This is a genomic window from Brevibacterium salitolerans (genome assembly GCF_039531405.1).
In the GTDB taxonomy this organism is placed as follows: domain Bacteria; phylum Actinomycetota; class Actinomycetes; order Actinomycetales; family Brevibacteriaceae; genus Brevibacterium; species Brevibacterium salitolerans.
Window position 1 is genome coordinate 1 of sequence record NZ_BAAAPZ010000002.1, and the last position, 52,790, is coordinate 52,790.

Annotated in this window: 57 protein-coding genes and 2 pseudogenes; 33 read left to right on the top strand and 26 right to left on the bottom strand. The window is 69.9% G+C overall.

Translation table 11 applies throughout. The features are described 5' to 3' along the window. Nucleotides 1-84: 84 nt before the first annotated feature. The gene (locus ABD240_RS00885; RefSeq protein ID WP_291793780.1) at nt 85-684 is read right to left on the bottom strand and encodes a DNA alkylation repair protein; all 600 of its coding nucleotides are present in this window, start codon (nt 682-684) and stop codon (nt 85-87) included. 451 nt (nt 685-1,135) lie between these two features. Between ABD240_RS00885 and ABD240_RS00890 the strand changes: the two genes are divergently transcribed. Beyond that, nucleotides 1,136-1,363, top strand: coding sequence for a methyltransferase domain-containing protein (locus ABD240_RS00890; protein ID WP_344335582.1), 228 nt, complete (start codon nt 1,136-1,138; stop codon nt 1,361-1,363). Between the two features lie 25 nt (nt 1,364-1,388). Here ABD240_RS00890 and ABD240_RS00895 read toward each other — a convergent pair. The 5 genes and pseudogenes from ABD240_RS00895 to ABD240_RS00915 form a co-directional block, all read right to left on the bottom strand. Continuing rightward, a pseudogene (locus ABD240_RS00895) lies at nt 1,389-1,679 on the bottom strand (integrase core domain-containing protein); the annotation flags it as partial. Nucleotides 1,680-1,686: 7 nt separating this feature from the next. Beyond that, a complete protein-coding gene (locus ABD240_RS00900) occupies nt 1,687-3,084 on the bottom strand; it encodes an IS30 family transposase (RefSeq protein WP_425546976.1) in 1,398 nt (465 codons plus the stop codon). A gap of 46 nt (nt 3,085-3,130) precedes the next feature. After that, nucleotides 3,131-3,400 (bottom strand): annotated as a pseudogene (locus ABD240_RS17065) (transposase); the annotation flags it as partial. 317 nt (nt 3,401-3,717) lie between these two features. Beyond that, on the bottom strand, nt 3,718-4,023 hold the full coding sequence (locus ABD240_RS00910) for a transposase (RefSeq protein WP_087625650.1): 306 nt from the start codon (nt 4,021-4,023) through the stop codon (nt 3,718-3,720). Between the two features lie 192 nt (nt 4,024-4,215). Then, the gene (locus ABD240_RS00915) at nt 4,216-4,668 is read right to left on the bottom strand and encodes a VOC family protein (protein WP_344334445.1); all 453 of its coding nucleotides are present in this window, start codon (nt 4,666-4,668) and stop codon (nt 4,216-4,218) included. A gap of 103 nt (nt 4,669-4,771) precedes the next feature. Between ABD240_RS00915 and ABD240_RS00920 the strand changes: the two genes are divergently transcribed. Both ABD240_RS00920 and ABD240_RS00925 read left to right on the top strand, forming a co-directional pair. Continuing rightward, nucleotides 4,772-5,746, top strand: a complete 975-nt coding sequence (locus ABD240_RS00920; protein ID WP_291793795.1) for a helix-turn-helix transcriptional regulator — start codon at nt 4,772-4,774, stop codon at nt 5,744-5,746. Next, nucleotides 5,743-6,408, top strand: coding sequence for a YdeI/OmpD-associated family protein (locus ABD240_RS00925; protein ID WP_291793798.1), 666 nt, complete (start codon nt 5,743-5,745; stop codon nt 6,406-6,408). The genes ABD240_RS00920 and ABD240_RS00925 overlap by 4 nt, the downstream gene beginning before the upstream one ends. An 80-nt stretch (nt 6,409-6,488) precedes the next feature. Here ABD240_RS00925 and ABD240_RS00930 read toward each other — a convergent pair whose 3' ends face one another. Next, a complete protein-coding gene (locus ABD240_RS00930) occupies nt 6,489-7,139 on the bottom strand; it encodes a hypothetical protein (protein WP_344334448.1) in 651 nt (216 codons plus the stop codon). A 139-nt stretch (nt 7,140-7,278) separates the two neighbouring features. Beyond that, a complete protein-coding gene (locus ABD240_RS00935) occupies nt 7,279-8,301 on the bottom strand; it encodes a DMT family transporter (protein ID WP_344334450.1) in 1,023 nt (340 codons plus the stop codon). A 72-nt stretch (nt 8,302-8,373) separates the two neighbouring features. Between ABD240_RS00935 and ABD240_RS00940 the strand changes: the two genes are divergently transcribed. Together ABD240_RS00940 and ABD240_RS00945 are read left to right on the top strand one after the other, a co-directional pair. After that, on the top strand, nt 8,374-9,267 hold the full coding sequence (locus ABD240_RS00940; protein WP_344334451.1) for a LysR family transcriptional regulator: 894 nt from the start codon (nt 8,374-8,376) through the stop codon (nt 9,265-9,267). A gap of 61 nt (nt 9,268-9,328) precedes the next feature. Continuing rightward, the gene (locus ABD240_RS00945; RefSeq protein WP_344334453.1) at nt 9,329-10,264 is read left to right on the top strand and encodes an alpha/beta fold hydrolase; all 936 of its coding nucleotides are present in this window, start codon (nt 9,329-9,331) and stop codon (nt 10,262-10,264) included. A gap of 21 nt (nt 10,265-10,285) precedes the next feature. Here ABD240_RS00945 and ABD240_RS00950 read toward each other — a convergent pair whose 3' ends face one another. Both ABD240_RS00950 and ABD240_RS00955 read right to left on the bottom strand, forming a co-directional pair. Then, nucleotides 10,286-11,224, bottom strand: a complete 939-nt coding sequence (locus ABD240_RS00950; protein WP_344334455.1) for an NAD-dependent epimerase/dehydratase family protein — start codon at nt 11,222-11,224, stop codon at nt 10,286-10,288. Between the two features lie 375 nt (nt 11,225-11,599). Then, a complete protein-coding gene (locus ABD240_RS00955; RefSeq protein WP_291793815.1) occupies nt 11,600-11,992 on the bottom strand; it encodes a VOC family protein in 393 nt (130 codons plus the stop codon). A 204-nt stretch (nt 11,993-12,196) separates the two neighbouring features. Here ABD240_RS00955 and ABD240_RS00960 point away from each other — a divergent pair, with 204 nt between their 5' ends. Beyond that, nucleotides 12,197-13,120: a M23 family metallopeptidase gene (locus tag ABD240_RS00960; protein WP_344334457.1), complete on the top strand. Its 924-nt coding sequence runs from the start codon at nt 12,197-12,199 to the stop codon at nt 13,118-13,120. A 54-nt stretch (nt 13,121-13,174) separates the two neighbouring features. Here ABD240_RS00960 and ABD240_RS00965 read toward each other — a convergent pair whose 3' ends face one another. Beyond that, nucleotides 13,175-13,612 carry a VOC family protein gene (locus tag ABD240_RS00965; RefSeq protein ID WP_291793821.1) on the bottom strand — a complete coding sequence of 146 codons (438 nt, stop codon included), beginning with the start codon at nt 13,610-13,612 and terminating at the stop codon, nt 13,175-13,177. Nucleotides 13,613-13,740: 128 nt separating this feature from the next. Between ABD240_RS00965 and ABD240_RS00970 the strand changes: the two genes are divergently transcribed. The 4 genes from ABD240_RS00970 to ABD240_RS00985 all read left to right on the top strand — a co-directional run bounded on the left by ABD240_RS00970 (nt 13,741) and on the right by ABD240_RS00985 (nt 17,095). Continuing rightward, complete coding sequence (locus ABD240_RS00970; protein ID WP_344334458.1) at nt 13,741-14,304, top strand: dihydrofolate reductase family protein; 564 nt, start codon at nt 13,741-13,743, stop codon at nt 14,302-14,304. 112 nt (nt 14,305-14,416) lie between these two features. Next, nucleotides 14,417-15,592 carry a low temperature requirement protein A gene (locus ABD240_RS00975; RefSeq protein ID WP_291793905.1) on the top strand — a complete coding sequence of 392 codons (1,176 nt, stop codon included), beginning with the start codon at nt 14,417-14,419 and terminating at the stop codon, nt 15,590-15,592. Beyond that, nucleotides 15,589-16,368, top strand: a complete 780-nt coding sequence (locus ABD240_RS00980) for a class I SAM-dependent methyltransferase (RefSeq protein WP_344334459.1) — start codon at nt 15,589-15,591, stop codon at nt 16,366-16,368. Before ABD240_RS00975 ends, ABD240_RS00980 begins: the two co-directional genes overlap by 4 nt. Further along, on the top strand, nt 16,361-17,095 hold the full coding sequence (locus tag ABD240_RS00985; protein WP_344334460.1) for an O-methyltransferase: 735 nt from the start codon (nt 16,361-16,363) through the stop codon (nt 17,093-17,095). The genes ABD240_RS00980 and ABD240_RS00985 overlap by 8 nt, the downstream gene beginning before the upstream one ends. A gap of 13 nt (nt 17,096-17,108) precedes the next feature. Here ABD240_RS00985 and arfB read toward each other — a convergent pair whose 3' ends face one another. Together arfB and ABD240_RS00995 are read right to left on the bottom strand one after the other, a co-directional pair. After that, entirely contained in the window at nt 17,109-17,549 is a 441-nt protein-coding gene (gene arfB / locus ABD240_RS00990) for an alternative ribosome rescue aminoacyl-tRNA hydrolase ArfB (protein ID WP_291793831.1), read from the bottom strand. A 101-nt stretch (nt 17,550-17,650) separates the two neighbouring features. Beyond that, nucleotides 17,651-18,226 (bottom strand): 1-acyl-sn-glycerol-3-phosphate acyltransferase, encoded by a 576-nt coding sequence (locus ABD240_RS00995; protein WP_344334462.1) that lies wholly within the window; start codon nt 18,224-18,226, stop codon nt 17,651-17,653. 35 nt (nt 18,227-18,261) lie between these two features. Here ABD240_RS00995 and ABD240_RS01000 point away from each other — a divergent pair, with 35 nt between their 5' ends. Together ABD240_RS01000 and ABD240_RS01005 are read left to right on the top strand one after the other, a co-directional pair. Continuing rightward, the gene (locus tag ABD240_RS01000; RefSeq protein ID WP_344334464.1) at nt 18,262-19,830 is read left to right on the top strand and encodes an acetyltransferase; all 1,569 of its coding nucleotides are present in this window, start codon (nt 18,262-18,264) and stop codon (nt 19,828-19,830) included. Between the two features lie 93 nt (nt 19,831-19,923). After that, a complete protein-coding gene (locus ABD240_RS01005; RefSeq protein WP_344334465.1) occupies nt 19,924-20,496 on the top strand; it encodes a mycothiol transferase in 573 nt (190 codons plus the stop codon). A 16-nt stretch (nt 20,497-20,512) separates the two neighbouring features. Here the strand turns inward: ABD240_RS01005 and ABD240_RS01010 are convergent, their stop codons facing one another. Genes ABD240_RS01010 through phnD form a run of 5 tightly spaced genes read right to left on the bottom strand, consistent with a single transcriptional unit; the run spans nt 20,513 to nt 24,565 of the window. After that, nucleotides 20,513-21,169, bottom strand: coding sequence for a TetR/AcrR family transcriptional regulator C-terminal ligand-binding domain-containing protein (locus ABD240_RS01010; protein ID WP_344334467.1), 657 nt, complete (start codon nt 21,167-21,169; stop codon nt 20,513-20,515). After that, a complete protein-coding gene (locus ABD240_RS01015) occupies nt 21,166-21,927 on the bottom strand; it encodes a tyrosine-protein phosphatase (RefSeq protein WP_291793846.1) in 762 nt (253 codons plus the stop codon). The genes ABD240_RS01010 and ABD240_RS01015 overlap by 4 nt, the downstream gene beginning before the upstream one ends. Continuing rightward, nucleotides 21,924-22,766, bottom strand: a complete 843-nt coding sequence (phnE, locus tag ABD240_RS01020) for a phosphonate ABC transporter, permease protein PhnE (protein ID WP_344334470.1) — start codon at nt 22,764-22,766, stop codon at nt 21,924-21,926. Before phnE ends, ABD240_RS01015 begins: the two co-directional genes overlap by 4 nt. After that, nucleotides 22,763-23,635 carry a phosphonate ABC transporter ATP-binding protein gene (locus ABD240_RS01025; protein WP_344334471.1) on the bottom strand — a complete coding sequence of 291 codons (873 nt, stop codon included), beginning with the start codon at nt 23,633-23,635 and terminating at the stop codon, nt 22,763-22,765. Before ABD240_RS01025 ends, phnE begins: the two co-directional genes overlap by 4 nt. 9 nt (nt 23,636-23,644) lie before the next feature. Further along, the gene (gene phnD / locus ABD240_RS01030; protein WP_344334472.1) at nt 23,645-24,565 is read right to left on the bottom strand and encodes a phosphate/phosphite/phosphonate ABC transporter substrate-binding protein; all 921 of its coding nucleotides are present in this window, start codon (nt 24,563-24,565) and stop codon (nt 23,645-23,647) included. 300 nt (nt 24,566-24,865) lie between these two features. Here phnD and ABD240_RS01035 point away from each other — a divergent pair, with 300 nt between their 5' ends. From ABD240_RS01035 to ABD240_RS01050, 4 genes are all read left to right on the top strand, one after another. Continuing rightward, nucleotides 24,866-25,075, top strand: a complete 210-nt coding sequence (locus tag ABD240_RS01035; RefSeq protein ID WP_425546977.1) for a DUF4287 domain-containing protein — start codon at nt 24,866-24,868, stop codon at nt 25,073-25,075. 273 nt (nt 25,076-25,348) lie between these two features. Next, nucleotides 25,349-26,818 (top strand): amino acid permease, encoded by a 1,470-nt coding sequence (locus tag ABD240_RS01040; protein WP_291793910.1) that lies wholly within the window; start codon nt 25,349-25,351, stop codon nt 26,816-26,818. A gap of 190 nt (nt 26,819-27,008) precedes the next feature. Next, nucleotides 27,009-28,292, top strand: coding sequence for an ATP-binding protein (locus tag ABD240_RS01045; protein ID WP_291793859.1), 1,284 nt, complete (start codon nt 27,009-27,011; stop codon nt 28,290-28,292). A gap of 202 nt (nt 28,293-28,494) precedes the next feature. Then, nucleotides 28,495-29,220: a hypothetical protein gene (locus tag ABD240_RS01050; RefSeq protein WP_291793862.1), complete on the top strand. Its 726-nt coding sequence runs from the start codon at nt 28,495-28,497 to the stop codon at nt 29,218-29,220. A 137-nt stretch (nt 29,221-29,357) separates the two neighbouring features. Here ABD240_RS01050 and ABD240_RS01055 read toward each other — a convergent pair whose 3' ends face one another. Next, nucleotides 29,358-30,296 carry an ATP-grasp domain-containing protein gene (locus ABD240_RS01055; RefSeq protein WP_291793865.1) on the bottom strand — a complete coding sequence of 313 codons (939 nt, stop codon included), beginning with the start codon at nt 30,294-30,296 and terminating at the stop codon, nt 29,358-29,360. A gap of 36 nt (nt 30,297-30,332) precedes the next feature. Then, the gene (locus tag ABD240_RS01060) at nt 30,333-31,337 is read right to left on the bottom strand and encodes a helix-turn-helix transcriptional regulator (protein ID WP_344334474.1); all 1,005 of its coding nucleotides are present in this window, start codon (nt 31,335-31,337) and stop codon (nt 30,333-30,335) included. 191 nt (nt 31,338-31,528) lie between these two features. On the opposite strand from ABD240_RS01060, the gene ABD240_RS01065 reads away from it, so the two are divergent. Both ABD240_RS01065 and ABD240_RS01070 read left to right on the top strand, forming a co-directional pair. Further along, nucleotides 31,529-32,191, top strand: coding sequence for a DinB family protein (locus ABD240_RS01065; protein WP_344334476.1), 663 nt, complete (start codon nt 31,529-31,531; stop codon nt 32,189-32,191). Further along, a complete protein-coding gene (locus tag ABD240_RS01070; RefSeq protein ID WP_344334478.1) occupies nt 32,188-32,688 on the top strand; it encodes a VOC family protein in 501 nt (166 codons plus the stop codon). The genes ABD240_RS01065 and ABD240_RS01070 overlap by 4 nt, the downstream gene beginning before the upstream one ends. A gap of 157 nt (nt 32,689-32,845) precedes the next feature. On the opposite strand, the gene ABD240_RS01075 is transcribed toward ABD240_RS01070, so the two are convergent. The 3 genes from ABD240_RS01075 to ABD240_RS01085 all read right to left on the bottom strand — a co-directional run bounded on the left by ABD240_RS01075 (nt 32,846) and on the right by ABD240_RS01085 (nt 34,985). After that, nucleotides 32,846-33,853 carry an SRPBCC family protein gene (locus ABD240_RS01075; protein WP_344334480.1) on the bottom strand — a complete coding sequence of 336 codons (1,008 nt, stop codon included), beginning with the start codon at nt 33,851-33,853 and terminating at the stop codon, nt 32,846-32,848. A 74-nt stretch (nt 33,854-33,927) separates the two neighbouring features. Next, on the bottom strand, nt 33,928-34,350 hold the full coding sequence (locus tag ABD240_RS01080) for an ArsR/SmtB family transcription factor (protein WP_291793878.1): 423 nt from the start codon (nt 34,348-34,350) through the stop codon (nt 33,928-33,930). 128 nt (nt 34,351-34,478) lie between these two features. Continuing rightward, nucleotides 34,479-34,985, bottom strand: a complete 507-nt coding sequence (locus tag ABD240_RS01085) for an SRPBCC family protein (RefSeq protein WP_344334482.1) — start codon at nt 34,983-34,985, stop codon at nt 34,479-34,481. Nucleotides 34,986-35,181: 196 nt separating this feature from the next. On the opposite strand from ABD240_RS01085, the gene ABD240_RS01090 reads away from it, so the two are divergent. The 4 genes from ABD240_RS01090 to ABD240_RS01105 all read left to right on the top strand — a co-directional run bounded on the left by ABD240_RS01090 (nt 35,182) and on the right by ABD240_RS01105 (nt 40,493). Beyond that, entirely contained in the window at nt 35,182-35,604 is a 423-nt protein-coding gene (locus ABD240_RS01090) for a glyoxalase/bleomycin resistance/extradiol dioxygenase family protein (RefSeq protein ID WP_291793885.1), read from the top strand. Nucleotides 35,605-35,646: 42 nt separating this feature from the next. Beyond that, nucleotides 35,647-37,605, top strand: coding sequence for a BCCT family transporter (locus ABD240_RS01095; protein WP_344334483.1), 1,959 nt, complete (start codon nt 35,647-35,649; stop codon nt 37,603-37,605). A gap of 27 nt (nt 37,606-37,632) precedes the next feature. After that, complete coding sequence (locus tag ABD240_RS01100; RefSeq protein ID WP_291793890.1) at nt 37,633-38,934, top strand: YibE/F family protein; 1,302 nt, start codon at nt 37,633-37,635, stop codon at nt 38,932-38,934. A gap of 140 nt (nt 38,935-39,074) precedes the next feature. Then, on the top strand, nt 39,075-40,493 hold the full coding sequence (locus tag ABD240_RS01105) for an LLM class flavin-dependent oxidoreductase (protein WP_344334485.1): 1,419 nt from the start codon (nt 39,075-39,077) through the stop codon (nt 40,491-40,493). Nucleotides 40,494-40,524: 31 nt separating this feature from the next. On the opposite strand, the gene ABD240_RS01110 is transcribed toward ABD240_RS01105, so the two are convergent. After that, the gene (locus tag ABD240_RS01110) at nt 40,525-41,409 is read right to left on the bottom strand and encodes a patatin-like phospholipase family protein (protein ID WP_344334486.1); all 885 of its coding nucleotides are present in this window, start codon (nt 41,407-41,409) and stop codon (nt 40,525-40,527) included. 105 nt (nt 41,410-41,514) lie between these two features. Here ABD240_RS01110 and ABD240_RS01115 point away from each other — a divergent pair, with 105 nt between their 5' ends. Further along, entirely contained in the window at nt 41,515-42,447 is a 933-nt protein-coding gene (locus ABD240_RS01115) for a quinone oxidoreductase family protein (RefSeq protein WP_344334488.1), read from the top strand. Nucleotides 42,448-42,546: 99 nt separating this feature from the next. On the opposite strand, the gene ABD240_RS01120 is transcribed toward ABD240_RS01115, so the two are convergent. Next, nucleotides 42,547-43,215, bottom strand: coding sequence for a mismatch-specific DNA-glycosylase (locus ABD240_RS01120; RefSeq protein WP_344334489.1), 669 nt, complete (start codon nt 43,213-43,215; stop codon nt 42,547-42,549). Nucleotides 43,216-43,279: 64 nt separating this feature from the next. Between ABD240_RS01120 and ABD240_RS01125 the strand changes: the two genes are divergently transcribed. The 8 genes from ABD240_RS01125 to ABD240_RS01160 all read left to right on the top strand — a co-directional run bounded on the left by ABD240_RS01125 (nt 43,280) and on the right by ABD240_RS01160 (nt 49,659). Then, the gene (locus ABD240_RS01125) at nt 43,280-44,404 is read left to right on the top strand and encodes a baeRF11 domain-containing protein (protein ID WP_291792536.1); all 1,125 of its coding nucleotides are present in this window, start codon (nt 43,280-43,282) and stop codon (nt 44,402-44,404) included. Nucleotides 44,405-44,602: 198 nt separating this feature from the next. Then, the gene (locus ABD240_RS01130) at nt 44,603-45,298 is read left to right on the top strand and encodes an SDR family oxidoreductase (RefSeq protein WP_291792539.1); all 696 of its coding nucleotides are present in this window, start codon (nt 44,603-44,605) and stop codon (nt 45,296-45,298) included. A 168-nt stretch (nt 45,299-45,466) separates the two neighbouring features. Beyond that, nucleotides 45,467-46,366, top strand: coding sequence for an alpha/beta fold hydrolase (locus tag ABD240_RS01135; protein ID WP_344334491.1), 900 nt, complete (start codon nt 45,467-45,469; stop codon nt 46,364-46,366). 9 nt (nt 46,367-46,375) lie between these two features. Further along, on the top strand, nt 46,376-47,077 hold the full coding sequence (locus tag ABD240_RS01140; RefSeq protein ID WP_344334493.1) for a PH domain-containing protein: 702 nt from the start codon (nt 46,376-46,378) through the stop codon (nt 47,075-47,077). A gap of 21 nt (nt 47,078-47,098) precedes the next feature. Further along, on the top strand, nt 47,099-47,236 hold the full coding sequence (locus ABD240_RS01145) for a hypothetical protein (protein WP_344334495.1): 138 nt from the start codon (nt 47,099-47,101) through the stop codon (nt 47,234-47,236). A 106-nt stretch (nt 47,237-47,342) separates the two neighbouring features. After that, a complete protein-coding gene (locus ABD240_RS01150; protein WP_291792548.1) occupies nt 47,343-48,278 on the top strand; it encodes a sulfurtransferase in 936 nt (311 codons plus the stop codon). After that, entirely contained in the window at nt 48,275-48,772 is a 498-nt protein-coding gene (locus ABD240_RS01155; RefSeq protein WP_291792551.1) for a SufE family protein, read from the top strand. Before ABD240_RS01150 ends, ABD240_RS01155 begins: the two co-directional genes overlap by 4 nt. Further along, a complete protein-coding gene (locus ABD240_RS01160) occupies nt 48,769-49,659 on the top strand; it encodes an aminoacyl-tRNA hydrolase (RefSeq protein WP_291792554.1) in 891 nt (296 codons plus the stop codon). Before ABD240_RS01155 ends, ABD240_RS01160 begins: the two co-directional genes overlap by 4 nt. On the opposite strand, the gene ABD240_RS01165 is transcribed toward ABD240_RS01160, so the two are convergent. Then, entirely contained in the window at nt 49,643-50,197 is a 555-nt protein-coding gene (locus tag ABD240_RS01165) for a YdeI/OmpD-associated family protein (RefSeq protein WP_291792557.1), read from the bottom strand. The two genes, ABD240_RS01160 and ABD240_RS01165, sit on opposite strands and share 17 nt — an antisense overlap. Nucleotides 50,198-50,389: 192 nt before the next feature. Between ABD240_RS01165 and ABD240_RS01170 the strand changes: the two genes are divergently transcribed. Beyond that, a complete protein-coding gene (locus ABD240_RS01170) occupies nt 50,390-52,246 on the top strand; it encodes a BCCT family transporter (protein ID WP_344334497.1) in 1,857 nt (618 codons plus the stop codon). Between the two features lie 237 nt (nt 52,247-52,483). Beyond that, nucleotides 52,484-52,762, top strand: a complete 279-nt coding sequence (locus ABD240_RS01175; RefSeq protein ID WP_291792564.1) for a GlsB/YeaQ/YmgE family stress response membrane protein — start codon at nt 52,484-52,486, stop codon at nt 52,760-52,762. Nucleotides 52,763-52,790 lie beyond the last annotated feature (28 nt).

Consider the following 52,790-nt stretch of genomic DNA (forward strand, 5'->3'; position numbering starts at 1 on the left):
CGGGGACCTCGACCCCTACCCGCCGAACCTCACCCGGCGCGCCCCCCCCACCGGATGTCCGAAGAGCCCGTTTAGTTGCCCGGTTCATTGATCGCGCCGTGCTGCATGCTTGCGGTAGATCTTGACGGCGGCGGCGACGCGAGGGTGCGGGTCGTCAGCAAGCAGGTCTGCAATGACAAGTCCACGCGCGACGTCGCCATCTGTTCCTTTCTTGATGAACCATAATGGCGCGGTGATCGCAGACCGTCGTCGAAGTGGGTCGTCGGATCGTGCAAGGTCTTCGAGGACCCTAAACTCGATCACGTCGCTTAGGATCGGCCACCCGATTACCCGGGGTGCTGCTCGATCAACCATGTCCCATGTCGTGATGGCGTCGTGGTGGTCGAGATAGATTGCGGCGAGGTCCTCACGTTCCTTGGCGGAGAGGCGCCGACGGGCGCGAAAATCGAGGATGCAGAATGCGGCGAGGCGCGGCTCATACGCAGGATGGATGAATAGTCTTTCGAGTTCTGCTGCGGGGATGTCGGTGGCAAGCTTCGCCGTCGCGAACAACGTGCTCATCCGGACACCGATGACCGATTCATTAGTTGCGACTCGGGTTCGAATCCGCTCGGTCTCACGTGGGTCCGACGCGTTCTGTAGTGCCGTGACGAGCTCGTCAGCAGTACTCAGACGCCTTCGCATGGCAGGATTTTAGCAAGGGCTTCAGGGCTGCGTCTTTAGCCCAGCGCGAGCAGCGGGGCAGCGTTAGATCCTTCATGGCGATCCTAGGCGGCGTTGCACATTCGACAGATGCTTCGACCGGTCGGAGCGATGGGCACGCCCGCCTGTCCAGCCCGCTAACGTTGTTCCGTGCCGGAACGTGGTTGAATTCGGATTCAATGTCTTGTCAGTGCAATTCATTGTTCTCGTGTGGTTGTGTTGGGGCGCGATGGCGCTACGGACCTGATCGTCCCCGACGTGTCATGATGGAGTGATGGATCACTTCGACAGGCTCGTCGACCTGGGCGAATCAGCAGACGTGTCGGGCTGAGACTTCTCCTGGCTTGATGGGCGCGCGACCGAAGAGCGGCCGCCGTGGGGTTACGCTCGGCAGCTGTCGAAGCGTCTGGGGCGCGCGTACGCGAGCCTCGACATCCAAACGGGCGGGGGAGAGGTTCTCGCCGAGGCAGAGGTCTTCCCTCGCACAGCGGTGGCGACCGAATCATGGCCGCCTAATGTCGCGAAGGCGGCTCGAAAACTGCATCCGCGAGGTGTCGTGGTGGTCGCCGACCCTGATGAGCCTCCCCTTCCATTCGCCAATGATGCGTTCGATCTCGTGACGAGCAGGCATCCAGCGACGGTCTGGTGGACCGGGGTCTGATGCAGGAATGGGTGACAGTTGTTGTTTAGGCCGCGAGGGCCAGGGGTGGGTTCATCATGGTCTCGAACTCGATGGGCGTCAAACGCCCCAGCGCGGCCTGACGGCGGCGCCGGTGGTAGGTGCGCTCGATCCAGGTCACGATCGCGATCCGGAGCTCGGCACGGGTCGCCCAGGAGCGGCGGTTCAGAACGTTCTTCGGCAGCAGGCTGAAGAACGATTCCATCGCGGCGTTGTCGCCGGCCGCGCCCACGCGCCCCATCGATCCGACCAGCCCGTGACGGGCGAGCGCCCGGATCGTCTTCCGAGCCCGAAACTGACCAGGTTCAACTGGTCGATGCAACACCGGCTTGTGGAAGCAACAGTAGCTGCTCGTTGAAGGCCTCGGCCGGGGTCTTCCAGCCGAGGGTCTTGCGGGGCCGGGTGTTGAGGGCGTGCGCGACGGCCGCGAGCTCGTCGGCGGACCAGCGCGACAGGTCGGTGCCCTTGGGGAAGTACTGGCGCAGCAGCCCGTTGGTGTTCTCGTTCGTGCCGCGTTGCCACGGCGACTGCGGGTCCGCGAAGAAGACAGGAATGCCAGTGGCAACCTTGAACTGGGCGTGCGCGGACATCTCCTTGCCGCGATCCCAGGTAAGCGACCGGGCCAGTTCGGTGGGCAGTGTCGACATGGTGTTCGTCAGGGCCTTCGCCATCGTGAGTGCACCGTAGCCGGCCAGCGCGGGCCCGTTCTTCGGTGTCTCCTTGTGCCGGTAGCCCTCCTCGCGGGGAAGGTGCACGAGCATCGTGTACCGGGTAGTGCGGTCCACGACGGTGCCGATCGCGGACCGCTCGAGCCCGATGAGAAGGTCGCCTTCCCAGTGGCCGGGTACAGCCCGATCGTCGGCTTCGGCAGGGCGTTCGCTGATCAGCGTCTCCGGGGTGACGTGGGCCCATGTCTTGCGGCGCGACCGCTCGCGAGGCACCCGCAGCGGCCGCCCCGTGCGCAGGCACCACACCAGCTCGCGCTTGAGCGCACCACGCCCTTCGATGAACAGTGACTGATAGATCGCTTCGTGGCTGATGCGCATGGAATCATCATCGGGGAAGTCGATCGGCAGACGGTTCGAGATCTGCTCGGGGCTCCATGCACGCGTCCACGCCCGATCCTTGCGGTGCGGCTTGCCCCGCCCGGTGAAGCGCGGTGGTGTCGGGCCAGGCACGACCGTGCCGTCGGGCAAGCAAATCTGACCCGTCAGGCGCTCCTCGACGTAGGCGCGTAGTCGAGGGTTGGCGACGAGCTTGGCGACCTTCGGGCGCTTGGCGGCCATGTCGGCCTTCCACTGCGCCACCGACGCCCGATAGCCGCTCGATCCGTAGCGGGTGGCAGCGTTGCGACGCAGCTCCCGTGACACGGTCCCTGGGTCACGTCCGATGGAGCGGGCGATCTCGCGAACGCCCTTGCCCTGGACGTGCAGCAGGGCGATTTCTTCACGCTCAGCGAAGGAGAGATACCTGCCCGAATGCTGCTGCTTGATGTCGAATGGCGGCATGCCGCCAGCCTTGTGGAACCACCGTGCACCTACCGCCTGCGCGACGCCGACGACTGCCGCGCCTTCCTCCGCAAGCAGACCCTTCGCGATCTGCTCCCAGAACGCGACCTCGACGTGGCGTTGGAACTTCGGGTGCCCCGGCGAGCAGAGCTTGGGTCTGATCGCCCGATCCGAATCCTGCTGACGACGTACCATCACACACCTCCGATTCGAGGTGTTGCGACGACCAGTTGAATCCGCCCTGGCTGCCCCTGTCGGCATGCAAGATGCATCCGGCGACATCGCCGCGGCGGGCGACGGCGTTGCGGAGTGCGTCGACCGCGAGCTTCGAGGTCATCCGGTCGCTGATCGAGTACCCCACGATCCGGTTTGAGAAGACGTCTTTGATCGCGCAGCAGTAAAGCTTGCCTTCGGTCGTCGTGCGGTGCTCGGTGATGTCGGTGAGCCAGACCCGGTTCGGGGCATCGGCCCGGAAGACGCGTTGCACGTGGTCGTCGAACACGGGTGGGCCGGCCTTCTTGCCCTTCCCGCGCCGGCGGCGTTGCGCGGAGGAGAGGATCCCAGCCTGCGAGCACAGCTTCCACGCCGTCTGGCGACTCATCCGCCACCCTGCGCGGCGTGCTTCGTCAGCGAGGTATCGGTAACCGAACGTCGGGTCGTCCTCATGCGCGTCGTGGAGGGCGTTGATCCGATACGCGCGGAGGACGTCCGCGTCGCGGATCGGGTTATTGCGCCACCGGTAGTAGGGCTGTCTTGTGAGCTTCAGGACCCGGCACGACACCGTGACGGGGATCCCCGCCTCGGCGAGCTCGGCAACGAGCGGGTACGTCATTTTGGGGAGCCACCCAGTTTCAGGTTCGCCTGCGACAGATATGCCGCTGCCTTCCTGAGGACTTCGTTCTCCTGCTCGAGGAGACGGTTACGGCGGCGCAGCTCTCGCATCTCGGCGGCCTCGTCTGCCGTCTGACCGGGACGCTTGCCTTCCTCGACATCTGCTTGGCGGAGCCAGTTCTGCAGCGTCGCCTCGCTGACTCCGAAGTCAGTGGCGATCTGCTTGATGGTGACGCCGCTCTCACGGCGGCGGGCGACCGCGACGACGTCTTCGCGGAACTCTCTCGGATAGGGACCGGGCATGATGACATCCTTCCCGCCAGCGCCTCCCGGCACTAACGATCAGTTGTCACCGATCCGTTCCTCACGCCCGACGCCGTGGCAAGATCAACGCGATCTCCTCCTTAGAGTGCGGTGGAGATCGCGGCATCGTTGATCCCAACGACTCGTCGTCGGGGCCGCTCTGTGCGGTGCCCCGACGACGAGTTCGCAGCATCAGGCAGCGACGTCGAGGATCCAGGTCACGCCGAAACGGTCGGTGAGCATGCCGAATCCGGCACTCCATGGGGAGGTAGCGAGCGGCTCGATCACCGTTGCACCCTCGGTGAGGCTGCCCCAGTAGTGCTGGATCTCGTCGAGAGTTTCGCCGCGCACGGACACGAAGGCGGGCTGGTCGGTGATGGTCATCCCGTTCTCTCGGGTCGTCGAGCCGGCATGGGCCACGGAGTCGCCCGTCTGGTGCGGGATGTCATACGCCATAAGCCGGAAGCCTGACGGTGAAGCGAGCATGCCGAACACCAGTCCTTCTGCGCCGGGCGCATCGGCGGGCATGCCGAAGTCGGCATATGAGGAGGCGGTGATGTCGCCGCCGAACACCGACCGGTAGAAGTCGAGCGCCGGACGGGCATCGCCGCGGAAGTTCAGGTGCGTGGTGGTGATGATGCTCATGGTTCAGCTCCTTGAGAGTTCTCCGCCGGGTTGTCCCGGCACCAGATCACGATCCGCCCCAACTAGGTCAGCTTCTGTCCGCAATTCGATTTACCGTGGTGTCATGGCCGAGCAAACATCCCGACTGCTGCAACTCCTCTCGCTCCTGCAGGCGCGCCGTGACTGGTCGGGGTCCGAACTGGCCGGGCGGCTCGAGGTCAGTGAGCGCACCGTACGTCGCGACATCGAGCGGCTGCGCGCGCTGGGGTATCGGATCGGCGGGCTCACCGGCCCGGACGGCGGTTACCGCCTCGAAGGAGGTGCCGACCTGCCACCGCTGCTGTTCGACGACGACCAGGCGGTCGCCCTGGCGATCGCGCTCGAGTCCAACGTCTTCCCTGGAAGCGGCATCGAAGAGGGTGCGGCGCGCGCACTCGCCACGCTGCGTCAAGTGCTGCCGAGCCGGCTGCGCCATCGGCTCGACGGCATGTCGGTCACGTCGCTGTCGGTGCGCCCCGGCGATGCTCCTCCGCCCGTCGTGCCGCCCGAGGCACTCGTCGAGCTGTCGGCCACGGTTCGCGACCGTCGGATCCTCCGTGTGGACTACAGCAGGGCGGACGCGACGCTCGAGCGGTATCGCCTGGAGCCTCACGGTCTCGTCACCGTTGGTGGGCGGTGGTACCTGCTCGCGTGGGACGTCGATCTGGACGACTGGCGCACGCTGCGTGCGGACCGTCTGGTGCTGCGCCCTCCGCACGGGACGCGTTTCACTCCGCGGGCCATTCCTGGCGGCTCCGTTGCCGCGTTCGTCTCGGCGCGTTTCAAAGGCTCGGACCACGTCGATCGCTGGCCGTGCGAGGGAGCGGTGGTCCTCGAGATGCCGGCACGCGACGTGCGTCCCTTCGCCGGCGACGGAATCGTCGAGGAACTCGGCGACGAGCGATGCCGACTGCGCGCAGGATCGTGGTCATGGGGCGCGCTTGCCGCTGCGTTCCTCCGTTTCGAGGCCGAGATCGGCGACGTCGAACCTCCTCCTCTCGCCGAGGCCTTCGCGGCTCTCGCACGCCGCGCGCACGTGGCGAGTGGAGTGTGCGCATGAAGCACGGACCGGGGACCCCCGGCGGGTCGGCCGAGCGTCCGGCCGTCTTCTTCCGTGACGCCGACGAATTCCGCGCGTGGCTCGATCACTATCACGACACCGAGAGCGAACTGTGGATGGAACTCCGTCTCGCCCATGTCGCTGATCGCGGTCTCACCTGGGCTGACGCGGTGGTCGAGGCACTGTGCTTCGGGTGGATCGATTCGGTCTCGCAAAAGATCGACGACGACTCACGCCGTCAACGCTGGTCACCGCGCAGTTCCCGGAGCACGTGGTCGAACGTGAACATCGCGCATGTCGAGCGGCTGATGTCGCAGGGTCGTATGCATCCGGCGGGAATCGCGGCGTACGAGCAGCGTTCCACAGACCGATCGGGTGTCTACACGCACGAGAACGCCGATGCGGAGCTCGCTCCTGTGTTGCAGGCGATCATCGACGCGTCACCGCGGTCCGTTGCGTTTCTCGACGCGGCAACACCGGGGTACCGCAAGACGGTTCGCCACTGGATCATGTCTGCGAAGCAGTTTGCCACGCGGGAGCGGCGGGCGCATCAACTCGTCGCGTGTTGCGAGGCCGGTGAACTGATCCCGCCCCAGCGTCACGGCCGCGCCCCGGCGTGGCTGGCGCGTGCGGTCGCGGCCGCGACGGGAGCAGGAGAGTGACGTACCCGCGGTCAGGTAACCGTCACGTGTCCTCCACCCGCAGATGGTCTTCCATGACGGAACTCGGTGCAGCTTGGAACTCATGTGAGTGTGAGTTCTAGTCCAATGGCTCTGCTGCGCGAATAGGTGACGTCTGAGGTGGCGTGCCTGCGGGGTGCGTCTGGATGGATGACACCATGCCCGCCTCCTGCCCCGAGGAGTTCCGCGACGTCGTTGTGCGCGTCGCGGAGAACCGTGTGCCCGGCGTCACGATCGAGGACCTCGGCGTTCGTCCCGTGACCCTGTGGAAGTGGCTCCGACGCCTGCGTCGCTCGCGACGACACCGCTCCGACCGGCGCGATGCCGACCACTGCGCATCGCGATCGTGCCATGGATCGAACGCACCTGCCCACTGGCGCGGGCGGCAGGAGCGTCTGGGACCTCTCGAAACGTCGAAGCCTCCATCTCTGGGCATCAGGTTCCTCGGTGTCACCCGCAACTCTGCGACGATGCTCCTCCGGGGTGACATGCAGTGCGACCGGGAGGAGGGTGGTGTCGGGATCGAGAGATGCGGTGATCTGCGACCAGTACACCTCGGCGGCGATCGTCTTGGGCACGATGACCAGTCGCGGGCCCCTGTCAGGCAATTCCCTCATCACGGAGTTGATCGTCACTGCGGTGATCTCCCGCCACGCACTCCAGTCCTGGAAGTCCCGCACAGGTGCGACCGGCTTGAGAACCGGCCTCAACATGGAGCCGACCTCCTCGGGTCGACGATGACCGCCCCTGGCACGGCTCGGGCGAGCAGCCGAGCCGTGGTCGTCTTCCCCGCACCGAATGCGCCATTGAGCCAGAGGAGCCGGTCCGGGCGATACGTTTTCATACTTTTTCCTAGAAGGGTCCGTCACCGCGACGCGGCGACGGACCCGTCGAATCCCTGAAACGAGTGATGCCCGCATCGTCCGTGTGTACAGGCTGTGGCTTCGTTCGACCGGGCTGGATTTCCGTTCGACGTCTGAAGAGTCCGTTCGCCACGGCTACGGCGGCGATGACGATGATCGCCCCGAGAATTTGGAGGCGTGTGGGATGCTCGGACAGCACTGCGGCCGAGAGCGCGAGCGCGAGCACCGGTTGGACCAGGAGAAGCGCTGCAGTGGTGGTGGGAACGAGCCTCGCGCTGCCGTGGTGGACCAGCAGCCACGCGACGACCTGACCCAGCACTGCCAGAACGATCAGCAGCATCCATGAGCGCACGCCGATGCCTGTCAGACGGGGACCGCCGGTGAATGTCGCGAGGAGTGCGGTCGTCACAGCCGCCGACGCAGTCGCCCACGTCAGTGGCTGGATGACTCGTCCGGGCTCGTCCAGGGCGGCGCGGCGGGTGAGGAAGAGATAGGCGCCGTAGCTGAGACCCGCGAGCAGTCCGAGCAGTGTCCCCGTGACGGTTCGCATGCCGAGCGCAGCCACGTCCCAGATGCCTCCGACGAAGCTCATCCCCAGCAGCATCAGCGGCAGGGCCCGGAGAAACCGCCTCGCTATCGGCTCGCGGTCGATGAATAGTGCGAGCAGAGGAAGCACTATCACCTGCACGTTGATCAGCACGGTGCTGATCCCTGCGCCGACCTGGTAGATCGCAGCGGTCCATGCGGCGTAGTCGATGCCCAGCGCCACCCCCGCGATGGCTGCCCAGCCGATGCCCGGCCGGGAGAGGCACCCGCGTCTGCGTTGTTCACCGATGGCCAACGGCACGAGCACGAGGACCGCGAGAGCGCAGCGGAGCATCGCTGTCGTGGCTGCATCCACACCGGCGAGCTTGACCAAGATCGCTGACACCGACAGACACAGTGCGCCGCCCATGACCGACGTTGTGGAAACAGTGTGCGCGCGGGCTGAGCCGGGAGGGAAGAGTGTCATGGATCGACCGTAGTCAGCGCCGAACGATTAGCACTAGTTCACATATCTGCCCTGTGCTGATAAGTATGACGTATGAGTCTGGAATGGAGCCGGCTGCGGATACTGGATGCGGTCGCACGCACAGGATCGGTGGGACGGGCAGCGGCACTGTTGCATATGACAGGCCCCGCGGTCTCTCAGCAGCTCCGTCGGATCGAGGCCGAGGCGGGGATCCGGGTCGTGATTCCGGACGGGCGCGGGGTGCGTCTTACCAGCGCGGGGCGGGTGCTCGCGGGATATGCGGCACAAGTCGCAGATCTCATGACGCGAGCAGAGAATGATCTGCACCACGGCGAGGAACTGGTCGGGCGGGTGTGCATGGGGGTCCTGGCCTCGTTCCTCCGGACGCCTCTTGCGGATGCGCTCGCATCGTTCCAGCGCATGCACCCGCGAGTTGAGCTGCGCGTCGAGGATGGCGAGACTGCAGCCCATCTCGCCCTGCTGACCGGCGGCCGTCTCGACCTCGTGTGCGCCGAGTCGTGGAGCATCTCGCCGCTCGAGCTTCCCACTGGCGTGACCGCGCGGACGCTGAGTCGTGAAACCGCGTGGATCGCTCTGCCGGAGCAGCACCGCCTCCGCGGCAGAGAGCGGCTGGACTTCGTCGACCTCGCCGCGGAGAGCTGGGTGACCTGCGCCAGGGATTCCGACGGCCACCGTGCGCTCGTCCAAGCGGCTCGCATCACCGCCGTTGAGCCCGAGGTCCGCCATTTCGTGGCGGACCGGTCGACGCAGATGGCTCTCGTGCGAGCAGGGCTCGCGGTCGCCTGCATCCCGTCGTCCGCGCAGCCGGAAGACGGTGAGGGGGTCGTCTTCCGCCCACTGGCGGTGGATCTGCATCGTCAGATTCTGCTTCTTGCGGGCGGGCGGCCTGTGCCACGCCCCGTCGACGCCCTCATCCGGCATCTGACCGGTCCGGACGGATGCTAGAGTGCGGCCAGCTCGCCCGCTCTCATCCGCCGACGCATGAAGATGCACGAAGGAGCTCACCATGGCGCTCATCGAGATCGGCTTCCCCTCGAACAACGGGCGGGACATGATCCACGCCTGGGTGTACCAGCCCACGGTGCAGGCGCGTGCCGTCGTGCACCTGATCCACGGCCTCGGCGAGCATTCGCGCCGGTACCTGCACCTGATCGTCCGTCTGCTCGACGAGGGCTTCGTCGTCGTCGCGGACGACCACGCCGGGCACGGCCGCACGGCGATGGCGACCGGCATCTGGGCCGATGCCGGCGAGGACGCGGACCGTGTGGTCGTCGCCGATGAGCAGGAGCTCCGGACGCGGGTCCGGCAGCTGCACCCGGACCTGCCGTACATCGTCTTCGGGCATTCGTGGGGTTCGATGATTGCACGCGGGATGGCGGCGGAATCCAGCGGTGAGATCGACGCGCTCGTGCTGGGCGGGATCGCGGCTCAGCTCCACGGGATCGAGCATGTCCTCGACAGGGACGCTCTGGCAGCTGCGCCCGAGGCCGAGGCGCCTGTGGACGACGCGCTCGTGCAGCAGACGTTCGACGGCTTCGTCTCGCGCTACGGCCCGGATGCCGGCCCCACCGACTGGGTGGCGCGCAACGCGGATGTGGTCCGCGACCATGCCACCGATCCGTTCAACAACTTCGGTGCACCCATGAGCGTGCGGTTCCTGCGCGGCTTCGTGGCGCTCTACGACGCGGTCAACAGCGCTGCGTGGTATGACTCCGTCCGAACGGATCTGCCCGTGCTCATCCTCGCGGGGAGCGAGGACCCGGTCGCCAACTTCGGCGAGGGCGCCTACCACGTCGCGAACACCCTCGTCGCCACCGGCCATCCGGATGTCCGCACCCGCGTCTGGGCGGGATTCCGCCACGAGGTGCACAACGAGCCCGAGATCCGTGACGAGGTCGAGGGCGAGATCGTCTCCTTCGTCGAACGCGTCATCGGTGACTGACCTCGATACTCAGGAGCCGGTTCATGAGCGTGAGGCACCCGCTTCCGCGCTGATGGCTCTGAGGCCCTCCCTGTAGGTGGTGACGGTGAAGTCCGGGAACCGGCTCCGGAACTTCGCGGAGTCGAAGAGGCTGTCGTGAGCGTAGCGGGGCAGCAGTTCCCGGAGCTCCCGCACCTGCGGAGACGCGATCCCGGCGGCATACAGTGCCCATTGCGGCACAACCGTGTACCGAGGATCGGTGCCGAACGCCGCGGACGCGGCGTCCACGAACTCGCGGTAGGTCAGTCTGCTCTCGTCGATGGGCAGGTGCCACGTCTGTCCATAGGCGTCAGGCGTGCTGCCCAGCATCGCGAGGGCGCGGCTGGCGTCCGGAGTCCAGATGAGGCTGCGGAGCCGGTCGTCGCGCACCGGTATGAGAGGGCGTCTGCCTGCCCGCAGGCGGTCGATGATGAGGGAGTTCGTGAAGCCCTGCGTGCGGCCGGGGCCGTAGAATTCGGGGGCGCGGGCGATGAGGACGGGGATGTCCCCGTGCGACATCTCCTGGAGCACCATCCGTGCCATCGCTGCCCGGACCCTGCCTTTGCGGCCCACGGGAGCGAAGCCGGTGTCCTCCGTCTGGATCCGCTCGTCCTGCGGATACATGTACGTGTTGTCGAAGTACGCGAACTTCGCGCCTGCAGCTCTGGCGGCGTCGAGCGCATTGCCCAGCATGGTCGGGAACCGGCTCTCCCACAGCTCGGTCTTCGCGGGCAGCCCTGCCGCGAAGTAGACGACGTCGCTTCCCGCGACCGCCGCCCTGGTCTGCTCAGGGTCGAGGAGATCGGCCGCCACCACGCCGTCGTCGGCATTGACGGGGTGAGGGCTCCGGCTCACCAGTCTCAGCTCTCCGGTCTGCATTCGATGCAGTTCGCGCGCCAGCTCGACGGCGATCTGCCCATTGGCTCCGAGGATCGTCTGCATCGCAGATCTCTGCCCTTCCCTGTCCTGTCGGGACGTCACGGATGCTCCCGAGGTGGTTCCATCACACGCCGCCACGCAATGTTGTCAGTGCACACATTACGGTAGAAGGCGGGAGTGTGCGGTGTCAACATTGGGGTGCGGGCGAGATGGCTGGCCGCGATGCGCCTGCGTGTCGTGTGTCTGTGCTCCTGTTGCGCCGCGTGGATGCGAGGGAGGGGCCTGAGGGTCGCGGCTGACCCGTCCTCGGGTGATCGTCATCCCATGTGTGCGGCCGCGTGGGCTCGCGTGGCTGGTCTGCTGCTGAGGACTCATCCCCTCGGTGGCGCGGGCCGGGCGGGGCAGGTTCGAGCTGCGTGAGGCGCGCGCTGCCGGGCCTCAGTTCTCGCAGAGGCAGAACGGGTGGCCCGCTGGGTCGAGGAACACCATGAAGCTCCCGTCCTCGCTGGGCTGGGCCGGGTGCTTCGTCGCCCCGGCGGCCTCCGCGAGGGGTGCGGCCTCCGCGATGGACTCGACGTAGAAGTCGAGGTGCGCCTGCTGGGGGACGGGGCCGGTGGGCCAGTCGGGGGAGCGGTATCCCTCGATCTGCTGGCACGCGATCTCGGAGCCGTTCTCGGATCCCGCCGGAGGGACCACGCTGACCCAGCCGGGATCGTCCTCGGAGGAGCGCGTGCGCCACCCGAGCAGGCGTGCGTAGAAGGCGCCGAGTGCGGCGGCATCCGGGCAGTCGAGTGCGAAGACGTGCTTCGTCGTCTGAATCGATGCGCTCATGGCAATGAGCGTACTGCCGGGTGCAGGCGTGCGGAAGGGGAGCTGCACAGGCAGCCCGAGGCCACCCGCCTCGATGTGGGTACGGCCCGCCTCGATGTGGGTGCTGCTGACTCCTGCCGCTCCAGGCGGTATCTTTTCTCTGCCACTACGTTGATACGTAATAACGTACACTGACGGAGTATGGATGCTGTGCGAGGTGGGGCTGTGAGACGACTGGTGATCGGCGCGTACCGGATCCGCGCTCTGGCGTATGCCGTGGCTGTGGTGGTGCTCGTCGCAGTGGGGCTGTCCACCTCCGCTCCTCTGGATGAGCGCGTGCACCGCGTCCTGGCTCCGCTGGCGTTCGTTGCGCTGGCTCTGTTCATTCTGAGTGTCGTGCTCATGTTCCTGGGCCCGCGCGTCCTTCCGGCGCATGAGGTCCGTGTGGTCTCCTCGCCCGTGCGGGGGCGTTGGCTGGGTATGAACAGCCCCGCCACGAAGGTTCCCAGTCACGGCGTCCGGATGTATGGGCAGGCGTACGCGATCGATCTCGTGCATGAGCCCGAGGCCGGCCCCAGTGCCGGAGCCGAGGCGGTGGGCGGGCCGGAGACCGCAGCCGGAGTCCGCCCGGTCTTCGGCAGCGGACCCGCCATGCGAAGGCCGCAGGAGTATCCGGCGTTCGGGCAGCCGGTCCGTTCGATGATCGGCGGCACCGTGGTGCGCGCCTCGGGATGGCGACGCGACCATCGGGCCCGTTCGAACGGGTTCGGCCTCGTCTACTTGATGGTCGAGGGGATGGTCCGGGAGCTGGGCGGCCCCGGGTTCATCCTCGGAAACCACGTCATCATCCGGGGCGACGACGGGGAATTCGCCGTGCTCGCACATCTGCAGCAGCACTCGCTGAATGTGCGGCGGGGCGATGTGGTCCGGGCCGGCCAGCAGGTCGGCCGATGCGGCAATTCGGGCAACAGCAGCGAACCCCATGTGCATGCGCAGCTGATGGATCGGCCCTCTCCGCTGACGGCGCAGGGTCTCCCGCTCGCCTTCCGGGCCATCGTCCTGGACGATGAGGCTCAGGAGCAGGACGGCCTGCCGCAGAACGATCAGCACATGACGGCCTCACACCTGGACCGCGAACTGCCGGGCTGACGAACCTCTCACCTCGACGGCTGCCGGGGCGGGCGCGCCTCCGGATGAGCCCGCTCAGTCCTTCTGCAGCTCCTGCGCCAGCATGACGAGGATGCCGCTGGGGCCGCGCAAGTACGAGAGCCTGTACACGCCCTGGTAGTCCGCCACCCCGCGCAGCGGACGGCACCCGTGCCTGGCAGCGGTGGCGATCGCCTCGTCGATGTCATCGACGGAGAACGCGATGCGATGCATGCCGATCTCGTTGGGGAGAACCGGCTCCGTCTCGATGGCGTCCGGATGGAGGTATTCGAAGAGCTCGATCTGCCCCTGCCCGTCAGGGGTCTGCAGCACGGCGATCTTCGCGTGGTTGCCGTCGAGGCCCACCGCGGTGTCCGCCCACTCGCCGCTCACCGTGTCACGGCCGACGACCTCGAGGCCCAGGTCCGTGAAGAAGGCGATGGTCTCGTCGAGATCGCGGACCGCAATGCCCACGTTCTCCAGTTTGATGCCCATGCGGAGAATGCTACTCCCGCTCTGCCGCAGTTCTCGGGTTTGTCGGCGCATTCTCCTTGTCGCAGCGACGCCGTGGTTCTACGCTCGGACTGAGCTCTCTGTGAGCCGCATCCGATGGAGGAGCAATCATGGGAACGCTGAGCTTCACTGCGACCGTGTCACTCGACGGCTATGCCGCTGACGCGAGCGGGGACTTCCAGTGGTCGTCTCCGGACGGGGAGGTGTTCCAGTTCCACATCGAGCGGATGGCCGCGGTCTCGACCGAGGTGCTGGGCCGCAGAACCTACCAGCTCATGCGGTACTGGGAAGCAGAGCCCGAGGCCGAGGCCTGGACCGCTGCCGAGCACGAGTTCGCCCGCAGGTGGCGGCATGTGGAGCACATCGTCGCTTCGTCCACCCTCGCCCGGACCGACCTGGGCCCGGGGGACAGCCGCCTCGTACCGCACCTCGATCTGGCTGAGCTCGAGCGGATCGTGGCGGAGGCGGATGGTGAGGTCGAGATCTTCGGTCCCACCACGGCGAGTGCGGCGATCCGTGCGGGCCTGGTGCAGGACTTCCGGTTCTTCGTCGTCCCCAAGGTGGTCGGCGGAGGTCTGCCGGCCCTTCCCTCTGACGCACGCCTCGAGCTGGACCTGAGGGAGCAGCGCGTCTTCGGCAATGGCACCGTCTACCTGCACTACGCGCCACGATGAGGCGGCGGGCACGTGGCCGCTCCGGCGGAACGGATCGGCGCCGGGCCGTGCGTCCCGGCGGTTCCGCATGTCCCTTCCGGTGCATGCGCGAGGGGACTGCCCCGTGACCGCACTGTCCCGTGCGCGCCTCCGCCCCATGCGTCCGCGGGACCCGCACGAACCCGGCAGAGTCGCGTCGTCGCTCGAACTGTTCTTCGACCTCGTCTTCGTGGTCGCCGTCAGCATCGCAGCCGTGCAGCTTCACCATTCGCTCACCGAGGGGCATGTGCGCGAGGGGATCCTCAGCTACGGCTTCGTCTTCTTCGGCATCTGGTGGGCGTGGATGAACTTCACGTGGTTCGCCACCTCCTTCGACACGGACGACTGGCTCTACCGGGTGCTGACGGTCCTGCAGATGGGCGGCGTGCTCGTGCTGGCCTCGGGGATCCGCCCGGCCTTCGAAGAGCGTGACTACACCGTCCTCGTCCTCGCCTATGTCGTCATGCGTCTGGCTCTCGTGGCACAGTGGCTGCGCGCATCCCGCCACGCGGGTCCGTCCCGCCGCGCCACGCACATCTACGCGGCGGGTGTGACCGTCGTCCAGGTGCTCTGGCTGCTGTCCCTGCTGCTCCCCGCGCAGCTGACCACTCCCTCGATGCTCCTGCTGGTCGTCGCGGAGCTTGCCGTGCCCGTTGTCGCCGAGAGCACCGGGAAAACGCCCTGGCATCCTCATCACATCACCGAGCGCTACGGCCTGTTCACCCTGATCCTGCTGGGCGAGAGTCTCCTCGCCTCCGCCAACGCGATCATCGAGGCCGTGCATGAGGCGGAGACGCTGGGCCCGCTCATCGCCGTGTCCGCGCTCACGCTCACCGCCACCGCGGCGCTGTGGTGGATCTACTTCTGGCCGCCCCACCACCATGCGATCAGAGGCCTCCGGGGCTCTCTGCTCTACGGCTACGGGCACTACTTCATCTTCGCCGCGGCCGGAGCGTTCTCCGCCGGGATCGAGGTGGAGATCGACCTCCTCACCGGTCACAGCTCCCTGCATCAGCCTCTTGCCTCGTTCTCCTACACCATCCCCCTGGCCGTGTTCGTGTTCGGCGTCTGGGCGCTTGCGATCCGCCCGTGTGCGGACGGATGGGTGAACGCGGCCGTCCCCCTGGGCAGTCTGCTGGTGCTCGTCGACCCGCTGCTGCCCGTGCCCTTCGCCCTCACGACCGCGATCCTCATCGCCGTCGTCGCGGTGCTCGTATGGCGTCAGCAGGAGACCGAGCAGGAGACCGCGCAGGAGGGCGAGGACGCATGACCTCTGCAGCCTCGGGACCCGATGCGATCTTCGCCGATGCGCGGCTCGCCGCGGTCTACGATGCGTTCGAAGGCGACCGAGACGATCTTGCGGCCTATGCGGCGATGGCGGAGGAATTCCGGGCCTCACACATCCTGGACATCGGCTGCGGGACGGGAGCCTTCGCGACCTCGATGGCGCGCAGAGGTCTGCGCGTCACCGCAGCGGATCCCGCTGAAGCCTCGCTCACGGTCGCGCAGGGGAAGCCCGGTGCAGCGGCAGTCCGCTGGGTGCACGGCACCGCCCAGGACGTCCTGCCTCTGCAGGCGGACCTGGCCTTCATGACGGCGAACGTGGCCCAGGTGTTCCTCACGGACGCTGAGTGGATGTCCTGTCTGCACGCGATCCGGGCGGCGCTTCGTCCCGGTGGCCGCCTCGTCTTCGAGTCCAGAGATCCGCGACGGCGCGCGTGGGAGGACTGGACGCGGGCACGGACGCATCGCTTGGTCCGCACCGCTGCGGAGGGGGAGGCGGATCGCTGGGAACAGCTGCGCTCCGTCGACGGAGAGTTCGTGACCTTCGAGACCGTGACCGTGTTCCGGCGGGACGGGGAGCGGATCGATTCGTCCTCGACCCTGCGCTTCCGCAGCCGCGAGGCGTTGGCGGAGACGGTGGAGAGGGCAGGGTTCACAGTGGAGGAGGTGCGAGACGCGCCGGACCGCCCCGGCCGGGAATTCGTCTTCGTGGCCCGACGGCCCGGCGAGAGCTCGCCGGGAGAGAGGAACGCACATGACTGAGGAGACGCGGCGCACCAGACAGGTGGAAGCGCGGCCGGAGGATGTGCAGCTCACCCGGGAAGAGGCGGAGGCGTCCTGGGACGCCGTCGACGCGTATCTCGCGGACGCGCTCGTCGACGAGGATGCTGCCCTCGCAGCGGCCCGCCTCTCGAGCAGCGCCACCACGATGCCGCACGCCGCCGTCTCGGCTGCCCAGGGCGCGTTCCTCGCCCTCCTCGCGCGGCTTACCGGCGCGAGGCGGGTCCTCGAGTTCGGCACGCTCGCCGGGTACTCCGCGCTCTGGTTCGCCCGGGCGGTGGGGCCCGCGGGACGCGTGGTCAGCCTGGAGCTGGAGGAGCAGAACGCCCGGGTGGCCCGCGAGAACGTCGCGCGAGCACAGGTGTCCGAGCGGGTGGAGGTGCGGGTGGGCCCGGCGGTCGAGTCAGCCGAACGCCTCATCGCGGAGGACGTGCCGCCGTTCGACCTGGTGTTCATCGACGCAGACAAGCCGAGCAACCCGCAGTACCTCGACGCCGCTCTCCGCCTGACCCGGCGCGGGGCCCTGATCGTCATCGACAACGTGGTCCGGTCCGGTGCGGTGCTCGACTCCGCGAGCGATGATCCCAGGGTCCGAGGTGTCCGCGCGGTGGTGGACGCGGTCGCCGCACATCCGGCCCTCGAAGCCACCGCGCTGCAGACGGTCGGCGTCAAGGGGTGGGACGGCCTGCTCCTCGCCCTGCGGCGGTGAGCAGCCCGCACACCTATTCCGCTCCCGGCCGCCTGCGGTACTGCTTCGTCTCCGACCGGCGGCGCTTGCTCTCGATCCGCCGGCGTCGTGATCCTCTCGTGGGTCGGGTGGGTCGGCGGACCGCCGGTGGCACGAGGGCCTCACGCAGCAGCTCCGCGAGCCGGGCCCGCGCGGCGGCGCGATTGCGGCGCTGCGCACGGTGCTCCTCCGCACTCACCGTCAGCACCGTGCCGGCGAGGCGACCGGACAACCGGTCCATGACCCTCGCACGCTGCTCCTCGGAGAGCGCCGTCGTCGCAGCGAGGTCGAGGCTGAGCTGCACCCGCGAGTCCGCCGTGTTGACTCCCTGCCCTCCCGGGCCGGACGCGTGTGAGAACTGCTCGACGAGCTCCCTCGACGGCACTGTGAGGCCGCGGGGAGCGCCGGGTCCGGGGAGCACACGCAGATCGTCCACAGGACGAGTGTGCCTCAGCCGGGGACGATGTGCAGGCGCGGGGCGCCGGCGGAACGATCTGATCCGGGCGCACTCCGCCCCGCAGCCGGCGTTCCCGGCCGTCAGTACTCCCTGCTCTCCTCCCGCAGCCGGGGCTCCACCCGCCGGTGCGGACGCAGTCCGGCCTTGTCCGCGTAGAAGGCGCGGATCCGATCCATGTCCGCACCGACGTCGCCGCTGAGTTCGAAGGTGGGCCCCAGCCCGCTGGTCATGGTGGAGCGGTCGACGTAGCCCAGCGTGACGGGCAGCCCGGTCTCCCGCGCGATCCGGTAGAAGCCGGACTTCCAGTGCGTGTGCCCGGACCGCGTGCCGTCCGGGGTGATGACCAGACCGAAGCCGTCGCCCGTGCGCACCCGGGCGACGACCTCGGCGACGGTGCGCGAAGGATCCTCCCTGTCCACGGCGATGCCCCCGAGTGCACGCATGAGCGGACCCCTCCACCCGCGGAACAGGCTCTTCTTCCCCATCCAGCGGATGTCGATGCCCAGGCGCCACGCGATGGCGAGCATGAGGGCGAAATCCCAGTTGGAGGTGTGCGGAGCCCCGATCAGCACGGTGGGACGCGAAGGCGCGGGCTGTGTGTTCAGGTTCCAGGGGCTGACCAGCCAGAACGCGCGGGCGAGAAGTGAGCGGAGCATGCCCTCAAGGTAGAGGACTGCGGTACCGTCTGCGCATGGTGTCCACGAAGTGCAGCGAACCCGTGCCCGAGGTGGTGATCCGCGGAGCGGACGGCCCGGCCGAGCATCCGCGGCTGGTGCAGATCTGGCGCAGCGCCGTCGATGCCACCCACGATTTCCTCTCCGCGCGGGACAGAGATGCGATCGAGGCGCGCCTCGCCTCCGCGTACTTCCCGCACGTGCGGCTCCACGTGGCTGAGCTCGCGGGGGAGGCGGTGGGGTTCGCCGGGACCGCGGACGGGAGTCTCGAGATGCTGTTCGTCGACGCCGGTCATCGCGGGAGGGGCATCGGCGGCGCGCTCCTCGCGCATGTGCTCCGCACGGAGGCGGTGACACGCGTCGATGTGAATGAGCAGAACGCGGAGGCGGCGGGCTTCTACGCCTACAGCGGTTTCAGAGTGGTGGGGAGGAGCGAGTTCGACGGTGAGGGCCGCCCGTACCCGCTGCTGCACATGGAACTGGCTGGACTTGATCCTGACCTGCTGCTGGCGGGCCCGCGCGGCCGTCGGCTGCTGCTGGAGTTCGCGCTCGCCTCTGCGGAGCCTGAGTTCAGTTCAGCAGTGTTCCTCGCGGCTGCGGCACTCGATCCGGAGCCCGCCCACACCGTGACGATGTGCGCCTATGATGCGGCGGCCACCGGCTTCGCGGAGGGGGCTGAACCTGCCACAACCGACACCGTCGGGGCCATGCTCGCCGATGTCCGCCTCGCCGAACCCACAGCCGAGGCACTCCGGAGCGCCTTGACGTCCGCGACGGAATCCGCGCGCTACTGGCAGGAGCCGGACGGTGAGGATCTCCTCGCCGCAGCAGAGCCGGTGCGCACGCAGCTGCGTCGGGTGGCTGTGCACATCGCGGCCTCCCCGTACGCGCAGTGGCTGACCGCCTCGGTGGCCGCGAGGCGGCAGTGGTCTATTCAGTGGGAGGACGCGCCCGCCGTTCCTCCGCTGACGGATCCGAGTTCCACGCTGCGGGACGCATCCGTGCGGCTGCTTCAGGACGAGGCGGAGGCCGCGCAGGAGCGCCCCGAGGATCCCACTGCGGGTTGGAGCGGCGCGTGGTGGTCCACGCCGTCCCACTCAGTCCCATCCACCACGGGCGAACTCGTCGACGGCACACCGGCGGGACTCTGCTTCGTCGAAGACGGGCTCGGATGGCAGAGGGCCGCGGCCCACGCGTGGGACGTCCCCTCCCATCTGCACATCCTCGAGATCGATGGGCCCGAGGTCTGGGCGGATCTCTGCAGACGCTTCCCTCTCGAGGTCACCGGCTCGATGCGGCATGACTGGTTCCGCACGACGGGCAGGAACGGCCGATGGGTGGTGCCAGACTGGGCACAGGTGGCCGAGCACTTCGACGGGGTGCACCTGACCCCTCTCACGTATCTCGCTGCGGCAGGCACGGCGATCTCGGTGGGGCCGGACACAGCCAGCGTCATCGCCGGATGGAACCCGGACCAGACCTTCTGGTTCTCTCCTGCAGTCGGCTTCAGCGGCATATCCGTGCAGTGGGAGCTCCACGACGTCGGCGAGGAAGAGGCCTGGAGGAAAGCGCCCGCCCACGCCTGACCACCAAGAGGAGCGCTACGAGACAGCCAGGCGGGTCGCTACGAGCCGCGGGGACCGGCACGGGACACCAGCCCATCGCAGAGAGGACGACGAATGGAAACCGGCACAGCTCCCGGGACGGCGGCGGAGACCCACCTTGTCCGGCTCATCCTGGAGAAGTTCGACGCGCTCGTGGAGCTGACCGCGCAGCTCGACGACACCGCTGCGAATGCAGTGCTCCCGGTTGCCGGGAGCAATTCCGCGGTGCAGCTCCTCGTCCACTGCTGCGGCCTCCTGCGGCGCTGGTCCTCGACCGTGAACCTGGGCGTCGAGGTGCAGCGGGACCGCAGCGCGGAGTTCGAGGCGGTGATGCCGGTGGCAGAGGCCCTGGCGCTGGCAGCGCGCACGCGTCCGGCATTCCTCGCCGACGTCGCCGCGACGGATCTCGCGGCACCACCGCGGGTCTCCCCGCCGGACCACGACGACTACTGGACCTCGTCCTGCGAGGGCGTCCTCCTGCACGTGCTCGAGGAGCTCAGCCAGCACCTGGGGCACGCGGAGGTCACCAGAGACCTGGTGCTGGGTGCGCGGCCCCGGGACCCGCACGGGAGCAGCCGCGAGTCCATGGACCCCCTCGCCGCCGAGCAGGGGCCCGAGGCGTACTTCGACCAGCAGCGCGCGGACTGATCCTGCCGCCGGCGGCTCAGCCCTCCGCCGCCATCCCACGCCAGGCGGTGTCGAAGGCCGCACGGCAGCGTGCGAGCGTGTCAGCCTCCCTCAGGTCCGCGCCCCGCACGACCACCTGGTAGTAGAAGACGCCGTTGATGAGGTCGATGCACGCCTCCGGGTCGAGGTCCGCGCGCAGTTCGCCGCGCTCCATCCCCAGGCGCAGCGCCTCGACCATCGGCGCGCGCCGCCGCTGCACGTGGGAGTCCCAGTAGGCCCGCTGCAGCTCGGGATTCTCGAGCACGAGCATGAGCCTCATGCGGAACCGGCGGTCGCTGTAGCCCCGGCCCCGCGTCGCCTCGGGGTCACCGAAGAGCAGCGCGAGGAAGGTCTCCCTGATGGTTCCCGAGGTGTCGGGCCGGATCGGCGCCCGCCCCCGGTCGAGGGCCGCCGCGATGAGGGCTGCGAGGCTCGGCCAGCGCCGGTAGAGAGCGGCGCGGGAGACCCCGCTCGCCGCCACCACCGCATTCACGCTGATCCGCTCACCCGCATCGATGAGTCCGATGACGGCGTCGACGATCCGTTCGTCGTGCTGGGGATCGCGCGGCCGGCCGGGCCCGGACGCCGCGCGTGTCGCTGCGGTGCACGGGGCCCGGCCGGTGTGCGTCCCGCCGCGAGCGGCGGCGGTGCTCATGCGTGCGCACGCTCCCTGAGCGTGGAGACGAGGCCGTCGGTGAGGCCCGCCGCCCGCAGCGGTGCCAGCGGGTCCGTGTGCGTGCGGGTGAGGTGGCTCAGCAGCCCCGCCATCGGTGCGGGGGAGAACTCCGCGCGCATCGCAGCCTTCGCGGCATCCTCCATGCGGATCCCCGTGCTCGCGAGCAGGGGCTCCATGACCGGGGCGATCCGCTCCCTGATCCGGGCGGAGTTGCCGCCGGTGCGGGCGTAGTCGGTGATGATCGCCTCGGGCTCCGCGCCCAGGGCCAGGAGGAGAGAGGCCGCAAGCACCCCCGTGCGGTCCTGACCTGCCGCGCAGTGGAAGGCCGTCGCACCCGGGGAGGCCGCGACGATCGCCAGCGCCTGCACGATCCGCGGTGCCGCCTGCTCGTACATGCGGATGTACATCCGTTCGAAGGAGGGCTGGTGCGTGAGGGTCTCACCGTCCTCCTGTCCTTCGTCCACGGAGGCGAGGAACGGGACGTGGTGATAGGTCACGGGCTGAGCGGCCAGGGGACCGCGGCCGGTGAGCCGCACCTCGGCGGGGGTGCGGAGGTCGATGACCGTGGTGAGGCCCTCGCTCACGAGCCCTGCAGCCGTGTCGGGGTCGACGGTCGAGAGGTCGTCCGCGCGCAGTGCGAAGCCGGGGCGCACGGGGCCTGCGGCCGCCGGGATCCCGCCGAGATCGCGGAGGTTGACGGGCGCGGTGAGCGGGATGCTCAGGGTGGGGGCGGTCATGTGATCTTCCTTCTGATGAGTGCGCTGAGCTGGTCGATGATCGTCACGAGGACGATGATGCAGAGGACCATCGCGCTGAGGTGGCCGTATTCGTAGCGGCTCATGGCGGTGGTGAGCTCGAGGCCGATCCCGCCGGCGCCCACGAGTCCCAGGATCGTGGCGCCGCGGATGTTGCCCTCGAAGAGGAGCAGCGTGTAGCTCGTGAGCATGGGCAGCGCCTGCGGCACGATCGCGTACTGGATGATCTGGCGCCTGGAGGCGCCCACGGACTCCATCGCGGTGACGGGACCGCGGTCCACCGCCTCCATCGCCTCGGCGAAGACCTTGCCGATCGAGCCGATGGAGCCGATCGTCATCGCGAGGATGCCGGCGAAGGGGCCCAGGCCCACGGCGGAGACGAACATGAGCGCGATGACGAGGTCCGGCAGCGCGCGGATGACATTCATCGTCCACCGGCACGGGTAGTACAGCCAGGTCGGGGCGATGTTGCTCGCGGCCCCGAACGCGACGACGAGTGAGAGCACCGCGCCGATGACGGTGCCGACGACGGCCATCTGCAGGGTCTCGAGGAGGAGGGAGAGGATGAGGCCGATCTTCGAGAAGTCCGGGGGGAACATCCGGCCGAGGAACTCGCCCATGTTGGCCGCGCCCTCGCCGAGCTTGAGGAAGTCGAACTGGGCGCCGTTGGCGGACCAGACGAACAGCACCACGGCTGCGACGGCGCTGATGCCCACGCGGGCGCGCGGGAGGCGGAAGGCCTGTTCCATGCGCGCGCGGTCCCGTGCGTCCAGCTGCGGGGCCGAGGTGCGGGTGCGGGAGACGGTGGTCGCGGCGGTCACTCTGCTTCCTCCTCCGTGTCGTAGACAGGTGACAGGCTCTCCGCATTGAGGTCGGAGGCCTTTCCGGAGACGACGACCTCGCCGTGGCGCAGGCCGATGATCCGGTCCGTGTGTTCGAGCGCCAGCGGGAGCACGTGCAGGCTCACGAGGACGGGGATCTGCTCCTCGCGGGCGATGGAGCGGAGCAGTCCGAGGACGGTGTGGCTCATCCGGGGGTCGAGCGAGGCCACGGGCTCGTCGGCGAGGATGAGCCGCGGATCCTGCATGAGCGCGCGGGCGATCGCCACCCGCTGCTGCTGCCCACCGGACAGTGAGCGGGCCTCGGCCCCGGCCTTGTGGGCGATGCCCACGCGGTCGAGGAGCTCGAGGGCGCGGGCACGGTCCGCGCTGCGGAAGGTGCCCAGCAGATTCGCGGTGCCGGCGCGGTGCAGCGAGCCCGTGAGCACGTTCGTGAGCACGCTGAGGCGGCCCACCAGGTTGAACTGCTGGAACACCTGGCCCACCTGGGCGCGGAGGGCGCGCATCCGGCGCTGCGGCAGACCGGCGACGTCGAAGCCGGCCACCTCAGCGGTGCCGCCGGTGATCAGGGCGAAGCCGGTGAGCGCCTTCATGAGGGTCGACTTGCCGGAGCCGCTGGAGCCCAGCAGCGCCACCGTCTCCCCGCGGAACAGGTCGAGGTCGACGCCGTCGAGCACGAGCGGCTCGTCCGCGGAGTAGCGGACCTGCAGACCGCGCACACGGGCGAGGGCGGTGCCGGTCGCGGAGGACGACACCGCAGCAGAAGTCGGGGCCTGCGCGGCCACGACGGTCGGTGCAGTCGCGGGGGAGACCCCGTCGCGGGGCATGGGAGCGAGAGCGGGAGCGGCCATGGTTCCTCCTCAGTCCAGGTCCGAGATGTCGACGTCCGCGACGGAGGCGATGTCGACGAAGGGGGTGAAGACGTCGTCCGCGGGTTCGACCATGGGCTCGACGCCCTCCGGGATCGCCTCCATGTAGACGCCGAGCGTCTCGCGGTTGGCGTCCGAGTACACCCGCGGAAGCGCGTCGAGGAGCGCTGCGCGCTTCTCCTCGCTCATGTGCTGGCTGCCGAGGACGGAGACGGAGACCGGCATGGAGATGCTCTCGCCGATCGAGCGGGTCTCACCCTCCTCGAACGGGAACATGGGGTCGTCCTGTCCGGCCATGGCGGTGAAGATCGTCGAGGTGCACGCGACATCGGCCTGGCCCTCCCGGAGTGCGACGAAGCTGCGGTCGTGACCGCCGGAGAACAGCTCCTCGAAATCGCCTTCGTCCGCACGCAGGCCCACCTGGTCGAGCATGTGGGTGGGCATGAAGTAGCCCGAGCTCGAGGCGGGATCGGCGAACGCGACGGTGGTCTCGGGCGTGATGTCCTCGAGGCTCGTGAGCGGCGAGTCGTCGAGGACGATGCAGCTGGACACCGGCTCCTCGGTGCCGGGCCAGGCGACGAGCGAATCGACCTCGCCCGTGCTGACGGCCAGCGCGGAGGGGAAGCCGCTCATGAGGCCGATGTCCTCGTGGCCGGCGCGGACGGCCTCGATGACGGCGGAGTAGTTGGGCACATCGGTGATCTCGACGGTCATCCCGGACTCCTCCTCGATGAGCGCCTTGAGCTCCTCGACGGGGGTGGCTACGGAGGGATCGTCGGTCACGGGCATGGTGGCGAAGCGGATGACGTCGTCGTCCGAGGCGGTGCCGCCGGAGGCGGAGGCGCATCCGGAGGCGAGGACGGCGACGGCGGAGGACAGTGCGCAGGCGGTGAGCACGGCACGGGTTCGCATGGTGGCGGAGGCCTTTCGTTCAGCGGTGTCATCGAAGGTGACGGCACCATGGAAGGCCGCCGAGGTGTCCGCGAATTACGAGAACGCCGGTCTCGAAGAGGAAGGGAGGGTGAACGATCGGTGAGGACTGTGGCGCTCGCCACTCGGAGCGGGCGCTGCCCTGTGCCGCGGGCGCAGACCGCCGCTGCCGCGCGCGGCTGTCTCCTCAGGCAGCGGAGGCCGGGGCGAGGGGCCTGGCGCTGTGCACTCCTGCCGCGCATACTGAGGAGGAGCGGACGCCGGGCGTCGAAGGAGAGCAGCGTGGCCGAGCAGATGAAGGGCCCCAAGTCCTACTTCCCCTCCATCGAGGAGAAGTACGGCAGGCCGATCGACGAATGGATCGACGTCCTCCGTCCCCACGCGGGGCTCAAGCACATGGAGCAGGTCGAGGTCCTCAAGGACATGGGCATGGGACACGGGCACGCGAATGCGCTCGTCCACGTGTTCCGGACCGAGCACTCCGGGGCCTAGCCGCGGCCCGGCTCCGCCGCCGTCACAGACCACTGAGGCCTCGGAACCGAGGTCGCCGGCGGCACCGCGCCTGCTCCCGGGGTCGAACCGCGCGGGAATCTGTCCTAGGCTCGTTCCGCCCTGCCGTCGTCCCCTCGGCGCAGGGCGACGGTGAGCAGGACCTCCTGTTCCCTCCCCGAACCATGAGGTGTGAAGAACGTGCCCGAGAGCCCCGCCACCGCCCAGGACGAGCCACCGGAACAGGATGCGCCACCGGGGCAGCCCGAGGCGGAGGTGACCTTCAGCGAGAGCGGGGGCGCGGGTCTGCGCCGTCGCCTCACCTCGCGCCACCTCAGCATGATCGCGATCGGCGGGGCCATCGGCACCGGTCTGTTCCTGGGATCCGGAGGCACCATCTCCCAGGCCGGCCCCGGCGGGGCGCTCCTCGCCTACGCAGTGGTCGGCATGATGGTCCTCTTCGTCATGCAGTCGCTGGGCGAGCTGTCCACGCACCTGCCGGTCGCCGGCTCGTTCCACACCTACGCCGCGCGCTACGTGAGCCCGTCCTTCGGATTCGCGATGGGCTGGAACTACTGGTTCAACTGGGCGATCACGCTCGCCGCGGAACTCGTGGCCGCCGGCGTCATCATGTCCTTCTGGTTCCCGGACGTGCCGGCCTGGATCTGGGCCGCGGTGTTCCTCGCCCTGCTCACCGGCCTCAACTGGCTCTCCGCCCGGGCCTTCGGCGAAGGCGAGTTCTGGCTCGCGCTCATCAAGGTCGTCACAGTCCTCGTCTTCCTGGTCCTGGGCGTCCTCATGATCCTGGGCGTGCTGGGCGGTCCCTCACCCGGCTTCTCCAACTGGACGCACGGCGACGGGCCCTTCGTGGGCGGCTGGGTCTCCGTCGTCAGCGTCTTCATGATCGCGGGCTTCTCCTTCCAGGGCACGGAACTGGTGGGCGTGGCCGCAGGGGAGTCCGCGAACCCGCGGCGGGACATGCCGCGGGCCATCCGCTCCGTGTTCTGGCGGATCATGCTCTTCTACATCGGCGCCATCGCCGTGATCGGCTTCCTGCTGCCGTACACGGACCCCTCGCTGCTGGCGGCGGCGAACAGCGAGGACATCACCGCCTCGCCGTTCACCCTCGTGTTCGAGCGCGCCGGCATCGCGCTGGCCGCCGGGGTGATGAACGCCGTCATCCTCACCGCCATCCTCTCCGCAGGGAACTCGGGCCTCTACGCCTCCACGCGCATGCTCTACGCGATGGCGAAGGAAGGCGTGGCGCCCCGGCTCTTCGCCCGGCTCAACGAACGGGGCGTGCCGGTGATGGCACTGCTCGCCACTGCGGCCATCGGGCTGTTCGGCTTCCTCACGGAGGTGATGGGCGACGGCGCGGCCTACACCTGGCTCATCAACGTCTCCGGCCTCTCCGGCTTCATCGTGTGGGTGGGCATCGCCTGGTCGCACTTCAGATTCCGCCGCGCGTGGATCCGGCAGGGAAGGAACGTGAGCGAGCTGCCCTACGTCGCCCCGCTGTTCCCGCTGGGGCCTCTGCTCGCGATCGTGCTGCTCCTGGTCGTCATCATCGGCCAGAACACGCAGGCGGTCGTCAACGGCCAGGTGCTCGAGGTGGTCTCCGCCTACATCGGCCTGCCGGTGTTCCTGGCGGTCTGGGGCGTGCACCGCGCGGTCACCGGCCGCGCGTCCCGTCAGGTGCCGCTGGAGGCGGTGGACCTCTCCGGGGCCGAGGCCTCGCCGGACTGAGCACCGGCGCCTCCGTGCTGTACCGTACCCTCAGCACACGTCTGTGATTCACGTCTCCTTGCGTCCCGGTGCAGCCCCTGCGTCGCGGCTCCTGCGGTGGGGTGCATGCGGTGCCGCTCATCCGAGGAGCGGAAGGCTGTGGTGCGGGCGCGGAGTGCGACGATGAGGACGAGGACAGCAGGGAGCATCCATGGCATCGGTGACACTGCGGGACTTCCGCACGGACGATCTCGGCAGGATGGTGAACCTGTGGGAGGAGACGCGCACAGCGGGCGTCGAGCCCGTCTACGGACTGGCGGAGGTGCTGGCCTCCTGCCAGACCGATGAGGTCGTCGTCGCGGCCGTCGAGGGGGAGGACCGGCTCATCGGTGCCGCGGTCGGTCGTGCCGCACACGAACAGGGGTGGGTGGTGTTCCTCGGAATCGTGCCGGAGCACCGCACGGAGGAGCTGGGAGGGCGTCTGCTGACGGCCCTCGAACGCCGGCTGGCGGGCGCAGGCATCGGCACGATGTCCGCCCTCGTCGACAGCCAGGTGCCGGACGGCCTCGACCTCTTCCTCGGCAACGGCTTCGGTCTCCAGCACGAACTGCGCTACGTCGAACGGCGCATTCCCGTCCAGGGGCGCGATCTCACCCTGCTGCGTGAGCTGGGCGGGCGGATCCTGCCGCCGGACCACTGGGACGCGGTGGGCGGCATGGAGCAGGAGAAGGCACTCATCGAGCGGCGGCTCGTCATGCCGCTGGCGCAGCCGGCGCTCGCGGAGCGCTATGGAGTGGTCCCGCCGCGTTCGGCCATCCTGTTCGGCCCGCCGGGCACCGGGAAGACGACGTTCGCCAAGGCGGTCGCCTCACGGCTGGGATGGCCGTTCGTCGAGGTGTTCCCCTCGCGCCTGGGAGGCGACCCGGCCGGGATCGCCGCGGCGCTGCGCGAGACGTTCGCCCGCATCGCGGAGCTGGAGCGCGCCGTGGTGTTCATCGACGAGGTGGAGGAGATCGCCTCCCACCGGCGAGGCGATCCGCCCTCGCCCCTGCAGGGAGTGACGAACGAGCTGCTCAAGATCATCCCCGACCTCCGGGAGCAGTCCGGCAGGCTCCTCATCTGTGCGACCAACTTCATCCGCTCCCTCGACTCCGCGCTGCTGCGTCACGGCCGCTTCGACTACGTGCTGCCGATCGGTCTGCCCGATGCCGCGGCGCGCAGGGCCATCTGGGAGCGGTACATCCCGCGGGAGGCGGAGGTGGAGGTCGCCGAACTCGTCGCCGTCAGCGACGGCCTCACGCCGGCCGACATCGAGCATGCGGCCCGCCGGGCGGCGCAGAGCGCGCTGGAGAGGGCGGTGGAGCACGGGGAGGAGGCGCAGCCCGGGCCCACGACCGGAGACTACCTCGCGGCGCTGCAGACCATCAGGCCGACGGTGAGCAGGGAGGTGGTCGCGGAGTTCCTCGAGGACATCGAGGTGCTCGGCCGCACGTGAGGCAGGATCCCACGGAGGCACCGCGTGACGGTTCCCTCGGAACGGCGTGCACGGCCGGCGCGAAGGCCCGGCTGCGGCAGGGCTTCCTGTGACAGGCCCGCATCCGCTGTGGCCGTCCTGCCACACGGAAAGTGCAGGGACACCTGTTTCCGACTTTAGACTGTTTCGTATCCGTAGAGGCAACGACAGTTGAGGAATCATCATGAGCAGGAAGCTCGCACTGCGCCCCACACTCGCCACCGCCGCTGTTCTGGGCGTCTCCCTCGTCCTCGCCGGGTGCTCCGGCGGCGACGCGGAGGCGGACGACGCACCGGCCCAGGAGGAGGCTCCGGCCGAGGAGGCGCAGGAGGACGCCGCCGAGGCCGCACCGGCTGCAGAGGAGGACGCACCCGCCGCTGAGGGCGGCGTGCCCAGCTGGGCCAAGGAGCCCACCGAGGGCGGTGACCAGATCGCGACGGTGGAGGCCGGCGACGTGACCGTCGACGTCTTCCAGATGGGCACCGCCCCGGCGCCCAAGGACGGCAACTGGGTGGACCCGGACACGGACGAGCCGCTCATCGCAGAGGGTGACGACCTCGTCTTCGTCAACTACGTCATCACGAACAACGGCGATCCGATCGATCTGGGCTCCAGCCTCGTGAGCGTCACGGCGGAGTACGACGACTGGGAGTACATGCAGGGCATGGGCGGCATCACGGACAGCGCGCTGTCCGAGGAGATGGGCGTGCAGTCCAGCGGAGTGGGCGAGACGGCGGATCCGACCGTCTACACCTTCGGCACCGGGGAGCACTTCAGCTACGGCGAGAACTTCCACTACCAGCCCGGCTCCGGCATCAGCTTCGAGGTGACGATCACCCCGGTGGACGCCGAGGGAGAGCTCCTCCACGACGAGAAGATCGAGGGCGAGGGGACCGGCACCATCGAGTGACCCTCGCCTGAGCCTGAGCCCGTGGTCGGACCGGGCCGCAGGCGCAGCGGGAACCGCGGACGCAGCCGGTGCGCTGAGCGGGCCGGCCCGGGGCGCGAGGAGAGGAGGGTGTGCACCCGCGGGTGCACACCCTCCTCTCATGCCCGGTCAGCCGTGACGTCTGCGGGATACGCCGTGCGCAGCAGGTTCCCCGTGTATCTGGCGATCTCCCGCGGGCCGGAGACGGGGGCCACGGCCTCGACGCCCGGGTTGTAGTTGGTGTTCGTGTTCACGTCATAGGTGAGCACGCGTCCGTCCGCCGTCTCGATGAACTCGATGCCCGCGATCTCTATCCCGGCACTCGCCAGGAAGCGTTCGTACTGGGCGATGACCGGCAGCTCTCCCGCATCCTCCCGCAGGCTGAACAGCGGGCGCTGACCGGGGAGCGCGCAGGCGTCGGCCGGGCACAGCTCGAAGCTGCCGGAGGACACGTCCACGCGCACGGCGTAGAGGAACCGGCCGCCGACGAACTCCGCCCGTGTGATGAACCCGTCCGCCGGCCGCGCGTACTCCTGGAGCAGTGAGATTCCGTCGTTCGGCTCCTCGAACTCCTCCGAGGCCGCCCATGCGGCGAAGGAGGCGTGGTCGTCGAAGCGCTGCACGCTCAGCCCCTTGCCTCCCTGGTTGTGCTTGTACACGAACGGGGCGGCGAATTCGCCGGAGCGCTCCACGAGGCCCGCTCGCCCGAACACCGCCGCCGTCTGCGGCACCGCGATGCCGCTGCGCGCGAGCGCCTGATGCTGGGCGGCCTTCGAGACCTCCAGTTCGAGGACCGCCGAGCCGTTCACGACGGTCCGGCCGTGCGCCTCCAGCCAGCGCAGCACCGCGCGGCCGTACTCCTTGGCGTGGTCGTGTCCGCGTGACGGCGAGGAGGCCGACAGCCGGGACCAGAAGACCCCCTCGGGCGGTGTCGTGCCGAGGTCGAGGGCGCCGCCCGTCAGCTCCCACTCCTCGAACGGGACCCCCTCGGCCGCGAACGCCTCCCGGAACGGCGGGAGCCATTCGGGATTGTCGTGGATGATGTGGACTGCGGTCACGGCGGGCCTCCTCCTGGCGGATCTGCCCGGCCCACTCTATGCCTCCGCACCCTCGCGTGCGCCGGCACCGTCACCGTGCGCAGTGCCCTCGGCCAGCGCCGCGAGCCGCGCCGCCATGCTGCGAGCGGCCTCGCGCAGCTCCGCCGGCTCCAGGACGACGATCTCCCAGCCGAGCATCGCGAGGTGGCAGGCGATCCACTCCAGGCAGTCGCCGGAGACCGTGAGCAGGCTCCAGCCCCTCTCCGCGTCCGGCGCCACACTGCCCACCTGCGGCGGCACCCGTGCGGCGAGCTCCTCGGGCGAGGTGCGGACCCGCACCCGGGCCGTGCGACTGTACGGCGCCTCGGTGACGGAGCTGCGGACGTACTCGACCGGATCCGGATGCTCCCTGCGGCGGAAACGCTGCCCGGTGGGCTCGAGGCCGCGCACGCGGTCCAGCCGGAAGGTGCGCCAGTCGTCCCGGTCGAGGTCCCACGCCATGAGGTACCAGCGCGGTCCGGTGGTGACCATGTGGACGGGTTCGACGGTGCGCGTGCTCTCCGTCCCCGTCCCGGAGACATAGGAGAAGCGCACGCGCTCGCCGTCGCGGCAGGCACGGGCGAGGGTGAGGAGGACGTCCGGGCTCACCTCTGCGACCGGTCGGTGCAGGGGATCCGTGGCCGCGTGCACCGCCCGCACCTCTGCGCGGAGACGCGGCGGCATGACCTGGTCGAGTGTGGCGAGCGCGCGCAGCGCGGCCTCGCCCGCGCCGGCGACGGCGTGGGTGGAGGAGAGGCGGAGGGACAGTGCTGCGGCCACCGCCTCGTCGTCGTCCAGCAGGAGCGGCGGCATCCGGGCGCCCCGCCCCAGCCGGTAGCCGCCGCTCGCGCCCGCGGCGGAGACGACCGGATAGCCCAGCGAGCGCAGGCGGGCGACGTCGCGGCGCACGGAACGGGTGGTGACGCCGAGTTCAGCCGCGAGCTCCTGGGCGAACCAGGAGTGCCGCTGCTGGAGGAGCGAGAGCAGGCGCAGCACCCGTGCGGCGGTGTCCTCCGTGCTCATGCGTGCTCCTTTCGCAGGCTCTTCTCCCGGTGGACGCACCTCACGAGTGCCCCACCGGCGGCGGATGAGCCCTTCCGCTCAGCCTCCCATACTCTGCGGACCGGATCTGTCCGCAGCAGGGGGAAGACTGGAGGGACGCGGGACGTCCGCGACCGGTGGTGCGGAACCGCCGGCGGAGAGAGGAGTCCGGTATGCCGGAGAGAGACGACGTGCTCGGTGCAGCGGGAGGGCCCGGCCAGGCGGCGGAGAACGGGGACGGAGGACGGCCTGCGGGCGGTTGGGCCGCGCAGCTCGTGGACCAGCTCGACTGGCACTGGCGCAACCAGCTGCGTGCACGCCTGGAGGGGCTCACGGACGAGGAGCTCTTCTGGGAGCCCGTGCCGGACTGCTGGACCGTGCGCCCGCGGGGGACCGGGACGGCGCCGCTGCAGGGCGGCTCCGGGGCGATGACGATCGACTTCGCCTTCCCCGAGCCGCAGCCCGCCCCGTTCACGACCATCGCCTGGCGGCTGGGCCATGTGCTCGTGGGCGTGCTGGGCGCGCGCACGGCCGCGCACTTCGGCGGTGAGCCGCGGGACTACTTCACCTACGAGTACGCGGAGACCGCCGCGCAGGCGCTGGCGCAGCTGGACGCGGAGTACGCGGCCTGGATCGCGGGCGTCTCCGCCCTCACGGAGGAGGACCTCGCGCAGCCGTGCGGGGAGGCGGAGGGGCAGTTCGGCCATCTGCCCATGTCCGCCCTCGTCCTGCACATCAACCGCGAGTTCATCCACCACCTCGCGGAGATCTGTCTTCTCCGCGACCTCTACGTCCACAGCCATGCAGTCGATGCACATGCAGGGGAGAGGCCATGACCGGCACAGCCGCGCGCACCGTCCAGATCACCGTCGACGCTCGCGATCCCCGCGCCCTCGCGCTCTTCTGGTGCGAGGCGCTCGGATACGCCGTGCCGCTGCCGTTCGGTGAGCAGACAGCGCCTCCGGGAGGGGAGGAAGAGGCCGCGAAGCAGGGGGATCCCTTCCGTGCCTGGGAGGTCTTCCTCGCGGGCGCCGGAGTGCCGTCCGGACAGTGGAACGCGAGAGCCGCAGCCGAGGATCCGGCGGGCCTCGGGCCCCGCCTGTTCTTCCAGCGCGTTCCGGAGGGCAAGTCGGTGAAGAACCGCGTGCATCTCGACGTGCGCGCGGCACCGGGGCTCGTGGGCGAGGAGCGGATGGCGGCCCTCGAGGCCGAATGCGCGCGCCTCGTCGCCGCGGGCGCCGCCAGGCTCGAACGGGTGGACCCCGCTCCGCCGCTGGAGGCGGGCTTCATCGTCATGGCCGATCCCGAGGGCAACGAGTTCTGCCTCGACTGAGCTCCGGCCGCGCTGGGTCCCGGTTGACTGAGTCTGGGCTGCGCAGGGTCTCGGCCGCGCAGGGTCTCGGACCGCACCGCGTCGGGACCCTGTCGCTCGGCACGCGGCCTCCGGAAGCGCACAACGCCTCCGGAGGCCGCGTGGGTGAGGGCCGGGTTCAGGCCGGACTCAGCACCTCCCGCTCCAGCCGGGCGTAGCTGTCCTCCATGCCGTTCGTCATCCCGGTGGCGAGGATCGCGTCCCGCACCTCCTGGCTGGGGTAGGTGATGAGCAGCGAGAGGAGGGTGCCGCCGGAGACCGGCGTCAGCGTCATCTCGTTGACGACCGAGGTCCACTGCTCGTCATTGACTCCGTTGGCCACCTGATCCCCGCCCACCATGCGCTCGGTGGTGACCTCGCGGTGCGGCGGCTGGGACTCCAGCACCTCACCGGTGAAGCCGAACCGGTTCTCCCCGTCATCCGACTCCCACTCGAAGCGGTACGTGCCGCCGACCTCGGCGGGCGGCTCGCACACCGGCATGGTCCAGCCGTCCGGGCCCAGCTGCCAGCGCTGGAGCAGCGCCGCCTCGTGGTGGGCGCGCCAGACCTGCTCCACGTCCCCGCGGATCACACGGGACACCCGCACCCTGGTGTCGCTGAGCAGCTGGGCCTCCGTCGCGCGTCCTGCGGCGAACGACTCGAGATCCGCGAGCACCGTGTCGATCTGGCCCATGGCGGCCTTGGTGCCCTCGAGCATGCCCATCTCCAGGAGCTGCGAGAGCTCCTCCTCGGAGTTGAAATGGGTGGTGGTGGTCAGGCGCGAACCGTCCGCGGTCTCCTCGAAGGAGAAGACCATCCGCATGGAGGGCAGTTCGGTGTTGGGATTGCCCTCGGCATCGGCGAAGCCGTCGCGGACCTCGAACGAGTGCGGTGCGTCCACGGCGACGAACTCCCAGTAGCCGCCGGGCGTGTCGCCGTCGGGTCCCGTCATGTAGTAGTGGGAGCGTCCGCCCGCCACCATGTCGTGGCGGGTGAAAGTCGCCGGATACTCCGGTGGCCCCCAGAACCGCTCGATCTTCCGGGGATCCGCGTAGGCGTCCCACAGCTGGGCCAGCGGCACGGGGAACTCCGCGACGATCGTGAGCGTGAGGTCCTCGGTGCGGGTGTCGATCTGCGTGATGGGCATGGTCCTGCCCCTTCTCCCGGAGGCTCCGGGTCCGTTCTCGGATGCGCCGCCCGGGAATGGGCGGAGCCGTGTGCTCAGCGCGGGAAGCCCTGCGGGCGGGTGGGGCGCCCCTGGCGGTCGGATGGGGTCTCGTCCTCGTCGACGGTGGTCCCCTCCTCCTCGAACAGCGAGTCGAGCCTGCTGATCCTCCCTCGCCAGATGCGCGCGTACTCGTCGAGCATGCGCTGCACGAGCGAGAGGGTCTCCGGGCTTCCGCTCACCACCCTCTCCCTGCCGTTCCGGGTCTTCCTCACGAGTCCTGCCTCCTCCAGGACCCTCACGTGCTTCTGTACGGCTGCGAAGGACATCTCGTAGTCACCGGCGAGCGCGGAGACGTTCGCCGGTGCCGCGAGCGTGCGGCGCACGATGTCGCGGCGGGTCGCATCGGCCAGTGCCCGGAAGATCCGGTTGACCTCGTCGTCCGTGAGCATCGGGTGCTCCGCCTCTTGTGCAACCATGTGGTTGTACATTACGACCGTGAGAGCGCGAGGTCAAGGGTTCCCCGGGAGGTTCTCAGGTGTGCTGTGGAGTCCCCACGCACCCTGCGGGGGCCACGCCTGCCGCGCCCCGCGCGTCCACACCTGCCTCACCTCCGCGTGCGGGTGCTCAGCTCCCGCGCGAGGCCGCGTGCGCCTCCCCGCATCACCGTGCGGTGCGAGAGTCCGGAGAGCGGTCGCAGCAGCCGGAGCAGGGGCCGTGCGGTGACGACGCACCAGACGATGTCGACGCGAGTGATCCCTCCGGCCTCGTGCGCGAGCCACAGACCGTGTCCGCGGAGGTCCCCGCGGACGGCGACGCGTGCCCGCCGGGGAGGTGCGGCCTCGACGATCCGGAGCGAGAGGCGCAGAGCTCCGGCGGGCGGTCCCGGGAGGAGCGGGCTGCGCACCGTGAGATCCACGCGGGCGCCGCTGCCGTCGCCTGTGCCCGAGGCCGGCGCGACAGTCCGCTCCATGCCCGGCCACCAGCGGGGCCAGGCGGCGGGATCCGCGAAGGCGTCCCAGATTGCTTGCGCCGGAGCGTCCAGGAGCCAGCGGGACTCGAAGTGGAAGGGCGCGGACTCGCCGGGCCGCGGCTCCGGGTGCTGGTGCAGCATCTGTGCAGTGTAGAGCCCTGTTGCACAGAGCGCTGTCCGTTTCTGAGTCATACCGGTGAATCGCCGGTGAGCTGGACCACAGCTCAGGCGAGCGGCGCATCATTGGTGCAGTCGCGCGGCCTGCGCGGCAGGAAGGCTCCATCGCGGGCCCCGCCGGAGGGGCCTGCCGGAATCCGGCTCCACGGAAGGACACGCCATGTCTGAGACCCTCGCCCCGTACATCGCCCTGCCCGGAACCGCAGGGGACGCCTTCGTGCACTGGCGGGAGGTGCTGGGCGGCGAGCTCGACATGCTCCGCTACGGCGACGGCCCGCCGATGGAGGGCATGCCGTTCACCCCGGACCCCCAGGCCGTCGCGCACGCCGTGCTCACCACCCCGGCCGGGCAGATCGCCGGTGGCGACGCCATGGGCCAGGACGAGGAGTACCCCGTGCGGGGCACTGCGTACTCGCTGCTCTACACGGCGGACTCGCCGGAGCGCGCCCGGGCGATCATCGAGGCCTTCGTCGCCGGGGGAGGTGAGGTGAACCTGCCGTTCGACCGTGCCCCCTGGGGCGACTGGTACGGCCAGGTCTTCGACCGGTTCGGAGTGATGTGGTCCCTGTCCGTGCCTGCGTGAGGCAGTGACACCAGGCGCACCGACGGAAGAGCAGGAGGAGACATGAGCGCACAGCCGGATTCCGCAGAGGATCTGATCGAACAGCTGCAGCAGTCCACGCACAAGAAGCGGGGGAGGAGGCGCATAGGGCTGGACAAGGCCGTGTTCGGCACCGCCGGGGTGCTGGCGGTCGCGTTCGTGGTCTGGGGCTTCGCCTCCCCGAGCAACCTCGGCGAGGTCGCGCAGACGCTGCTCGACGGGACCATGAACCGGTTCGGCTGGCTCTTCGTCGTGGCCTCGGCGGTCTTCACGGTCTTCGTGATCGTGGTGGCGATGAGCAGGTTCGGCAGGATCCCGCTGGGCAAGGACGATGAGCGGCCCCAGTACCGGACCTCCTCGTGGATCGCGATGATGTTCGCCACGGGGATGGGGATCGGCCTGGTGTTCTACGGGGTGGGCGAACCCCTCTTCTTCTACATGTCCCCGCCGCCGTCGACCGTCGAGGGCTCCACGGCGGAGGCGATGGGGACGGCGATGGGCCAGACGCTCTTCCACTGGACGCTCTTCCCCTGGGCCATGTACGCCATCGTGGGCCTGGGCGTGGCCTACGGCTCGTTCCGGCTGGGCCGCTCGCAGCTCTTCTCCTCGATGTTCACCCCGATCTTCGGCGAGAGGGTCGTCAACGGCACCGGCGGGCGGGTCATCAACATCCTCGCGATCCTCGCGACGCTGTTCGGGTCCGCCTGCTCCCTGGGACTGGGGGCCATCCAGATCGGCGGCGGCATCCAGTCCGCCGGCATCATGTCGTCCGTCTCGTCTCCCGTGCTCGTGATCATCATCGCGGTGCTGACCGCGGCGTTCGTCGCCTCCGCGGTCTCCGGGATCGAGCGCGGCATCCAGTGGCTGTCGAACATCAACATGGTCCTGGCGGTGGTGCTGGCGCTCATCGTGTTCATCGGCGGACCCACCCTCTTCATCCTCAACGTCATCCCGTCCTCGGTGGGCGCATTCGTGGAGGCGCTGCCGCAGATGGCATCCCGCACCACGGCGCTGGGCGACGAGTCCGTGGCGACGTGGCTGTCGACCTGGACCATCTTCTACTGGGCCTGGTGGGTCTCCTGGTCCCCGTTCGTGGGCCTGTTCATCGCCCGCATCTCCCGCGGCCGGACCATCCGCCAGTTCGTCGCGGGCGTGCTGTTCGTCCCCTCGGCCATCTCCCTCCTCTGGTTCGCGATCTTCGGCGGGGGTGCCATCGGCATCCAGGAGCGGGCGGAACGGGGTGAGGGGAACGTCGAGGCGCTCGCCTCGATGGTCGACGGCGCGCCGGACATCAACTTCGACCTCATCCTCTTCGAACTGCTCGATGCCCTCCCCGTCCCGGGCCCCGTCGCGATCGTGCTCATGGTCGTCACGGTCCTCCTCATCGCGATCTTCTTCGTCACGGGGGCGGACTCCGCATCCATCGTCATGGGCTCGCTCGCGGAGAACGGCGCCGAGGAGCCCACCCGGCGGTCCGTGATCTTCTGGGGAGTCGCCACGGGCGCCGTCGCCGCCGTCATGCTGCTGGCCGGCGGTGAGGACCCGGCGGAGGCGCTCAACGGCCTGAAGAACATCACGATCGTCTCCGCGCTGCCGTTCGTGCTGGTGATGCTGCTGCTGTGCGTGGCGCTGTGGCGGGACCTGCGGACGGATCCGCTGGTGCTGCAGGGCCGGCTCGCCTCGAAGCTGCTCGAGGACTCGGTGATGCAGGCCGTGGACACGCACGACGGGCCGTTCACGCTCTCCACACACCAGCTGCCGGTCGCGGACGCGGAGGAGGACCCGTCCGAGGCGGACGGTGCGGATGGATCGGATGGTGCGGACGGCCTCGGCGACGAGGACGCTCCGGGAGACCACGGCTCTCCGGGTGCCCAGGACGCTCCTGCGGGCCGGGACGCCCCGGAGGACGACCCCGCCGCGGCCCCCGCGGAGGCCGCCCGTGACGAGGCGGCGGAGGGAGGTGGCGCGCCCGCTTCGCGCTGAGGGCCGAAGCAGGGAAGAATCCTGTCCATGCGCACCCGTCTGCGGCCCACCCGCGAACAGTACGTCTCCCTGCTCGTCGCCCTGTGCGTGCTCGTCTTCGCACTGCCCGTCGTCATCGCACTGTGGCCGAGCCAGCAGCCCACGGGGCTGCCCAACGGCACCACCGTGGCCTACGAGCGCGCGGAGCTCACGGACGTGGAGCTGGGCGACTGCGCCCAGTGGGTGGACTCGGACTCCTTCTGCGGACAGGCGGTGGCCCATCTGGAGGACGGGTCCGCGCACCAGATCGGCATCACCAAGGACGGAGCCTCCGCGGACCTGGGCGACGGGGACGCGGTGGTGGTCTCCGTCTCCACGACGGCGGACGGCGAGGCGACCATCTACTCCTTCCACTCCGTGGAGCGGGGCACGGGGATGCTCGTCATCGCCGCCGTCGTCCTCGTCCTCGTCGCCCTCAGCGTAGGCGGCAAGGGCCTGCGGGCCTTCGCCTCCCTCGTGGTCTCCGCCCTCTTCATCTGGATGTTCCTCGTCACCGGCATCCACCTGGGCGGGAACCCGCTCGCCTATGCCGGCCTCACCTCCGTGCTCGTCCTCACTGTCGTCCTGCACTTCACCCACGGCTTCAGCGCCAAGACGCTCGCGGCCTGGGTGGGCACGGTGTGCGGAGTGGGGTCCGCGCTGCTGGCGGGCTGGGTGATGTCCACGGTGCTGCGGCTGACCGGCCTCGACGAGACGACCTCGGCGGCGGTGTTCGCGGCCTACGACATCGACGTGCGGGTGCTGGCGCTGGGCGCCCTCCTCATCGCCCTCATCGGCATCCTCAACGACATCACGGTGGCGCAGGCCTCGACGGTCTTCTCGCTCATGGACGTGGAGAGCGGAGGAGGCCACGCGCACGGTCATGCGCACGAAGGCGGCGCCGCAGGGCAGGCCGCGGCGGCCGACGGCGCCGTTGCCGGGCTCCGTCCCCGAGGCCGCGCCCGGCGGGCGCGAGGCAGCAGGTTCTCCCGCCGCGGCGCGGGCGAGCGCTCGCTCATGGGACGGGCGATGGAGGTGGGCCGCGACCACGCGGCCTCGGCGATCTACACCGTGAGCTTCTCCGTGGTGGGCGGGAGCCTCGCGGCCTTCGTGGTGGCCCGCTCCTACGACATGCCCATCTGGGCGCTGCTCCAGTCCGAGACCGTCGCGAACACCGTCGTCCAGCTGCTCGCGGGGATCTTCGGCCTGGTGGTGACGATGCCGGCGACCACTTTCTTCGCCATCGTCTTCGCCCGGAAGCTGTGCCTGCCGCGTGAGGGCGCGGGCGGCGGGGCCGCGGGAGGTGCGTGAGCCGGCGGCGGTGACGCCGGATGACGCCGTGCGGCGCGGTGTGACGGTGCTCTCCTCGAGCAGGTGCACGCGCCCCTAGCCTCGACGGGTCACGCGCCCCTGCGCACGCAGGATCCGGCGCGGCTGCGAGAGGAGACGGCGTGAGCAGGCAGATCAGGTTCAACGCGTTCGAGATGAACTGCGTGGCCCACCAGTCCCCGGGGCTCTGGCGCAGGCCGGGCGACGAGGCCTGGAAGTACAAGGACATGGACTACTGGCAGAACATCGCGCGGATCGCCGAGCGCGGCGTCTTCGACTCCGTCTTCATCGCGGACGTGCTGGGGACCTATGACGTGTTCGGCGGGAACGACCTCGCCGCGATCCGGCAGGGGGCGCAGGTGCCGGTGAACGACCCGCTGCAGCTCGCGGTGATCGGTGCCGGGGTCACGGAGAACGTGGGGTTCGGGATCACCGCCGGCACCGCGTTCGAGCATCCCGTGCCCTTCGCACGTCGCCTCTCCACCCTCGACCACCTCACGAAGGGACGGGTGGGGTGGAACGTGGTGACCGGATACCTGCCCTCGGCGGCGCGGAACCTGGGTCAGAAGGATCAGCTGGCCCACGACGCGCGCTACGACCACGCGGACGAGTACCTGGAGGTCGTCTACAAGCTGCTCGAGGGCTCCTGGGAGGACGACGCGGTGGTGCGCGACGCGGAGGCCGGCGTCTTCGCGGTCCCGGAGAAGGTCCACCACATCGGCCACCACGGCACCTACTTCGACGTGCCCGGCATCCACCTCTCCGAACCCTCTCCGCAGCGCACGCCGGTGGTGTTCCAGGCGGGTGCCTCACCGCGGGGCGTGCGGTTCGCGGCGGAGAACGCGGAGGCGATCTTCATCGGCGGACCCACCAAGGCGGCCGCGAAGAGCACCGTCGCCCGGATCCGTGCCGCACTGGCTCAGGCGGGCCGGGACCCCTACGACGCGAAGATCTACCTGCTGTCCTCGATCGTCACGGACGAGACCTCCGCCGGCGCCCGTGCCAAGTACGCCGACCTCCTGTCCTACGCCACGGTGGAGGGCGCACAGGTGTTCTTCTCCGGCTGGCTGGGCATCGACCTCTCCCGCTACGACCTGGACGAGCCGCTGGGCAACGTGGAGTCCAATGCGATCCAGTCCGCGCTCGAGGCCTTCCAGGGGGAGAACGACCGTGGCGAGACCTGGACGGTGCGCGACATCGTCAGGCTGGGAGGGATCGGCGGGCAGGGCCAGGTCTTCGTGGGCGATCCCGGAGAAGTGGCGGACACGCTGCAGGAGATCGTGGAGGAGACGGACGTCGACGGCTTCAATCTCGCCTACGCCACCACGCCGGGCACCTTCGAGGACGTCGTGGACCTGGTGGTGCCGGAGCTGCAGGCGCGCGGCGCGTATCCGGAGGAGTACGCGGCGGGAACCCTGCGGCACAAGCTCTTCGGCAGAGGTGACCGGCTGCCCGCCCACCACCGTGGTGCGCAGTACCGGGTGGGCGGGCCGCTCTCCACCGTCGACGACGTCACCGGCACCGGGCGGCCTGGGCGCTGAGCGCACCGGCGCGGCCGGTCGAACCCCCGCTTCAACTCAGCCCCAGGAACTCCCGCAGCGCCGGCAGCTCGCGGCGGGACTGGCTGAGCCCGGCGCGGTGGGCCGCCGCCAGCCGGGAGAGGCTGCGCGTGCCGTTCGTCAGCGGCATGCGCTCCGGAGCGAAGACGTGGGCGCGACCGGCGTGCTCGAGTTCGAAGACCCGCTCCAGGGTCGCGTTGTAGCGCTGCCAGCGGGTGAGCAGGGCCTCGGCGACGGCGGGGTGCCTCCGGAAGTGGGCACGGAAGTAGGCGGGGAAGCGCTGTGGCTCCTTCCGGTAGCCGCGCTCCTGCGTGAGCACCACGACGAACCTCTCGTACCCGTCCGCCTGCGCCTGCGTGAGCGCGATCCCGCCGTCGCGGCCCAGTGCGCCGTCCACGTAGGTGCGGCCTCCCATCGTCACCGGAGGCATGAGGACGGGCATGGTGGAGGAGGCGCGCACGCGGACCATGAGGTCGTCGATCGTCGTGAGGTCCTCCCGGCCCCAGACGGCCTCCTCGCCGGACTCCGCGTCGAAGGCGAGGATGCGCACGTCCGCGGGGTTCGTGCGGAAGGCCTCCCAGTCGAACGGGAGGGCCTGGTCCGGTCCGCTCGTCCGCTGATAGATGTACTCGGCGTTGAACAGCCCCTGTCCGCGCATCCAGGTGCGCACATCGCCGAACTGCGCGTCCGCCGCGAAGTCCACGAAGCAGCGGCGGGCCCGCCGGGCGTCACGGGAGACGAAGTTGGCGGTGTTCGTGGCTCCCGCGCTGATGCCGCCCACCCAGGGGAATTCGATGCCGGCCTCGAGCAGGGTGACGGCGAAGGCGCTGGTGTAGGCGGCGCGCATGCCGCCGCCCTCGAAGATCAGTGCGGTGCTGGACGGAGAGGTGCCGGTCATGGGCCCACTGTAGCCACGCCGGGGGCGCGGACGTCCGGAGGTGCGGGAGGCCGCCCGCCCCCGGTGCCGGGGAATACGGCATCTCCCCGGTGTGTTCCGCCCCACATGAAGGCGATCGGATACATACGGAACGGCGACCCCGACGTGCTGGAGGTCCTCGACCTCCCCGAACCGGTTCCCGGACCGGGGGAGATCCTCCTCCGGGTCCGGGCGGCGGCGGTGAATCCCACGGACACCGTCCGCAGGGCGGGCGGTGCGAGGGCGCAGGGCGATCAGCCTCCCTTCGTGCCGGGGATGGACGCCGCGGGCACGGTCGAGGCCGTGGGGCCGGAGACGGACACGGACCTCGCGCCCGGCGATGCGGTGATGGCGATCGTGGTGCCCGGCGGCGCCCACGGCGCCTATGCGGAGAAGGTCGCGGTGCCGGCGGAGTCCGTGGTGCGGATCCCCGCCGGGGCCTCCTTCCCCGAGGCTGCCGCGCTTCCCATGAACGGGCTCACCGCCCGGCTCGCCCTGGACACGCTCGATCTGCCCGCCGGCAGCACGATCGCGGTGACCGGCGCGGCGGGTGCCTTCGGCGGCCACGCGGTGGAGCTGGCGAAGGTGGACGGCCACACCGTCATCGCGGACGCGGCGGAGGCGGACGAGGAGCTCGTCCGCTCGCTGGGAGCAGACCACGTGGTGCGGCGCGGGGCGGGCTTCGCCGAGGCGGTGCGCGCCCTGGTGCCCGCGGGAGCGGACGGGGTCATCGACGGCGCGGTGCAGCTGGACGAGATCGTGCCTGCGGCGGCGGACGGCGCCACCGTCGTCACGATCCGGGGAGACAAGGGCGACCGTGCCCGCGGAGTGCGGTTCTGGTCGATCGTCGTGGGCAAGTACGCGCGCAGGCGGGATCTGCTCGAGGAGCTGCGGAGGCTCGCGGAGGCCGGCCGGGTGCGTCCGCGCGTGGCTGATGTGCTCCCCAAGGAGGCCGCGGCGGTGGCACACCGCCGGCTGGAGGCAGGCGGAGTCCGGGGCAGGCTCATCCTCGAGTTCTGAGCACCGGGTTCTGGGGGCCTCGGGTTCTGAACGCCGGGTTCTGAACGCCGGCGCATGGGCGGCGGATCCTTCGCTCCCGGCCGGGAACCGGTCCCCGGGTCAGGTGCCGAGGGAATCCCATACCTCCCGCCACTTCGCGGCGAGGGTGTCGATGTTCTCGTGCGCGTTGAGGCCGCTGGGCTGCGGCACCACCCACAGCGCCACGTCGGCCGGCCAGCCCGGCACGGTCTCCGGATCCTGCCGCCCGAGGACGGCCTTCCGCAGTCCGTAGGCCGTGCGGAACGCCGTGATCCCGGCGATGGCCGCACCCGCCGGGCGCATCGCACGGACGCGTTCGGTGAGCCTGACCCCGGCCGCGCGCAGCTCGTCCGCGGTGAGCTCGTCCGCGCGGACCGTCGCCCTCCCCACCAGATTGGTGAGGCCGATGCCGCGGTCCAGCAGCTGCGCCTCGTCCTCGGCCGTGAGGCCCGCCGCCGCGTCCACGACGTGGTCGGTGAGTCCGGCGCGGTGGAGGGACGGCCAGAAGCGGTTGCCGGGGCGGGCGAAGGGGGCGTTGACCGCGGCGGTCCACAGCCCCGGGTTGACGCCCACGATCAGCAGTCGCAGGCGTGTGTCCTCCAGCGGCAGCACGTCGTCGATCGCATCCGGGTCGTCGGACGCGAACCGGGCGAGATCGTCCCGGGTGGGCCTGCGGCCGCCGAGCGGCGAGGGGCGGCGGGGGCGGCCGGGGACGTGCGGGTGAGGGCTGCGGGCGTGGGTGGAGGGCATGCCCGCACTGTAGCGTTCCCCTGACCCCATTCCCTCCTGTGACCTGCGTCGCTACGATGGCGTCATGAGTATCGACATCCCCACCCGACAGGACCTGGCCGAACTCACACAGCACCGCGACCCCGCGAGTGTGACCCTCTACCTCAGTGCAGCGGAATGGGGCTCGCGCGCCGTCGCCCACGCCACGGAGGCCGCCCATCTGGCGCTGCGCACGGCGGCGGGCGCGGCGATCGCGGAGCTCGAGACAGGCGGTCTGCCCAAGGAGGACCGCGAGAAGCTCAGCGCTCACGTCAAGGATCTCGAACAGGACCGCGACTTCTGGGGCACCGGCGCCCGCAGCATCGCGGTCTTCGTCTCTCCGGAGGGGCTGCGCGCCTTCCGGCTCATGAATGAGCTCGCCTCCGGGCACTTCACCGGCGACCGCTTCGACGTGGGTCCGATGGTCCGCGCCGTCACCTTCGACCACACCGGGTACGTCCTGGCCCTCACGGAGGGGAACGTGCGCCTCCTGCACCTCGACTCCTCCGCGAGCTGTCGCCGCGTGGAGCTCGCGGATCTGCCGGAGGACGCCTCGGACGCGCTCACCCGCGCCCCGCAGGAGGGAAAGTTCGACCGGCAGCGGGCGGACGGCACACTGGGCCCCAAACCGGAGCAGAAGCGGTACGCGAGCCTGGTGCAGAAGGCGGTGCTCGCAGCGATCAGGGATGCGGACGCGCCGCTGCTGCTGGCCGCTGCGAACGACCTCGACCCCGCCTACCGGGACGTGAACACCCATCCGCGGCTGCTGGAGGAGTCCATCACGGCGAATCCGGCCTCGCTCACAGACGAGGATCTGGAGGTCCGCGCCCGGCAGATCCTCGACAGGCACTACACCCAGCGCATCGCGGACTGGGTGGAGCACTTCGGCAATCAGCGCGCCGCGGGCAGGGCCAGCTCGCAGCTCTCGGACGTGGCCAGGGCGGCCGCGGAGGGACGTGTGGCGGAGCTCCTGTTCGACATCGAGGCCGCGCAGGAGGGCACGATCGACGAATACGGCGTGGTCACCCTCGTGGATGAGCCGGGTCCGGAGGCGTACCGCGTGGTGGACGAGGTGGCCGCCCAGGTGCTGCGGACCGGCGGACGCGTCCGCGGCGTCCGCGCCGGCGACATGCCGGACGAGGGGTGGGTCGCCGCCGTGCTCCGCGGCTGAGGAGGCTGCCGGGCGCGCTGCGAGGGGGATCCTGCCGGGCTCGGGCGCGAGGCGGTCCTCGGCGCGCATCTCCGGGGCCTGCCGTCCGGCTCGTCCCGCGGTATTCCGTCCGCCGCAGAACGTCCGTCGCGGAATACTGCGCGATCAGCCGTGTTGAGGGGAGAGGACCTGGAACCCGACTGCACAGGAGGCATGGGCATGGCCGAGAAGAGCACGGACAGGCGCGCGGTGATCGTGGGCGGACACGGCAAGATCGCACTGCTGGCGGTGCCGCGGCTGCGGCGCGCCGGGTGGAGCGTGACCTCGCTCATCCGGAATCAGGACCATGCGGCGGATCTCCACGCTGTGGGAGCGGAGCCCGTGGTCCTCAGCCTCGAGGAAGCCGGCGTGGAGGACCTCGCGAAGGTGTTCGCCGGTGCGGACGCCGTCGTGTTCTCCGCGGGTGCCGGCGGCGGCAATCCCGCACGGACGAGAGCGGTGGACTACGAGGGTGCGCTGCGGACCTTCGAGGCCGCGGAGAAGGCAGGAGCCACTCGCTTCGTCATGGTCTCCTACGCGCGCGCCGCGGTGGACGTGGACCGGCTGGACCCGGAGGACTCCTTCTACCCCTATGCGAAGGCCAAGCACGATGCGGACGCCCGGCTGCGGGAGACGGAGCTGGACTTCACGATCCTGGGCCCCGGCCGCCTCACGCTCGAGGAGGCCACGGAGAAGGTGATGCTCGCGGATCGGACCGGTGCGGTGCCAGGTGTGGAGCTCACTCCTGAGACCGCCGTCACCAGCCGGGACAATGTCGCCGCGGCCATCGCGCACGTGCTGGAGACGGGCGCGGCCAGCAGGCAGACGGTGAACTTCTACGACGGGGAGACCCCGCTCGCGGAAGCCATCCGCTGAGCCGCGGCACCCCTCCCCGCGTTCCTCCACGAAGCCGCGCTCACCCACGAAGTCGCGTTTCTCCGTGAAGTTACGTCTGCGTAGCGGCCGCCCTGCACGGCCGCTACGCAGACGTAACCTCGCTGTGGGGGTGGGACGGGGAGGCTGCCGGCCCTATAGCCTGGGGGAGTGACTGCTGAGAACGTGACCGCGGCGAACCGGGCAGGTGCTCCGGCCGCTCCCGAGACCCCGCTCCTCCACACCCAGACCGTCCAGGGCGGACCGGGGCGGGCGGTCTTCGTCCACGGTCTCTTCGGCCGGGGCAAGAACTTCACCACCGCGGCGAAGGCCATCGCGGACACGCACACCAGCCTGCTCGTGGACCTGCCCAACCACGGCGAATCACCGTGGACGGAGCGGTTCTCCTACGTCGACATGGCGCATGCGCTCGCCCGCACGCTGCGGGAAGGATTCGCCGCGGACGGGCCGGTGGACGTCATCGGGCACTCGATGGGCGGCAAGACCGTCATGGTGCTCGCCCTGCTCCACCCGGACCTCGTGCGCCGTCTCGTCGTCGTGGACATCTCTCCCACGCAGTCCCCGGATTCGGAGGAGTTCCCCCACCTGCTCGGCGCTCTGGCCGGCGTGGACCTCACGGCGCTGCGGACCCGTGCGGATGCGGACGCGCTCCTGCAGGAGCCCATCCCCAACCCGGTGACGCGCGGCTTCCTGCTCCAGAACCTCCGGCCGGTCCGGCGGGGTGAGACAGGCGCCTCGGCCGGGGACGCTTCCGGCGCTCCCGCGCCCGAGGCCGCCTTCCGCTGGCAGCCCAACCTCGCCCTCCTGCGGGCCGAGCTGCCCGCGGTGGCGTCCTTCCCGGACATGGAAGGACGGACGTTCTCCGGGCCGGTGCTCTGGGTGGGCGGGACGCGTTCGCCCTACGTCACGCCGGAGGCGGAGCCGGCGATGCGCGCCCTCTTCCCGCGCGAGCGCAAGGTCATGGTCAAGGGCTCCGGCCACTGGGTCCACTCGGAGAAGCCGGAGGAGTTCGCCGGCCTGCTCCGTGCCTTCCTCACGGCAGAGGGCTGAGGGAAGCGTGTGAGTGTCGCAGGGCGGCCCGACGCTGAAGGACAGCCGGGTACCGGAGGGAAGCCGGGTGCCGTCGCCCAGCCGAGCTCAGGGAGACAGCCGAACGCTCCCGGAACGGCGGGGCCGGCACCGCAGGCCGGGTGGATCCGCCGCCGGCTGCGTGCCCTTGAACAGGAGATCGGGCCGGGCGAGCTCGTCTGTGCGCTGCCGCTGACCCGCGTGCTCATCGTGATCGTCGCAGTGCTGTACTCCCTGTGCGCGGGTGCGGTGTTCGCGGGCTTCGGGATGCTGCTGTGGTTCCACCTCGCCGAGGGCTTCTCAGCTCCTCCTCTGCTGCTGGTCATGGCCGTTCTCCTCGTGCTCTTCTACCTCTGCCTGTTCGTCCTCCTCATCTGGAGCTGGCGCCGGTACCTGCTCGTCACGACGGCGGGGCTGGAAGTCGTCGAGGGCTTCAGGACGGTGCGCGCCCGCTGGGCGGACGTGGCGCGGATCGAGGCCGCGCAGTCCGGACTGCACCTCGGCAGTGCGGTGGTGGTCCTGCGCGACGGGCGCCGGATCACCAGCACCGTCACCGGCGCGCGGTTCGCGATGGTGAACGGAACACGGGTCCGGGAGCACTGGCCCCGCATCCTCCCCGACGGATCGCGGGTGTACGCGGGCCCGGCGGTGGACGTGCTCATCAATGCGCACCGCCGGAGCCTGGGGCTGTGAGCCTGCGCGGCCGAGGTTCCGGTGGCGGAGGCCCCGGTCGCGCAGGCGCCGGTGGCCGAGGTTCCCGTCGCGCAGGCCCCGGTGGCGGAGGCCCCGGTGGCGGAGGCTCCCGTCGCGCAGGCCCCACCGGCCCGTGACCGCGACGTCCGGACACTGTGACGACGTGTGACTGTGACGGACCTCGCCGCGGAATACGCGCGGGCCTGCGTAGGGTTGAGTGAGTGGACGCGCCGCGTCCGTGAAGTCCGCACGACCCGGAGGAACCATGACTGACACCGCACCGCAGATCGCCCCGGACACCGGCGATCCCAAGTTCGCCGGCTATGCGAAGCAGGATCGGCTGGTGAGCACGCAGTGGGTGGCGGACCGTCTCGGTGCGGACGGACCCACGGAGCCCGGCCTCGTCCTCGTCGAGAGCGACGAGGACGTGCTCCTCTACGAGTCCGGCCACATCCCCGGAGCCGTGAAGGTCGACTGGCACACGGAGCTCAACGATCCCGTCACCCGTGACTACGTGGACGGCGAGGGCTTCGCCCGCCTCATGCGTGCCAAGGGGATCGCCCGCACGGACACGATCGTCGTCTACGGCGACAAGTCCAACTGGTGGGCGGCCTACGCGCTGTGGGTCTTCACGCTGTTCGGCCACGAGGACGTGCGCCTCATGGACGGAGGGCGGCAGAAATGGGAGGCGGAGGGCCGTGAGCTCACCCGCACCAAGCCGGCCCCCGAACCCTCGGACTACCCCGTCGTCGAGCGTGACGACTCGCGCATCCGTGCCTACCTGCCAGAGGTCCGCGAGGCGATCGGCGAGATCCCGCTCATCGACGTGCGCAGCCCGCAGGAGTACACGGGCGAGCGCACGCACATGCCCGCCTACCCGGAGGAGGGTGCGCTGCGCGGGGGCCACATCCCCACCGCGCGCTCGGTTCCGTGGGCCACCGCGGCCAACGAGGACGGCACGTTCCGCAGCGCCGAGGAGCTGCGGCGGATCTACCTCGACGAGCTGGGTCTGCAGCCGGAGGGCGAGATCATCGCGTACTGCCGGATCGGCGAGCGCTCCTCGCACACGTGGTTCGTCCTCGAGCACCTGCTGGGGTTCGACAGCGTGAAGAACTACGACGGCTCGTGGACCGAATGGGGCAATGCCGTGCGCGTGCCCATCGCCACCGGTGAGGAGCCCGGGGAGGCGCCGGCCCGATGAGCGCCCCCACCGCTGCAGCTTCCGCTGACCTCCCGCTGCCGGCCTCCCTGCAGGAGATCGCCGACGACTTCGCCGCCATGCCGGAGGGGGAGCGCCTCCAGCTGCTCCTCGAGTTCTCCGACGAGCTCCCCGCTCTCCCGCCGCGCCTGGCTGAGCACCCGGAGCTGCTGGAGCCCGTGCCGGAGTGTCAGTCGCCCATCTTCGTGCTCACTGAGCTGGACGACGGCGCGGCTGAGGGGACTGCCTCCGCCGAGGCTCCCGTGAGGCTGTTCTTCTCCGCGCCCGCGGAGGCGCCCACCACCCGCGGCTTCGCCGGGATCCTCGCAGAAGGGCTCGACGGCCACACCGCCGCGGAGATCCTCTCCGTGCCCGCGGACTTCCCCCTCCGCCTCTCGCTGACGAAGGCGGTGAGCCCGCTGCGGCTCAACGGGATGTCCGGGATGCTCGCGCGGATCCAGCGTCAGGTGCGCGAGCATCTGGCGGCGCGGCCGTGAGCGAGGCCGTGCCCGGTCCTGAGGGCCGTCCCGCCGAGCAGTCGCCTGCAGACCCGCAGGCCGCCGCGTCGCAGTCCGCGGCCGCGCAGACCGCCCACCCCCGTGAGCTCCGCCGGCATGCGCTCGACCACGAGGTGCCCTGGGCGCTGCCGCTGGTGGTCCGCCGCTCCAAGACGCACATCGCCCGTGAGGTGGACGTGCTGGAGGCCGCCGCCGAGGCCGTGGTCCGGCTCCTCGACGACCCCCGGTCACAGCCCGGAGGGGACTGGCACGAGGCGGTGCGGCACTGGCGCGAGGGTGCGATCCGCAAGGTGGTGCGCCGCGGGGACGGCAGGAAGTTCGAGGACGCCCGCGCCCTGGGCAGCGTGGGTGCGGCTCATCCGGGGCCGGGGGAGTGGGGCGTCGCCGAGGCGCTCGCACTGCCGCCGGGCCCGGTGCAGCCGCTGCCCGCGGAGCTGAAGAAGCTGCAGGTGGGCGGGACGGAGTTCCCGGACGAGGGTGAGTCCACGGTGCCGGCCGCCGAGGCCGTGGTGGTCATCGAGCTGACCCCGCACCACCGGCTCACCTCCGGCAAAGCGGCCGCGCAGTGCGGCCATGCGGCGCAGCTGGCCTACGAGCAGATGCCGGAGGACGTGCGGTGCCGCTGGCGCGAGGCCGGCTTCCGCGTCCGTGTGGAGAAGGCGGATCCGCGGGTCTGGGCCTCCGCACGGCGGCCCGTGAGCGTCACGGACGCCGGCTTCACGGAGCTCGACGGTCCCACGGAGACCACGCGCGCCCGCTGGGCGACGGCGGACGGCGCCGTCCCTGCGACCGGTGTCGGCGGCACGCACGGCGGCCTCGGGCGCGTGCTGTCCCGACTGCGGGGAGCACTCAGCCGAGCTCGATGAGCTTCCCGCTCCTCGCCACCTCCGGATCCGTGCAGGAGGCGAGGTCGAAGCAGCAGGGCCGGCGCTTGCCGTCCTCCAGCTTGGAGATCGTCACCTCCACGCGGCGCGCCCGCGTCTGCGCGTTCTTCGTCGCGCCCACCCAGCGGACCCATTCCCAGCGGGCCATCGGCGTGATGTCCTGCCAGGCAGCCCGGGCCTCGGGCGCGGAGGCGAGAGCCTCCTCCAGGTCCGCGGGGACCTCGGGCTCGGGCCAGTCCCCGCGGCGCGTGAACGTGAACTCGACGGCGGTGCCCTCCCGCAACGAGGCGGCGGCCTGCAGCTGAGCATCCACCGGGAGCCAGTGGCCCTTCCTCCCGTCCGGCTCCAGCACGGCGTCGAAGACGTGGCCGTTCAGCTCCGCGTGCACCGCCACCTGCCCGCGTGAGGGCAGCGCCCGGCTGGCCTCGTCCGGCAGGCGGATGAGGAGCCGCTCACCCAGCCCGCTCACCTGCGCGCTGCCGGTCACCCGCTCCGCCGCGGCATTCGTCCTCGTCGCCATGTCCTGTCCTCCCAGCTTCCGGTCCGCAGCCGGGATGCGGCGTGCGGCCGGGTTCCGTCCGGCACTGTGGACTCCAGCATAGGAGCCGCGATGCGGATGCGCTTCTCCATTCCTGCTCAACCATTCCCGGGCGATCTTCCCGAAACGCAAGGACAGTTGTTCTCCGGACTGTGATGTGCAAGTTTGGTTTCCATGTTGAACCGCATGCACGACCTGCTGCGCCTGAGGACCACCCCTGCGCTCTTCTTCGCGGCGGCGGGAGTCATCCTGCTCTTCGTCGTCGCCACGATCCTCTTCACGGAACCGCTCTCCGCGGCCACCGGTGCCGCCTCGCAGTGGCTCATGGTGAACCTCGGATGGTTCTACATCCTGGGCGTGACGCTGTTCCTCCTCTTCCTCATCTACATGGCCGCGAGCCGGTTCGGCCGGGTGAAGCTGGGGCCGGACGACGAGGCGCCGGAACACTCGAACGTGACCTGGTTCGCCATGCTGTTCGCGGCCGGGATCGGCTCCATCCTCATGTTCTGGGGTGTGGCGGAACCGGTGAGCCACTTCGGGGCGCCGCCCCGCGGTGCGTCGCTGGGCATCGAGCCGGAGAGCGGAGCCGCCGCCGTGGACGCGCTGAACTTCGCCATGTACCACTTCACCTTCCACACCTGGGCGATCTTCACGCTGCCCGCGCTGTGCTTCGCCTACTTCATCCACAAGCGCAACCTCCCACCACGGGTCTCCTCGATCTTCCAGCCCCTCCTGGGCAAGCGGATCCACGGTCCCGTCGGCAAGCTCATCGACGTCGTCGCGATCATCGGGACCGTGTTCGGCGTGGCGGTGTCGATCGGTCTGGGCGTGCTGCAGATCAACGGCGGCCTCTCACAGCTGTTCGGGATCCCGGAGAACGCCGGCTGGCAGCTCATCATCATCGGGGTCGTCACCCTCATCGCCATGATCTCCGTGGGCCTCGGGCTGGAGCGCGGCATCAAGGTGCTGTCGAACATCAACATCGTCGCCGCCGTGGGGCTGCTCCTCTTCGTCCTCGTGGCCGGCGGCGCCACGCTCTACGCCCTCAAGGGGACCATCGAGTCGTTCGGCACGTACATCTTCAGCCTGCCGGAGCTCGCGTTCTGGAACGACACCCTGGGCGACACCGGATGGCAGAACACCTGGACGGTCTTCTACTGGGCCTGGACCATCACCTGGTCGCCGTTCGTCGGCATCTTCATCGCCCGCATCTCCCGCGGGCGGACCATCCGCCAGTTCGTCATCGGCGTGCTCGCGGTGCCGTCCCTGTTCTCCGTGGTGTGGTTCGGGATCTTCGGCTGGGCGTCCATGGACATCGAACTCAACGGGTCCGGCGGTCTCGTCGAGCGCGTGGTGGACGACGGGGACATCCCCGGGGCGCTGTTCGAGCTGCTCTCGCACTATCCGGGTGCGTGGCTGGTCTCCGTCATCGCCATCGCCGTGGTCATCGTCTTCTTCATCACGTCCCTGGACTCCGCCGCGCTCGTCATCGACACGATGGCCAACGGGCACGAGGACTTCAACCCGCTGGGACAGCGCCTCTTCTGGGCGCTGGCGGTGGGTCTCATCACCGCCACGCTGCTCGTGTTCTCCGGGGAGGGCGGACTGGAGGCGCTGCAGTCCATCAGCATCCTCATCGGCCTGCCGTTCTTCGTCATCGCGTTCTTCCAGATGTATGCGCTCCGGCGCGCGCTCCGGGAGGACGCCGGAGAGCTGCCGGCCATGCGCACCCGGGAATGGCGCCGGGTGCTGCCGCCGGAGGAGTTCATCCGGCGGATGCGCAGGGGCTCCTCCGACCGCTACGAGTATGCGGACCCCGCGGACGCCGTCACCCGGCCGCAGCCCCGCACGGAGGTGCCGGTCATGCGGGATCCCTATGTGGACGCGGTGCCGCACGGGAGGCGCCGTCCCCGGCGCAGCGTCACGCTCGCGGGCCGCACCGGCAGCAGGAGGCTGCCGGCGCGCACCCCGGAGGAGGCCCCGGTCCGCGAGCGCCTGCCCCTCGACGACGTGGAGCCGCACGAGGACTAGTCCGGACTGCGGTTCCGACCACGTGGCGCTCGCCGCTCACAGGGCTTCACACCAGCGAGGGTGCGTCGTAGTGTGAGTGTCATGGGACAAGGCATCTTGGTCACCTGGGGTTCTTTCGCAGGAGGGGTGCCGAGTTCCTCGCAGCAGGTCTACCCTGGAAGCAGGCCTTCCTCGTCATCGAGGACTGGTCCGCTCATCGCCCGGCAGTCGCCAGGGCATCGAGAAAGGAGCAGCATCATGGTCGTCATCGGCTGGATCGTCGTCGGACTGCTGGCAGGAGCGCTGGCCAAGCTCGTCCTCCCCGGCAAGCAGGGAGGCGGGTGGATCAGCACGATCATCCTCGGACTCATCGGCGCCTTCGTCGGCGGGCTGCTGTTCGGGCTGTTCGGCGGCAAGGGCATCGGTGCGGTCTTCAGTGAGCCCTGGTCGTGGGGATCCTTCCTCATCGCGGTCATCGGCGCGATCGTGTTCTCGTTCGTGTGGGGACTGCTCACCAAGGACAAGACGCCTGCCTGAACGCTCAGGCGCAGACGACGGCCGGACC

What these genes read in the sequence shown, in the direction of transcription:
- ABD240_RS01130 (WP_291792539.1), top strand. Translation starts at nt 44,603, where the DNA reads ATGGCCGAGAAGAGCACGGACAGGCGCGCGGTGATCGTGGGCGGACAC.
- ABD240_RS01065 (WP_344334476.1), top strand. Translation starts at nt 31,529, where the DNA reads ATGCCGGAGAGAGACGACGTGCTCGGTGCAGCGGGAGGGCCCGGCCAG.
- ABD240_RS00920 (WP_291793795.1), top strand. Translation starts at nt 4,772, where the DNA reads ATGGCCGAGCAAACATCCCGACTGCTGCAACTCCTCTCGCTCCTGCAG.
- ABD240_RS01080 (WP_291793878.1), bottom strand. Translation starts at nt 34,350, where the DNA reads ATGGTTGCACAAGAGGCGGAGCACCCGATGCTCACGGACGACGAGGTC.
- ABD240_RS00980 (WP_344334459.1), top strand. Translation starts at nt 15,589, where the DNA reads ATGACCTCTGCAGCCTCGGGACCCGATGCGATCTTCGCCGATGCGCGG.
- ABD240_RS01150 (WP_291792548.1), top strand. Translation starts at nt 47,343, where the DNA reads ATGACTGACACCGCACCGCAGATCGCCCCGGACACCGGCGATCCCAAG.
- ABD240_RS01155 (WP_291792551.1), top strand. Translation starts at nt 48,275, where the DNA reads ATGAGCGCCCCCACCGCTGCAGCTTCCGCTGACCTCCCGCTGCCGGCC.
- ABD240_RS01165 (WP_291792557.1), bottom strand. Translation starts at nt 50,197, where the DNA reads ATGGCGACGAGGACGAATGCCGCGGCGGAGCGGGTGACCGGCAGCGCG.
- ABD240_RS01010 (WP_344334467.1), bottom strand. Translation starts at nt 21,169, where the DNA reads ATGAGCACCGCCGCCGCTCGCGGCGGGACGCACACCGGCCGGGCCCCG.
- ABD240_RS00935 (WP_344334450.1), bottom strand. Translation starts at nt 8,301, where the DNA reads ATGACACTCTTCCCTCCCGGCTCAGCCCGCGCGCACACTGTTTCCACA.
- ABD240_RS01095 (WP_344334483.1), top strand. Translation starts at nt 35,647, where the DNA reads ATGAGCGCACAGCCGGATTCCGCAGAGGATCTGATCGAACAGCTGCAG.
- ABD240_RS00970 (WP_344334458.1), top strand. Translation starts at nt 13,741, where the DNA reads ATGGGAACGCTGAGCTTCACTGCGACCGTGTCACTCGACGGCTATGCC.
- ABD240_RS00915 (WP_344334445.1), bottom strand. Translation starts at nt 4,668, where the DNA reads ATGAGCATCATCACCACCACGCACCTGAACTTCCGCGGCGATGCCCGT.
- ABD240_RS01075 (WP_344334480.1), bottom strand. Translation starts at nt 33,853, where the DNA reads ATGCCCATCACGCAGATCGACACCCGCACCGAGGACCTCACGCTCACG.
- ABD240_RS01000 (WP_344334464.1), top strand. Translation starts at nt 18,262, where the DNA reads ATGGTGTCCACGAAGTGCAGCGAACCCGTGCCCGAGGTGGTGATCCGC.
- ABD240_RS01050 (WP_291793862.1), top strand. Translation starts at nt 28,495, where the DNA reads ATGAGCAGGAAGCTCGCACTGCGCCCCACACTCGCCACCGCCGCTGTT.
- ABD240_RS01120 (WP_344334489.1), bottom strand. Translation starts at nt 43,215, where the DNA reads ATGCCCTCCACCCACGCCCGCAGCCCTCACCCGCACGTCCCCGGCCGC.
- ABD240_RS01170 (WP_344334497.1), top strand. Translation starts at nt 50,390, where the DNA reads ATGTTGAACCGCATGCACGACCTGCTGCGCCTGAGGACCACCCCTGCG.
- ABD240_RS00955 (WP_291793815.1), bottom strand. Translation starts at nt 11,992, where the DNA reads ATGAGCGCATCGATTCAGACGACGAAGCACGTCTTCGCACTCGACTGC.
- ABD240_RS00885 (WP_291793780.1), bottom strand. Translation starts at nt 684, where the DNA reads ATGCGAAGGCGTCTGAGTACTGCTGACGAGCTCGTCACGGCACTACAG.
- ABD240_RS01175 (WP_291792564.1), top strand. Translation starts at nt 52,484, where the DNA reads ATGGTCGTCATCGGCTGGATCGTCGTCGGACTGCTGGCAGGAGCGCTG.
- ABD240_RS01110 (WP_344334486.1), bottom strand. Translation starts at nt 41,409, where the DNA reads ATGACCGGCACCTCTCCGTCCAGCACCGCACTGATCTTCGAGGGCGGC.
- ABD240_RS00945 (WP_344334453.1), top strand. Translation starts at nt 9,329, where the DNA reads ATGGCGCTCATCGAGATCGGCTTCCCCTCGAACAACGGGCGGGACATG.
- ABD240_RS00910 (WP_087625650.1), bottom strand. Translation starts at nt 4,023, where the DNA reads ATGCCCGGTCCCTATCCGAGAGAGTTCCGCGAAGACGTCGTCGCGGTC.
- ABD240_RS01090 (WP_291793885.1), top strand. Translation starts at nt 35,182, where the DNA reads ATGTCTGAGACCCTCGCCCCGTACATCGCCCTGCCCGGAACCGCAGGG.
- ABD240_RS01025 (WP_344334471.1), bottom strand. Translation starts at nt 23,635, where the DNA reads ATGGCCGCTCCCGCTCTCGCTCCCATGCCCCGCGACGGGGTCTCCCCC.
- ABD240_RS00950 (WP_344334455.1), bottom strand. Translation starts at nt 11,224, where the DNA reads ATGCAGACGATCCTCGGAGCCAATGGGCAGATCGCCGTCGAGCTGGCG.
- phnD (WP_344334472.1), bottom strand. Translation starts at nt 24,565, where the DNA reads ATGCGAACCCGTGCCGTGCTCACCGCCTGCGCACTGTCCTCCGCCGTC.
- ABD240_RS01045 (WP_291793859.1), top strand. Translation starts at nt 27,009, where the DNA reads ATGGCATCGGTGACACTGCGGGACTTCCGCACGGACGATCTCGGCAGG.
- ABD240_RS01115 (WP_344334488.1), top strand. Translation starts at nt 41,515, where the DNA reads ATGAAGGCGATCGGATACATACGGAACGGCGACCCCGACGTGCTGGAG.
- ABD240_RS00925 (WP_291793798.1), top strand. Translation starts at nt 5,743, where the DNA reads ATGAAGCACGGACCGGGGACCCCCGGCGGGTCGGCCGAGCGTCCGGCC.
- ABD240_RS01085 (WP_344334482.1), bottom strand. Translation starts at nt 34,985, where the DNA reads ATGCTGCACCAGCACCCGGAGCCGCGGCCCGGCGAGTCCGCGCCCTTC.
- ABD240_RS00930 (WP_344334448.1), bottom strand. Translation starts at nt 7,139, where the DNA reads ATGTTGAGGCCGGTTCTCAAGCCGGTCGCACCTGTGCGGGACTTCCAG.
- ABD240_RS01060 (WP_344334474.1), bottom strand. Translation starts at nt 31,337, where the DNA reads ATGAGCACGGAGGACACCGCCGCACGGGTGCTGCGCCTGCTCTCGCTC.
- ABD240_RS01005 (WP_344334465.1), top strand. Translation starts at nt 19,924, where the DNA reads ATGGAAACCGGCACAGCTCCCGGGACGGCGGCGGAGACCCACCTTGTC.
- ABD240_RS01125 (WP_291792536.1), top strand. Translation starts at nt 43,280, where the DNA reads ATGAGTATCGACATCCCCACCCGACAGGACCTGGCCGAACTCACACAG.
- ABD240_RS00900 (WP_425546976.1), bottom strand. Translation starts at nt 3,084, where the DNA reads ATGGTACGTCGTCAGCAGGATTCGGATCGGGCGATCAGACCCAAGCTC.
- ABD240_RS01015 (WP_291793846.1), bottom strand. Translation starts at nt 21,927, where the DNA reads ATGACCGCCCCCACCCTGAGCATCCCGCTCACCGCGCCCGTCAACCTC.
- ABD240_RS01100 (WP_291793890.1), top strand. Translation starts at nt 37,633, where the DNA reads ATGCGCACCCGTCTGCGGCCCACCCGCGAACAGTACGTCTCCCTGCTC.
- ABD240_RS00985 (WP_344334460.1), top strand. Translation starts at nt 16,361, where the DNA reads ATGACTGAGGAGACGCGGCGCACCAGACAGGTGGAAGCGCGGCCGGAG.
- ABD240_RS01070 (WP_344334478.1), top strand. Translation starts at nt 32,188, where the DNA reads ATGACCGGCACAGCCGCGCGCACCGTCCAGATCACCGTCGACGCTCGC.
- ABD240_RS00965 (WP_291793821.1), bottom strand. Translation starts at nt 13,612, where the DNA reads ATGGGCATCAAACTGGAGAACGTGGGCATTGCGGTCCGCGATCTCGAC.
- ABD240_RS00995 (WP_344334462.1), bottom strand. Translation starts at nt 18,226, where the DNA reads ATGCTCCGCTCACTTCTCGCCCGCGCGTTCTGGCTGGTCAGCCCCTGG.
- ABD240_RS00940 (WP_344334451.1), top strand. Translation starts at nt 8,374, where the DNA reads ATGAGTCTGGAATGGAGCCGGCTGCGGATACTGGATGCGGTCGCACGC.